Annotated in this window: 55 protein-coding genes and 1 tRNA gene (1 of these 56 running past the window's edge); 22 read left to right on the top strand and 34 right to left on the bottom strand. The window is 39.9% G+C overall.

The features are described 5' to 3' along the window. Together ACW6NC_RS00005 and ACW6NC_RS00010 are read right to left on the bottom strand one after the other, a co-directional pair. Positions 1-420: ISL3 family transposase (locus tag ACW6NC_RS00005; RefSeq protein WP_457863660.1), on the bottom strand; the 420-nt coding region annotated here is incomplete at its 3' end. 19 nt (positions 421-439) lie between these two features. After that, positions 440-793: an ISAon1 family transposase N-terminal region protein gene (locus ACW6NC_RS00010; protein ID WP_457862842.1), complete on the bottom strand. Its 354-nt coding sequence runs from the start codon at positions 791-793 to the stop codon at positions 440-442. A 474-nt stretch (positions 794-1,267) separates the two neighbouring features. Here ACW6NC_RS00010 and ACW6NC_RS00015 point away from each other — a divergent pair, with 474 nt between their 5' ends. From ACW6NC_RS00015 to ACW6NC_RS00040, 6 genes are all read left to right on the top strand, one after another. Beyond that, positions 1,268-2,509 carry a phage integrase SAM-like domain-containing protein gene (locus tag ACW6NC_RS00015; RefSeq protein WP_457862844.1) on the top strand — a complete coding sequence of 414 codons (1,242 nt, stop codon included), beginning with the start codon at positions 1,268-1,270 and terminating at the stop codon, positions 2,507-2,509. 138 nt (positions 2,510-2,647) lie between these two features. Next, positions 2,648-3,370, top strand: a complete 723-nt coding sequence (locus ACW6NC_RS00020) for a hypothetical protein (protein WP_457862845.1) — start codon at positions 2,648-2,650, stop codon at positions 3,368-3,370. 112 nt (positions 3,371-3,482) lie between these two features. Further along, positions 3,483-3,713 carry a helix-turn-helix domain-containing protein gene (locus tag ACW6NC_RS00025; RefSeq protein WP_037315562.1) on the top strand — a complete coding sequence of 77 codons (231 nt, stop codon included), beginning with the start codon at positions 3,483-3,485 and terminating at the stop codon, positions 3,711-3,713. Positions 3,714-3,717: 4 nt separating this feature from the next. Continuing rightward, a complete protein-coding gene (locus tag ACW6NC_RS00030) occupies positions 3,718-4,518 on the top strand; it encodes a hypothetical protein (protein WP_457862847.1) in 801 nt (266 codons plus the stop codon). After that, entirely contained in the window at positions 4,511-5,164 is a 654-nt protein-coding gene (locus tag ACW6NC_RS00035) for a hypothetical protein (RefSeq protein WP_457862848.1), read from the top strand. The genes ACW6NC_RS00030 and ACW6NC_RS00035 overlap by 8 nt, the downstream gene beginning before the upstream one ends. 665 nt (positions 5,165-5,829) lie before the next feature. Then, a complete protein-coding gene (locus ACW6NC_RS00040; RefSeq protein ID WP_457862850.1) occupies positions 5,830-6,417 on the top strand; it encodes a BfmA/BtgA family mobilization protein in 588 nt (195 codons plus the stop codon). Positions 6,418-7,070: 653 nt separating this feature from the next. Here ACW6NC_RS00040 and ACW6NC_RS00045 read toward each other — a convergent pair. From ACW6NC_RS00045 to ACW6NC_RS00065, 5 genes are all read right to left on the bottom strand, one after another. After that, on the bottom strand, positions 7,071-9,041 hold the full coding sequence (locus tag ACW6NC_RS00045; RefSeq protein WP_457862852.1) for a fructose-1,6-bisphosphatase: 1,971 nt from the start codon (positions 9,039-9,041) through the stop codon (positions 7,071-7,073). 76 nt (positions 9,042-9,117) lie between these two features. Further along, the gene (locus ACW6NC_RS00050; RefSeq protein WP_457862854.1) at positions 9,118-9,885 is read right to left on the bottom strand and encodes a hypothetical protein; all 768 of its coding nucleotides are present in this window, start codon (positions 9,883-9,885) and stop codon (positions 9,118-9,120) included. Positions 9,886-10,005: 120 nt separating this feature from the next. Further along, positions 10,006-10,740: an MIP/aquaporin family protein gene (locus ACW6NC_RS00055; RefSeq protein WP_457862856.1), complete on the bottom strand. Its 735-nt coding sequence runs from the start codon at positions 10,738-10,740 to the stop codon at positions 10,006-10,008. An 11-nt stretch (positions 10,741-10,751) separates the two neighbouring features. Continuing rightward, entirely contained in the window at positions 10,752-12,254 is a 1,503-nt protein-coding gene (glpK, locus tag ACW6NC_RS00060; RefSeq protein ID WP_457862858.1) for a glycerol kinase GlpK, read from the bottom strand. Between the two features lie 10 nt (positions 12,255-12,264). Then, positions 12,265-13,830 (bottom strand): FAD-dependent oxidoreductase, encoded by a 1,566-nt coding sequence (locus ACW6NC_RS00065; RefSeq protein WP_457862860.1) that lies wholly within the window; start codon positions 13,828-13,830, stop codon positions 12,265-12,267. A gap of 188 nt (positions 13,831-14,018) precedes the next feature. Between ACW6NC_RS00065 and ACW6NC_RS00070 the strand changes: the two genes are divergently transcribed. Together ACW6NC_RS00070 and ACW6NC_RS00075 are read left to right on the top strand one after the other, a co-directional pair. Continuing rightward, positions 14,019-14,792: a DeoR/GlpR family DNA-binding transcription regulator gene (locus tag ACW6NC_RS00070; protein WP_457862862.1), complete on the top strand. Its 774-nt coding sequence runs from the start codon at positions 14,019-14,021 to the stop codon at positions 14,790-14,792. 225 nt (positions 14,793-15,017) lie between these two features. Beyond that, positions 15,018-15,221, top strand: coding sequence for a hypothetical protein (locus ACW6NC_RS00075; RefSeq protein ID WP_457862864.1), 204 nt, complete (start codon positions 15,018-15,020; stop codon positions 15,219-15,221). 388 nt (positions 15,222-15,609) lie between these two features. On the opposite strand, the gene ACW6NC_RS00080 is transcribed toward ACW6NC_RS00075, so the two are convergent. Beyond that, the gene (locus ACW6NC_RS00080) at positions 15,610-15,900 is read right to left on the bottom strand and encodes a hypothetical protein (RefSeq protein WP_457862866.1); all 291 of its coding nucleotides are present in this window, start codon (positions 15,898-15,900) and stop codon (positions 15,610-15,612) included. 36 nt (positions 15,901-15,936) lie between these two features. Between ACW6NC_RS00080 and ACW6NC_RS00085 the strand changes: the two genes are divergently transcribed. After that, positions 15,937-16,182: a hypothetical protein gene (locus ACW6NC_RS00085; protein WP_457862867.1), complete on the top strand. Its 246-nt coding sequence runs from the start codon at positions 15,937-15,939 to the stop codon at positions 16,180-16,182. A 363-nt stretch (positions 16,183-16,545) separates the two neighbouring features. Here the strand turns inward: ACW6NC_RS00085 and ACW6NC_RS00090 are convergent. Then, a tRNA-Leu gene (locus ACW6NC_RS00090) sits at positions 16,546-16,627 on the bottom strand. Between the two features lie 139 nt (positions 16,628-16,766). Between ACW6NC_RS00090 and ACW6NC_RS00095 the strand changes: the two genes are divergently transcribed. Together ACW6NC_RS00095 and ACW6NC_RS00100 are read left to right on the top strand one after the other, a co-directional pair. After that, positions 16,767-18,161: a dipeptidase gene (locus ACW6NC_RS00095; RefSeq protein ID WP_457862869.1), complete on the top strand. Its 1,395-nt coding sequence runs from the start codon at positions 16,767-16,769 to the stop codon at positions 18,159-18,161. Between the two features lie 288 nt (positions 18,162-18,449). Then, positions 18,450-20,528 carry a dipeptidyl-peptidase 3 family protein gene (locus ACW6NC_RS00100; RefSeq protein ID WP_457862871.1) on the top strand — a complete coding sequence of 693 codons (2,079 nt, stop codon included), beginning with the start codon at positions 18,450-18,452 and terminating at the stop codon, positions 20,526-20,528. Positions 20,529-20,685: 157 nt separating this feature from the next. Here ACW6NC_RS00100 and ACW6NC_RS00105 read toward each other — a convergent pair whose 3' ends face one another. From ACW6NC_RS00105 to ruvC, 9 genes are all read right to left on the bottom strand, one after another. Next, complete coding sequence (locus ACW6NC_RS00105) at positions 20,686-21,264, bottom strand: PhnA domain-containing protein (RefSeq protein ID WP_457862873.1); 579 nt, start codon at positions 21,262-21,264, stop codon at positions 20,686-20,688. An 89-nt stretch (positions 21,265-21,353) separates the two neighbouring features. Next, on the bottom strand, positions 21,354-23,072 hold the full coding sequence (locus ACW6NC_RS00110) for a DUF885 domain-containing protein (protein ID WP_457862875.1): 1,719 nt from the start codon (positions 23,070-23,072) through the stop codon (positions 21,354-21,356). A 47-nt stretch (positions 23,073-23,119) separates the two neighbouring features. Beyond that, a complete protein-coding gene (locus tag ACW6NC_RS00115) occupies positions 23,120-24,127 on the bottom strand; it encodes a metal-dependent hydrolase (protein ID WP_457862877.1) in 1,008 nt (335 codons plus the stop codon). Between the two features lie 123 nt (positions 24,128-24,250). Next, a complete protein-coding gene (locus ACW6NC_RS00120) occupies positions 24,251-26,029 on the bottom strand; it encodes a MutS-related protein (protein ID WP_457862879.1) in 1,779 nt (592 codons plus the stop codon). Continuing rightward, a complete protein-coding gene (locus ACW6NC_RS00125; protein ID WP_457862881.1) occupies positions 26,026-26,388 on the bottom strand; it encodes an MmcQ/YjbR family DNA-binding protein in 363 nt (120 codons plus the stop codon). Before ACW6NC_RS00125 ends, ACW6NC_RS00120 begins: the two co-directional genes overlap by 4 nt. A gap of 51 nt (positions 26,389-26,439) precedes the next feature. After that, the gene (locus tag ACW6NC_RS00130) at positions 26,440-26,790 is read right to left on the bottom strand and encodes a DUF4260 domain-containing protein (protein ID WP_457862883.1); all 351 of its coding nucleotides are present in this window, start codon (positions 26,788-26,790) and stop codon (positions 26,440-26,442) included. A gap of 2 nt (positions 26,791-26,792) precedes the next feature. Beyond that, positions 26,793-27,539, bottom strand: a complete 747-nt coding sequence (locus ACW6NC_RS00135) for a cyclase family protein (protein WP_457862885.1) — start codon at positions 27,537-27,539, stop codon at positions 26,793-26,795. 53 nt (positions 27,540-27,592) lie between these two features. Then, a complete protein-coding gene (hemW, locus tag ACW6NC_RS00140) occupies positions 27,593-28,720 on the bottom strand; it encodes a radical SAM family heme chaperone HemW (protein ID WP_457862887.1) in 1,128 nt (375 codons plus the stop codon). Positions 28,721-28,744: 24 nt separating this feature from the next. Then, complete coding sequence (gene ruvC / locus ACW6NC_RS00145; RefSeq protein WP_457862889.1) at positions 28,745-29,296, bottom strand: crossover junction endodeoxyribonuclease RuvC; 552 nt, start codon at positions 29,294-29,296, stop codon at positions 28,745-28,747. Between the two features lie 79 nt (positions 29,297-29,375). On the opposite strand from ruvC, the gene ACW6NC_RS00150 reads away from it, so the two are divergent. The 3 genes from ACW6NC_RS00150 (at position 29,376) to ACW6NC_RS00160 (ending at position 31,198) form a co-directional block, all read left to right on the top strand. Then, a complete protein-coding gene (locus tag ACW6NC_RS00150; protein ID WP_457862891.1) occupies positions 29,376-30,521 on the top strand; it encodes a glycosyltransferase in 1,146 nt (381 codons plus the stop codon). 27 nt (positions 30,522-30,548) lie between these two features. Continuing rightward, positions 30,549-30,839: a YciI-like protein gene (locus ACW6NC_RS00155; RefSeq protein WP_457862893.1), complete on the top strand. Its 291-nt coding sequence runs from the start codon at positions 30,549-30,551 to the stop codon at positions 30,837-30,839. Between the two features lie 104 nt (positions 30,840-30,943). Beyond that, positions 30,944-31,198 carry a hypothetical protein gene (locus tag ACW6NC_RS00160; protein WP_457862894.1) on the top strand — a complete coding sequence of 85 codons (255 nt, stop codon included), beginning with the start codon at positions 30,944-30,946 and terminating at the stop codon, positions 31,196-31,198. 5 nt (positions 31,199-31,203) lie between these two features. On the opposite strand, the gene ACW6NC_RS00165 is transcribed toward ACW6NC_RS00160, so the two are convergent. From ACW6NC_RS00165 to ACW6NC_RS00180, 4 genes are all read right to left on the bottom strand, one after another. Then, positions 31,204-31,677 carry a hypothetical protein gene (locus ACW6NC_RS00165; RefSeq protein WP_457862896.1) on the bottom strand — a complete coding sequence of 158 codons (474 nt, stop codon included), beginning with the start codon at positions 31,675-31,677 and terminating at the stop codon, positions 31,204-31,206. Positions 31,678-31,764: 87 nt separating this feature from the next. Further along, positions 31,765-33,816 (bottom strand): lamin tail domain-containing protein, encoded by a 2,052-nt coding sequence (locus tag ACW6NC_RS00170; RefSeq protein ID WP_457862898.1) that lies wholly within the window; start codon positions 33,814-33,816, stop codon positions 31,765-31,767. Between the two features lie 259 nt (positions 33,817-34,075). Continuing rightward, positions 34,076-35,506 (bottom strand): M56 family metallopeptidase, encoded by a 1,431-nt coding sequence (locus ACW6NC_RS00175; protein WP_457862900.1) that lies wholly within the window; start codon positions 35,504-35,506, stop codon positions 34,076-34,078. Further along, positions 35,506-35,868 (bottom strand): BlaI/MecI/CopY family transcriptional regulator, encoded by a 363-nt coding sequence (locus tag ACW6NC_RS00180; RefSeq protein ID WP_457862902.1) that lies wholly within the window; start codon positions 35,866-35,868, stop codon positions 35,506-35,508. Before ACW6NC_RS00180 ends, ACW6NC_RS00175 begins: the two co-directional genes overlap by 1 nt. A 176-nt stretch (positions 35,869-36,044) precedes the next feature. Here ACW6NC_RS00180 and ACW6NC_RS00185 point away from each other — a divergent pair, with 176 nt between their 5' ends. Further along, positions 36,045-36,542, top strand: coding sequence for a DUF456 domain-containing protein (locus ACW6NC_RS00185; RefSeq protein ID WP_457862903.1), 498 nt, complete (start codon positions 36,045-36,047; stop codon positions 36,540-36,542). Between the two features lie 58 nt (positions 36,543-36,600). Here ACW6NC_RS00185 and ACW6NC_RS00190 read toward each other — a convergent pair whose 3' ends face one another. Next, positions 36,601-36,900, bottom strand: coding sequence for an HPF/RaiA family ribosome-associated protein (locus ACW6NC_RS00190; RefSeq protein WP_457862905.1), 300 nt, complete (start codon positions 36,898-36,900; stop codon positions 36,601-36,603). A gap of 198 nt (positions 36,901-37,098) precedes the next feature. Between ACW6NC_RS00190 and ACW6NC_RS00195 the strand changes: the two genes are divergently transcribed. Then, on the top strand, positions 37,099-38,145 hold the full coding sequence (locus ACW6NC_RS00195; protein ID WP_457862906.1) for a glycoside hydrolase family 130 protein: 1,047 nt from the start codon (positions 37,099-37,101) through the stop codon (positions 38,143-38,145). Further along, positions 38,142-40,421, top strand: coding sequence for a glycosyltransferase (locus tag ACW6NC_RS00200; RefSeq protein ID WP_457862908.1), 2,280 nt, complete (start codon positions 38,142-38,144; stop codon positions 40,419-40,421). The genes ACW6NC_RS00195 and ACW6NC_RS00200 overlap by 4 nt, the downstream gene beginning before the upstream one ends. Before the next feature lie 43 nt (positions 40,422-40,464). Here ACW6NC_RS00200 and ACW6NC_RS00205 read toward each other — a convergent pair whose 3' ends face one another. Next, positions 40,465-40,905 (bottom strand): hypothetical protein, encoded by a 441-nt coding sequence (locus ACW6NC_RS00205; RefSeq protein ID WP_457862910.1) that lies wholly within the window; start codon positions 40,903-40,905, stop codon positions 40,465-40,467. Positions 40,906-41,043: 138 nt separating this feature from the next. Here ACW6NC_RS00205 and ACW6NC_RS00210 point away from each other — a divergent pair, with 138 nt between their 5' ends. Together ACW6NC_RS00210 and ACW6NC_RS00215 are read left to right on the top strand one after the other, a co-directional pair. After that, positions 41,044-41,676, top strand: a complete 633-nt coding sequence (locus ACW6NC_RS00210; RefSeq protein ID WP_457862912.1) for a phosphoribosyltransferase — start codon at positions 41,044-41,046, stop codon at positions 41,674-41,676. A gap of 43 nt (positions 41,677-41,719) precedes the next feature. Further along, a complete protein-coding gene (locus ACW6NC_RS00215) occupies positions 41,720-42,481 on the top strand; it encodes an SDR family NAD(P)-dependent oxidoreductase (protein WP_457862913.1) in 762 nt (253 codons plus the stop codon). Between the two features lie 8 nt (positions 42,482-42,489). Here the strand turns inward: ACW6NC_RS00215 and ACW6NC_RS00220 are convergent, their stop codons facing one another. From ACW6NC_RS00220 to ACW6NC_RS00235, 4 genes are all read right to left on the bottom strand, one after another. Next, the gene (locus ACW6NC_RS00220) at positions 42,490-45,123 is read right to left on the bottom strand and encodes a cation-translocating P-type ATPase (RefSeq protein ID WP_457862915.1); all 2,634 of its coding nucleotides are present in this window, start codon (positions 45,121-45,123) and stop codon (positions 42,490-42,492) included. Positions 45,124-45,154: 31 nt separating this feature from the next. Then, on the bottom strand, positions 45,155-47,521 hold the full coding sequence (gene ppsA, locus ACW6NC_RS00225; protein ID WP_457862917.1) for a phosphoenolpyruvate synthase: 2,367 nt from the start codon (positions 47,519-47,521) through the stop codon (positions 45,155-45,157). Positions 47,522-47,531: 10 nt separating this feature from the next. Continuing rightward, positions 47,532-47,918 (bottom strand): hypothetical protein, encoded by a 387-nt coding sequence (locus tag ACW6NC_RS00230; protein WP_457862918.1) that lies wholly within the window; start codon positions 47,916-47,918, stop codon positions 47,532-47,534. Positions 47,919-47,982: 64 nt separating this feature from the next. Then, complete coding sequence (locus ACW6NC_RS00235) at positions 47,983-49,104, bottom strand: DUF6544 family protein (protein ID WP_457862920.1); 1,122 nt, start codon at positions 49,102-49,104, stop codon at positions 47,983-47,985. A 182-nt stretch (positions 49,105-49,286) separates the two neighbouring features. Here ACW6NC_RS00235 and ACW6NC_RS00240 point away from each other — a divergent pair, with 182 nt between their 5' ends. Beyond that, a complete protein-coding gene (locus ACW6NC_RS00240; protein WP_457862921.1) occupies positions 49,287-50,576 on the top strand; it encodes a cation:proton antiporter in 1,290 nt (429 codons plus the stop codon). Here ACW6NC_RS00240 and ACW6NC_RS00245 read toward each other — a convergent pair. The 5 genes from ACW6NC_RS00245 to ACW6NC_RS00265 all read right to left on the bottom strand — a co-directional run bounded on the left by ACW6NC_RS00245 (position 50,565) and on the right by ACW6NC_RS00265 (position 54,120). Beyond that, a complete protein-coding gene (locus ACW6NC_RS00245) occupies positions 50,565-51,260 on the bottom strand; it encodes an LrgB family protein (RefSeq protein ID WP_457862923.1) in 696 nt (231 codons plus the stop codon). The two genes, ACW6NC_RS00240 and ACW6NC_RS00245, sit on opposite strands and share 12 nt — an antisense overlap. Further along, on the bottom strand, positions 51,257-51,589 hold the full coding sequence (locus ACW6NC_RS00250) for a CidA/LrgA family protein (RefSeq protein ID WP_457862924.1): 333 nt from the start codon (positions 51,587-51,589) through the stop codon (positions 51,257-51,259). Before ACW6NC_RS00250 ends, ACW6NC_RS00245 begins: the two co-directional genes overlap by 4 nt. A gap of 12 nt (positions 51,590-51,601) precedes the next feature. Beyond that, positions 51,602-52,375: a creatininase family protein gene (locus ACW6NC_RS00255; RefSeq protein ID WP_457862926.1), complete on the bottom strand. Its 774-nt coding sequence runs from the start codon at positions 52,373-52,375 to the stop codon at positions 51,602-51,604. An 87-nt stretch (positions 52,376-52,462) separates the two neighbouring features. Further along, the gene (locus tag ACW6NC_RS00260; RefSeq protein WP_457862928.1) at positions 52,463-53,515 is read right to left on the bottom strand and encodes an RluA family pseudouridine synthase; all 1,053 of its coding nucleotides are present in this window, start codon (positions 53,513-53,515) and stop codon (positions 52,463-52,465) included. Continuing rightward, entirely contained in the window at positions 53,515-54,120 is a 606-nt protein-coding gene (locus tag ACW6NC_RS00265; protein WP_457862930.1) for a PASTA domain-containing protein, read from the bottom strand. Before ACW6NC_RS00265 ends, ACW6NC_RS00260 begins: the two co-directional genes overlap by 1 nt. Before the next feature lie 101 nt (positions 54,121-54,221). On the opposite strand from ACW6NC_RS00265, the gene ACW6NC_RS00270 reads away from it, so the two are divergent. Together ACW6NC_RS00270 and coaD are read left to right on the top strand one after the other, a co-directional pair. Beyond that, entirely contained in the window at positions 54,222-55,196 is a 975-nt protein-coding gene (locus ACW6NC_RS00270) for a D-alanine--D-alanine ligase (RefSeq protein ID WP_457862932.1), read from the top strand. A 102-nt stretch (positions 55,197-55,298) separates the two neighbouring features. After that, positions 55,299-55,757, top strand: a complete 459-nt coding sequence (gene coaD / locus ACW6NC_RS00275; RefSeq protein WP_457862934.1) for a pantetheine-phosphate adenylyltransferase — start codon at positions 55,299-55,301, stop codon at positions 55,755-55,757. Here the strand turns inward: coaD and ACW6NC_RS00280 are convergent. Then, positions 55,754-57,671: the 3' portion of a TonB-dependent receptor gene (locus tag ACW6NC_RS00280; protein WP_457862936.1), read on the bottom strand. 374 nt of this gene lie beyond the right edge of the window; only the last 1,918 of its 2,292 coding nucleotides appear in the window; its start codon lies beyond the right edge, outside the window — the gene reads right to left on this strand; the stop codon is at positions 55,754-55,756. The genes coaD and ACW6NC_RS00280 overlap by 4 nt on opposite strands.

The raw sequence follows: 57,671 nt of genomic DNA on the forward strand, positions 1-57,671 counted from the left end.
TAAGGCTTCTAAGGTAAGTTTCTGCACATGAAATCGATCTGTAACCTGTATGGCTTTAGGGAAGCATTTCCTGGCAACGGTTTTCATGGAATTGGCCATATCCAATGTAATTTCCTTGACTCTTCCACGTTTAGAAGCAGGTATTTTGAGTAGTTGTTTTATAATGGGTTCTACCTTTGTTCCCGAGAAAATAGCTACTATACTGCCCTTTTTTCCTTTTGCTTTTTTATTGGTGATGATGGTATAAAGTTCTCCTTTAGAGAGGGCAGTCTCATCTATAGAGAGCTTTGAACTGATATTCTCTGGGAAGATGAGCCATTCTTTGGCATGGGTTTTTTGATCCCACTCCTTAAAATCGCTTAGATAATCTTTGTACTGGCGTTGGAGCTTCTTTCCATTGACACCATAAAATGCTCCGATGGTATGACAGTCAGAAGCTTTAGTACTGACTAAGTACTTTTAAAAAAGCAGCGAACTCGACGGTCATTCGGGTTCCCTGTGCTACTAAGTTCCAGTCACGCTGCATAACTTTTTTGTTTTGTTTGTTAAGCCAGCGGCGGCGTTTTATATGCAGGAATACCTTTTTACCACGCACCGGAAAATCCTGAATAGTTATTTCTTTATGAAACCCGTGCGCTATGATCAGGTTGGAGGAAAACTCCTTTGGAATCTCTGGTTTCTCTTCAAAATGCAGGTGTAGTATATCTCCATCTGTCTGATGACCGGTAAGATCAAAATGGGTGATTAATAATTCTGGTAATAAAATCTTGAGTAAGTCTATATATGGATCCAATGCTTCTTGTTTAGAAAGCAAAAATCAAACTATTATTTTAATTCACACACAACTTTTGAGTTTGATCCGTAGTACCTTTTGCAGCTAGTTTTAAACTACTACTAAAAGATTCTCTAAGTCTGATTTATTGAACAACAGAAAAAAATAAATCTGAGGAGTATCCTACACCTCAGCAGAAAATGTTCTTGATCCACAACTTATTTCAGGACGGGTCACCCCAAACAAAAAAAGCCGACTCATTAAAGTCGGCTTTTCTTTGCGTGCGGGCGGAGAGACTCGAACTCTCACACCTCGCGGCACTAGATCCTAAGTTCGATTTGAATAGAAACCAAAGGAAATCAAAAGAATACAAAATACTGATTTACTGATGTTTAACCACTTAACAGATATCAAATAAACCCAAAACAATTCAAGAAATGTGTTACCTATGTGTTACCCAGAATGATTATCTTAGTATTTTCAAACAAGAAAATTATGGTTCATCTCAAAGCAATTTTGCATCCTAAAAAGTTAAATAAGACTGAAATAATTTATCGGTTAGCATTAAGAGTAACCAGTTTCCGTAGACGCAGCTATTTTCATCTTGGTTATAATATTGATCCAAAGGATTGGGATGAGAAAGCAGAAAAAGTAAAGAAATCACATCCTAAATACAAGCATTTAAATCGGCTAATCAGGAAAAAATATGATCAACTAGATGATATTATCTATGAAGCAGAGCGTAATAAAAAGCAATTATCTGCAAAGCAAATAACAGATAAGATAAGAAGTAATAAAAATAATAATTCCTTCTTCGCTCTTGCCAAAGAACATGTGGAGGATTTAGAAAAATCAAAAAAATTTAATCGCGCTATTTCCGATCGTTCTAAAGCAAAAATTATTAAAGAATTTACTAAAGGAAAAGATGTCTTATTTCCGGAAATTGATGAAAGTTTTTTAAGACGTTTTAAAGTATATCTTAAAAATGAAAAAAACAACTCAGAAAGATCTGTAATGAATTCATATGTGTTTATTAGATTGCTATTCAATAGGGCTATTAAAAGAGGTATAATAGACCAAACTTTTTATCCTTTCGGTAGGGGTAAAATACTTATAAAATATCCCGAATCATTAAAAATAGGATTAACTGAAGAAGAAATTCTTAAAATTGAACAATTAGATTTACAAAAACATACTCCCCTTTGGCATACAAGAAACATATTTTTATTCTCTTTCTATTTAGCAGGAATCAGAATAACAGATTTACTTCATCTAAAATGGAATGATATAGTAGATGACAGATTGTTTTATAGAATGAAAAAAAACGCAAAATTAGATTCGCTCCGGCTTCCTGAGAAAGTAATTGAAATTTTGGAATTCTATCGTCCTGATCAGAGATCTTATGCTGATTTTATTTTTCCTGAACTTAAAAAAGTGGGAGGAGATGAAACCAAACAAAAATATAGTGTAATAAAGAGTGCTATAAAAAAACATAATTCTAATCTAAAGGATATAGCTGATCTTGCAGAAATAGATAAAAAAATCACCAATCATATCGCCAGACATTCTTTTGGAAATATTGCCGGAGATAAGGTGTCCCCACAAATGCTTCAAAAACTATATAGACATAGCAGCTTGAGTACTACAATTGGATATCAGGGCAATTTTATACACGCTTCCTCAGATCAAGCGCTAGATGAGGTTTTAAAATTTTCCAACGGCAATAAGATTAATTAGACATTTTTATTTGGATTATCTTCTTTTAGAATTAAACTAAAAGATTGAAATACCTCTCCTAGATATTCTGAAAAATTAAAAACTACACCTATATTTTCTTTTCATTATCTTTAAATAGTTAATAGAAAACAAGGTACGATGTTTTTGGAGCGCATTGCTATTTTCATTATCCAGCTAAGGGCTAAGCTCCAGGAATTTTTTAATTATCTCCTAAAGGAAACTGATTCACAACTGGGCCAAATTTTTTTTACCTGTTGTATTTTAGTTTTTACAGCACTCCTCCTTTATGTCTGGATCACTCCGTTTAGCCTGTGGTTTCAAATCTGTTTTACGATCATTTACCTCTTTATTTCCCTAGTATTTATTTCAGGAATTTATTTTATCGTAAAAAGAAAAAGGATCAGGACTAAATCAAATTCTTTTGAGGTATATACCTTGGATCACGATCTAACTTCATTTCATCATTTTAATCTGAAAGTTATTCCGATTACAGAAGAAAAGACTCAAACAATTTTTAAAGCATTCTCGGGGAATTACTTTACCAGTGGAAATTATCGAAGTTTTCAATTTCTAATTCAGTTGAAACCGGTAGTTCCTGAGAAACGTCTGCAATGGGTTGATCTTTCTCCTAAAAGACCGAAACAAGTCAACCGGCAAACCCTACTGGAATTTTTAAGCCATCTATTTATCGGTTTTAAGAACCTGGACAACCAGCAGATTATCATATTTGTCGAACAGTATTTTCAGCTTAAAAATCCGAAGGGAAACCTTCAACATTTATCTACAAAAAACATTTCAGACTGGCGAACCAATGAAGCTGCTTACCTTAGAGGTATTTCTGAAATTTTTAAAAACCTATAGGTAATTCCTTTACTATTACCAGTTACCATATTGATTTACCGAGATTTTAATAATTCATTTGTTGCCATAACCTAAAGACAACCATTGTGTTGGCTTATAAAAAATATCAATTATGAATGATTTACAATTAGAAGATCGATTGATGCGTATGGAGCAAATGCTCGCCGCAAACAAGGAAGTACTAACCTTTGATGAAGCCTGCCTGTATTCCGGGATTTCGAGAAGCTATATGTACAAGCTTACCGCTAAAAACCTTATTCCCTATTCCAAACCACGGGGAAAGTTGATTTATTTTGAGAAAAGCAAGTTGAACGCCTGGCTGCTTGGCAACCAAAAATCTTAAGGAGATGAGTGGTTACGAATTTTCAAGGGCGTGGTTTGATTTCAGTTTTAATCATCCTAATAAGGTTAAACCCGTCCATACCGCTATTTATTTTTTTGCCATAGAACGCTGCAATAGGTTGGGATGGAAAGAAAACTTTGGTTTTCCAACCGATTTGGCAATGGAAGCTTTGGGAATCAAGAATTATAAAACTTATATCCGCGCCCTTGAAGATCTCGTGGATTGGAATTTTATCCAATGGATACAGAAAAGTAAAAACCAGTATACTGCTAATGTCATTGCTTTGGTAAAAAATACCAAAGCACCACCCGAAGCATTGGACAAGGCAATGCTCACAACAGTGTCTGAGCAATGCTCAAAGCAAGTCCGAAGCATTGCTAGTATAGATAAACAAATAAACTTATTAAACAATGAAACTTTAAATAAAAAGCCATTTCTGAAAATTGATAAGTCTGAAATTCCAAAAGATCAGCTTATATATTACCAGTGGGCACTTAAGTTTCAACAGCTCTTTCTAAAAAACTTAAAAAATAAAAGTGCACCAACAAAAAAAGTAGAAATAACAAGCTTCAAAAATTGTCTTGATCCTATCCGGTTGATGCTGGAAAAAGATGGAGTTTCAGAAGATCAATTGCTACTTGCCTATGAATTACTCAATGGTTCCGAAGAATTTTGGAAAGGAATTATACTAAGCACTTATAAACTCAGGGAGAAAATTGGGCAGCTAATCGCCCAGGGAAAAAAGCCGGTGAAAATAAAAACGATGGACCTCCAGGTTCAGCATAAAATTCAAAGTTATGACTAGTTTTCCTTTACTAGATATTGTTTGGCAAAAGAAGGCCTCACAACGCACACAACCTCCAGTTAGCAAACAGCTATTCTGGAAGTTATTTTGTAATCACTTTCCGGGATTTAAAATCACAAAAGAAAACCAACATATCATCTTTAGTATTTTTCGCTATTTCTTACAACAGTCAGATTTCAATGAATATGGGCTCATAAAAAATAAACCGGGCCTTGAGAAGGGTTTATTAGTCTATGGCGATTACGGTGTGGGGAAATCCACGCTTTTTGATGCCATTCATAACATTGGAAGAATAATTCTGGATCAAACCCGAAGTACACAACTTTGGTTCCCCCGGATTTCAACTGTTCACCTACTTACCAGGTATTACGAATCGCAACAGAATAAAAACAGCAATTTTAAACTGGAAGATTATTACCGCGGAAAACTTTACCTGGATGATGTGGGTAAAGAAGACAAAGCCTATAACCGGGAAGAGATCATCGGAAAATTGCTTTTTGAAAGACACCGTAGGAAATTAAAAACTTTCGTGACCACCAATGAAAAACCTTCGGCAATATCGGCCCGGTATGGGCATCATATTGGAGACCGGTTGCCGGAAATGTTCAATATCATTAAATGGGAAGGTAGAAGTTGGCGAGAATGATTAGTAATTAGTACTTACAAAGTCCTCACCACATTTTCCACGCCTTCGCACAAGCTACAGCTTAGGAAAAAGAGGTTCGTCCAAAAAGAGGCTTCGGAAGTAAGCCAAAAAAAGAGTTTGATAGCCTGATTTTAGAAGCTCAGAAATAGAAAATGAATTAGGGAAATAAGATTACAGCTATTAACTTTTTTGACTTACCTCCTCAAGAGATTTTAGCCCTAAAAGAATCAAAAAAGAAAGTAGTTAAAGATGAATTTTAGAAAATTTTAAAGGAGTTCCAAGGCTGATCATTAAGCACTTGATTTTAGTGATTTAATGATATGGAAAAGCTATTGGAATTTCAGAAGCGAAGCGGAAGGAATTTGAATAGCAAGAGGGTAACCTGCTAAAGCAAGGTTACAATTTTCAAATTCCTGATATTCAGTTATTTATGATTTTTTATATTTAAAACACTGGTGCATAAATATTTAAGATCATTTGTTAGCTACTGAAAACAGGGAAATAATCTACTGTACAAAGTGGATACTTAGGAACCACTCTTTAATTTAAAACACTGTTTTTCAGTGCCTTATAAGTTATTAAGAATATATAATAAAATGATCGATGGAGCAAAAACCAGCTCATTAGTCTGAAGAAGCCCAGCGGCAAAGAAAAAAATTACTGTAATGGAAACAAATAAAGATAAAAAAAGCCTGTTTTCTGCAATTAGTATTAATCGTATCACGGCAGCACGATTTCGTAAATTTTCGAAAAATATAGCTCCCTCTCATTCGGAAAGCCTGGATGATATGATGGACTTTTTTGAAGCCACAAAGATTCATCCCAGGAGCCCAATTTTTAGGCACTATATTGGGCTTTATAATTATGTAATTGGTCGATTGGATTTTATTATTGCCCTGCTCAGGGAGCACGAAGAAAAATATCATAAGCCTACCTATACTATGCTTGCAGGACTTTTTGATAAAGCTGAAAAAATAGAGGCTAAAACAAGACCACTGGAGGAAACAAATATTAGAAGATTGACCAGGGAGGAATGGGAGCTGGAAGATGGCAAAGTTTCGCAAGAGGAATACGATTTGCTTAAAAATGCACGGCAAAAGGATCGAAGGAAATTTTCAGAAATGATCTCTAAGATTATCAAAGGTATAACAAAAGTAGAACCTACCTTTGGGAAGCCGTACTATAAAATAGATATTGATTTCACTGAACTAGATATTCTTAAAAGACGATATGAGGATAGGTATTTAAACTAAATGCCACAACGCCCCTATGCTGTTTTTACTTTACGCTTAACTTTCCGTACGCTATAAAAACAGCATAGGATCCGGCGCAGGTTAGTTATAGTAGATATAGGGCTGGACCTTCCCACCTATCCACACGAGCGAAACGTTTTTAAGGGAAGCGACAGTTTAATTATGGAATGTAGGTAATGCTTTTTCATATTTGTCAATGATGAAACAAAACTATGGGAGAGCAGAAAACAAGTCAACGTTTTAAATGTATTTTAGACAACATTGTTTATCTTGAAAGTAACCTCCTTTTACAGAAAATCCTTTTTTTGAAAATAGTTATTACTTCAAATTATTCAGATCTTTTTAATTAAAATAAACCTCAAATTAGAACTTTACTAGAAAATCTATCATTGAAAAAGACATTGGGTTATCTCGTCTATTAAAATGCTCAACTATTTTCGAGAAATAGGAGACAAGCGGAAAATGAGATTCTCTTATTCTTTAATAGCGGAATTTCGGAAGACCAAAGGGAGCATTTTCACAATTTCAGTAATCGAGCTAAATATTTCCGCAGAATGATTTAATACATAAATGAAAGCCTTTAGAATTCATGAGTTTCTTCCTTATCTAACATCTTTTTCTTAAACCACAATATTTAATTTACTCAAAAAAAACTACTCCATAGATCCAAAACGTTCTGTCAGGATTCCGGAGCGGTAGCATTGTAGCAGTTCTTTAAGGTCCCGGATGAGTTCTTTTATGGGGTCGCCGTCTTTAATGTCTGAAACCTGCAGCGTCTTTTCGGAATAGGAGTAGAGTGTTTCGTTCGACAAAATATCAACCTCTTCTTCAATGGCTTTTTTGGTGGATTCGAAAGGGAGGTGGGCAATGATCTGTTTTCCGTGGTCATCGAAGATCATGGTATATCCGGCGATGCCTGTCTGATCCTGGTAGGCCTTTGCAAAACCACCATCTATGACAATGAGCTTGCCGTCGGCTTTGATCGGACTTTCTCCTTTTTTTACCGCCACCGGCACATGTCCGTTAATAATAATGGAATTCTCCGGGTCGAGTTGGAAATCCTTCAGGATCTTTCGGGAAGTTTCAGAATCATCACGGTAATCGTAATAGTGGCTTTTCGTCTCCTTGTGGAGGGAAGTATCTTTTATAAAATAGCGTTCAAAGGTTGTCATCTTGTCCTTTCCGAACAGTGGCGATTCCGGACCCGCCCATAGGTACCACATCATGTCTACCGCCAGGTCATTTTCCGCAGTTCCCAACACACCAGAAAAGGCCTCCCGCGCTAGCTTGTCCAGAAAATCCATGTAGGCTTTTCCTTTGAGTTTTTTCCCCAGCAGGTCAACCTCTGTAAGATCGCCTTTGGCGTTAATGGGAATCGAACCGTGAAACAAGAGGCAATCGTTGGCAATGTGATACATAGATCCTTTTTCGAACAGGAACTGAACGTGCTTTTTAAGCCTGCTACTCTGCTGAAAGGATTCCGACAGCTGTGATACCAGGTCCTCTTCTTCTTTCGAAAGAGCTACGGGGTCTGAAGGATCAATGGTCGGAAACCAGGAATCCTTTAATTCATAGGTCTTTCCTTCCAGCTGAATTTCTCCTTTGGAGTAATCTATGTTGGACAACATTTTTCGGTGGCCAATGTCAAATTCGGATCTTCTGGTGATGAGTTGTTCTTCCAGTTTGAACTGGATCACACTAATAGCTTTGTGCATGATCCTGTTGAGCCAGTGCTCACTTTCGTTCAATAGTTCTTCCGGCTTAACTTTTGGATTGAAGATGAGGCTTTGGTCTTCCTTATAATGTTCCAGGGCAAAGGAGGCCAGGGGGATAAGGTTAATTCCGTAGCCTTTCTCAAGGGTGCCGGTGTTTCCGTAGCGTAGGGATAGCCGTATCACGTTTGCCATACAGTCGAGCGAACCCGATGCTGCTCCCATCCAGACAATATCGTGATTTCCCCATTGTATATCTACCGAATGATAGTCGATGAGGCTGTCCATTACGACTTCGGCACCTGGGCCGCGATCAAAAATATCACCAATTACGTGGATCTTTGAAATGGCTATACGCTGGATGAATTTTGCCAGCGCAACAATCAGTTGATCACATTCTCCAATAGAGATGACTGTTTTGATAAGCCTTTCATTGTATTCGCTTTTTTGTTCTCCCGTACCTTCTTTCTGCAGCAATTCCGCAATAATGAGTCCGTACTCCCTGGAGAGTAGCCGGTCGATTTTCCGTTTGGTATAGACCGAAGTAAAGTTATAGGCGATAGCCACGAGTCTCTTCACAGATATGGTATAGAATTCTTCCAGGTCCCGGTTTTCCTTTTTTATTTGATCCAGTTTTTCCTGCGGATAATAAACAAGGGCCGCCAGCCTCCTGAGATCTTTTTCATCTAATTCTTCCTCAAAAAGCTGTACGATCTTCTGTCTTATTAATCCGGATCCATTCCTGAGCATATGCTGGAAAGATTCATGCTCGCCGTGAATATCGCTTATAAAAAGCTCTGAACTCTTGGGGAGCGACAGTAACGCCTCCAGGAGAATGATCTCTTTCCCTACCTGCGCAGCATTGGGAAATTGGTTGGATAATAATTTTAAATATTTCGGATCATTTTTCATTCGAGTTGAGAATTCATGTACGGCTTATATTCTAATTTAATAAATCTGAAGGACAACTATTCCGTGCCATTGGAATTTAGAACAAACTAATGCCTATTTCCATATAGGCATGGTCAGCATCGGGATTCCAGGCGGGGATGGCATGTACAGGAATTTTATATTTTCCTATCTCCAGTACTTTATTGTACTGCAGGCCCACAAAGTTTATCCCGTTGCGGCTGGAGTAAAAGGTATCACTGGCACCGGAAAGCGCAAAGGCGCCCCCCAAAAAAACCTGTAGCTGAAAAGAGGCTGCATCAATCACTGTATAGCGGGCTTCGACATATACGGTATAGCGCAGATCACCTGTCCTTTCAAAAATTACTTCCGGTTCTGGTTCTGTGAACCTACTATCCCTGCCAAATAAAATTGTACTGGCGGAAAGTTTAAAGGGAAGTTTCTCCTTGAAATCATAGGCCAGCGTAAGATCCAGAAAGTGCCCTGTTGTACGATTGCTATAGTCAAAAAATCCCCTTCCTGTAATTTCAGGAGCTGAGAAGTTGTAAATGTCCCAGAGTGCAGCAGAAAAGCCGCCTTTCTGAAAGGAAACAAAATAGTCGAACTCCCTATAGGTTCCGTCAAATCCCATGCCTCCCCAAAACCCTATTCTCCATTGATCATTCGGAGACTGATAATATAAGCTGGAAGCCAGCAGGGGAGCAGTGGTAACAGCGTAACCTCTCCAGTAGTGCATGTTTTTTAACTGTACATCTAATTCTATTGGCAGATCGTTATTTCCTTCTTCTGTTTGGGCGCTGCAATTCATGGAGATAAGCAACGCAACTACTGTGATTATATATTTCATGTGTTTGCTTTAAGGTTACTACTTCCCCGCAGAAGTACTGTTGGACGTAAATCAGTTTTTAAGAAACAGGTTTTGGAAGCAGAAATCTTCCGCCAAAAAAACTAAATAAGAGGTACATGATCAGGTTTGAATGATCAGGAAAATAATGGCAGCCACTGCTCCGCCAACAAGGGGGCCTATAATAGGTATCCAGCTGTAAGACCAGTCTGAAGGTCCCTTGTCTTTAATGGGTAGTAACCAGTGAGTAATTCGTGGCCCCAGGTCTCTTGCGGGATTAATGGCATAACCGGTAGTGCCTCCAAGAGAAAGGCCAATACCCCAAACCAGAAAAGTCACGGGTATGGCACCAAGAGAACCCAGCCCTACAGGGGTGCCTTTGCTGTCACCCAATTCTGCCGGGGTAAAGAAGAGGATAACGAAAAGGAGCACAAAAGTACCTACTATCTCGCTCACGATGTTGACACTGTAATTTCTAATAGCGGGTGCTGTAGCGAACACTCCCAGCTTGGTCGATTTATCTTCTGTGACATCAAAATGATCCTTATGCATAAGCCATACCAATCCGGCTCCGGTCATGGCTCCCAGCATCTGCATCAGGCTGTAGGGCAGGACCTGGTTCCAATCAAATTTCCCCGCGATGGCAAGCCCCAAGCTTACAGCAGGGTTTATATGAGCACCGCTATAAGGACCGGCGACTACTACTCCGGCAAATACTCCCAGAGCCCAGGCGGTAGTAATAACGATCCAACCACTTCCGTTGCCCTTGGTTCCTTTCAAGATAACATTGGCGACCACTCCCACTCCCATGAGCGTCAATAGACCTGTTCCTATAAATTCAGCTAAATATGGATGCATATTTTTACAGATTATGATTTAGTCCATTCTTTTGAACGTTCTACGGCTTTTCCCCAGAAATGAAGGTTCTTTTCTACCACGCGAGCTTCCATGTCTGGTTCAAATACCTGGTCTTCTTCAAATAATTCTCTTAGGTTTTCTACATCCTTCCAATAGCCAATTGCCAATCCCGCAAGGTATGCGGCACCCAGAGCTGTGGTCTCCAGCATTTTCGGTCTTTCAACAGGACAGTTGAGAATGTCTGTTTGGAACTGCATTAGAAAATTATTGACAGCGGCTCCTCCGTCTACCTTTAGCATTTTTGTTTCGATCCCGCTGTCTTTTTCCATTGCTTTTAGGACGTCATGCACTTGGTAAGCTATGGCTTCTAGAGAGGCTCTGGCAAAATGTGCGGGACCGGTGCCTCGGGTTATCCCGAAAAAAGCACCACGAGCCTCCTGGTCCCAGTGAGGTGCGCCGAGTCCGGACAGGGCCGGAACAAAATAGACCCCTTCGTTGTCTTCCAAACTATTAGCCAGCGTTTCCGTACTTTTTGCATCGTTGATGACTTTGATCCCGTCCCGCAGCCACTGGATGGCTGCTCCTCCAATGAATACGGCTCCCTCCAGAGCATACGTAACTTTACCGTCTATTTTCCATGCAATGGTGGTGAGCAATCTATTGTTGGATTTGACAGGCTCGTTTCCCGTATTCATCACCAGGAAACAACCTGTGCCATAGGTGGTTTTGGCCATTCCTTTTTTAGTACATAACTGCCCGAACAGCGCAGCCTGTTGATCGCCTGCAACTCCGGAAATGGGAATTTTATCGGCAAATATCTTTCCGGATGTAGTGCAGAAAATTTCACTGCTGGAGCGGACTTCCGGGAGAATGGCCGCCGGGATATCAAAAAGCTCCAGGAGTTCTTGATCCCATTGCTGCTCATGAATATTGTATATCATGGTTCGGCTGGCATTGGTAATGTCTGTCATATGCTTAGTTCCGTTAGAAAATTTCCAGATAAGCCAGCTATCTACTGTGCCGAAACAGATCTCTCCATTCTCTGCTTTTTCCCGTACCCCTACAACGTTTTCGAGTATCCACCTAATCTTTGTAGCAGAAAAATAGGCGTCAATGATCAGGCCTGTCTTTTCTGTGATCATCTTTTCCATTCCATTCGCCTTTAGTTCGTTGCAGTAGTCAGACGTTCTTCGGTCCTGCCAAACGATGGCGTTGTAAACAGGCTTTCCTGTTTTTCGGTCCCAAAGTATGGTAGTTTCTCTTTGGTTGGTAATTCCGATGCCTGCAATCTGCCCTGCAGTAATACCGGCTTTGGTAGCGGCCTCTGTCGCTACCGTCACCTGAGAGGTCCAGATTTCCATAGGGTCGTGTTCTACCCATCCGGGTTTCGGAAAATGTTGTTCGAAAAGACGCTGGGCGTCTGAAACAATCTCTCCATTTTTATTAAAGAATATTGCCCTGGAGCTGGTTGTTCCCTGATCAAGCGCCAGTAAAAATTTTTCAGATTGACTCATAGCTGTTAAATTAAGTGGTTATTAAATATTTTTCTGCGAGGGCTTTGAATTCGCTGATCTCGTTTTGTTTCCAATCTTCATCCCTGCCCAATTCTTTTTGCAGGATCTCAGCAACTTCTGGAGCCATATCTATAGCTGCACGGGCATCGATAAAAAGCATACGCAGCCTTCTTGCCAGGACATCTTCAACTTTCATTGCCATTTCGTTTTGAACGATCCAGACTACCTCTGCACGTAAATGAGGGTATTTTGGATGGAGCTTTTGATTCAGATCAGGTTTTTTATCTATAAGTTTCTCAATACCGGAAGCATCACTTCCATAGATAGACAAATGGCCGCTAATTACGGTTTCCGGATAACCGTGTAACCTGATCTTTTCTGAAGTGCTCTTCTCTAGTTTAAATCCATTGAGCTTTCCGAGTGCGTCGACTGTGTCTTCACCCATTTTCCTGAAGGTAGTCCATTTACCGCCAATAATTGACACCAGATTGCTGTCTGATATGGTCACTTTATGGCTGCGGGAGATTTCTTTGGTTCTGGTACTTCCTTCTTTAGGTGCTGCCAGTGGTCGTAGACCGGCATATACAGTCAATACATCTTTTCTGGTTGGTGGTTTCTCCAGGTAAGCGGCACAATTTTCCAGAATAAAATCAATTTCTTTTTCAAGAGCCTTCGGTTCCATCTTTGGTTTTTTCCGAAGGGTATCTGTGGTTCCCAATAGGAGTTTCCCATTCCATGGAATACCGAAAAGCACTCTGCCATCTGAAGTTTCAGGGATCATCAGTGCATTTTTTCCGCCAAGGAAAGAAAGATCCATGACCAAATGGGCACCCTGACTCGGTCTGATGGATTTTACCGCTTCGGGATTGTCCATCCCCAAAATTTTATCGGCAAATACCCCAGTGGCATTTACAACAGATTTTGCTTTTATTTCAAGATTCCCAGCGTTGATCTCATCCCTTATTCTCACCCCGTTAACCAAACCTTTTTCGTCTTTGGTAAGTCCGGTTACTTTGGCGTAATTCAGCACACATCCCCCAAGTTCACAACAAGTTTGAGCAAGATTGACTGCGAGTCTGGCGTCATCAAACTGTCCGTCATAATAGATTACTCCGCCTTTAAGCCCTTTTTGTTTTATGGTGGGCAGGTTTTTGGCTACTTTGCTTTTGGACATCCATCGAGACTTACCTATTCTCAGCCTTCCGGCCATCAGGTCATATACTCTCAAACCGGCCCCATATTTCAACATATCCCGGTAAGAATAAATAGGAATGATGAAAGATTGTTTTCCCGATACATGTGGTGCATTTTTCATCAGTAATCCACGCTCTTTGAGTGCTTCAAATACGAGCCCGACATTTCCCTGTGCCAAATAGCGTACTCCACCATGCAGCAGCTTTGTGCTTCTGCTCGAAGTACCTTTAGCAAAATCAGCTTTTTCCACCAATACTACTGATAATCCTCTTGAGAGGCCATCCAAAGCCACTCCTAATCCGGATGCTCCGCCACCAATCACTACTAGATCCCAGGGCTTCTGCCGATTTTCTATTTCTTTTAAACACTTTTTCCTTTCCATTGTTTTCTTTTTAAATGCTCCTGAGCTCTTGTTCGAAACAAAAGTAATATAAAAAGAAACAAAAGCAAATAATATATAGAATATGTTTGCTTTTTTTTTCTTTTAAGTTCCTTTATGCTAAGTTTGTAGCGGTTCAGAAGCCATAATAGAAAGCAAAACGAAAGGAATAGTTTCTTAAAACAAAATGTATGACCATCGCTGAAAGACATAAGTTTATTTTAAACAAGATCAATAAAGAAGGTTTTGTTAATGTGGCAGATTTGAGTAAAGAAATGGAAGTTACCACAGTCACTGTTAGAAAGGACCTTAAACTATTGGAAGAAAAAGGCCTTTTGTACCGTTCTCACGGAAGTGCGACCTTGGTGTCTCCTTATGTTAACGATCGTCCTGTGAATGAAAAAAATCTGATACAAATAGGCGAAAAGCGGGGAATTGCCTCTAAGGCCGCAGAATTGATTTCAGAAAATGAAGCTGTTATTATCGGCTCGGGTACCACTATGATGGCACTGGCTAATGCTATTCCGGCCAAAATGAAACTTACGGTTTTAACAGGGGCGATGAATGTAACCATGGCACTTGAAAATCATCCCAATCTGGAAGTGATTCAGCTGGGAGGGGTGGTGCGAAAAAGCAGTTCCTCTGTAGTTGGTCATTATGCAGAACACATGCTGAAGAGCTTTTCCTGCAGTAAACTCTTTTTGGGTGTTGATGGAATAAGTCCCGAATACGGGCTTACAACCTCAAACATGATGGAAGCTCACCTTAATGCTGCTATGATAAAATCTTCCCTGAAAAGCATCGTTTTGACCGACTCCACTAAATTTGGAAAAAAAGGTTTCGGAAAAATATGCGAAATAGAGGATGTGGATCTTATAATAACAGACGCCGGAATTTCCAAGAGCTATAAAGAAAGTCTGGAAGAAAAGGGAGTGGAGGTGCTTATAGCCGAAAACGGATCTTAAGAAGACTTAAAGCAGGTGCGTTCTCCGGAGATGTTTGCCTATTCACGGCTATTCAAAAACATCCTCCGGAAGCGCATTTTTGGAGAAGTTAACCCCTATGCCTGAAAACCTGAATTTTCCTGTAAAGGGAGTCTATTTTTGCTTTGTCTCCAACATTTAGAATGATCCTTGATTCGCTCTAAGGGCACAAAACGTGGCGCAAATAGGAAATAAAAAACCGTAGAAATGTTAACGGGAGAAGCTCAAGATAATTGTATTCGTCAGAGAGCATTCCAGGATTACCTTAAGGATCTACTTCCATTAACTATTAACAAAAATCCTATTTTGAGAATTCCTTACCAGGTTATGAACAAAAAAGCAAAGAATTTTGATTCCGAGGATTACGGAAGCCTAAAGGATTACCTTGACCAGATCGACTTGAGGTATTAATAGAACAATAATCCACTCTCAGTGGTCTCACTGTAAAAAGAACAGAAGCTAATTGATACTAAATCCAAACGTTTACTAATATCCGGTGAGGTCTAAGAGGAGCTATTGTCCTTCTGTGCTTCTTTTGCGTAAAAATCTGCAATCTGTTGAGCGTAGTCCATTGAAGACTTACCGATATATCCTAGAAACATTTTCTCGGTACTATAGGCAGTTATCTGCATTATTAGAGGAGTGGGCAATTTTCCATATGTATTTGTGGCGAAAGATCTCCTGCAGACATGGGAGCTCATTAATTGCCATTTAGGAAAAGATCCTTTGACCTTGCGTTTTTCACCTTTTTGAGTTCGCTTTTCGTTTTTATCTTTGGGAATTACTTTTCCTTTTTCGTCTACATTTCAATCTTCGTTCCTGGAATGACTTCCAGTCCATGCCGGGTGACAAAATTATCTTCCGTTAAATCAAGTAGATCGTGACCTCTTTGGCCAAGGTTGCATAGAAGGAGTAATTTCCTGGCGTTCATTAATGATTGGCTCTCGAGTGTTGTATTCTCAATTTGTTTTAATTCTTCGGGACTGAGATATAGAATATATTCGTTTTTTGTCTTGCCGCCTTTTACTTTTTTGAGTTGCGGACTGATTGTGAGGCCATGAATTTCTGCATCGGCACAAACTGTCTTCAAATCATCTACTTACTTTTTTGCATAGCCTTCGGAATAGTGTCTCTTCTCAAGCATCCATTCAAGAAAATCTTTGCCGAACTTAATATTTACGCCCTGAACTTTCAGAGTTCTGCACAGCTTGCCGCTGTTTATCCACAGTCGGGTGGCACCTATGAATACTACCGGCATCTAAATCCGGCCTTCGGTTTTTCTGCAGGATGGATGTTCCTAATGAGCAAACTGGCTGTCGGCTGTGTTGTTGCTATAGGTTTCGGTAGTTATTTCTGCCAATTGGTCCACTGAGTTCTCCTCTACTCATATCAGTTATCGCTGTCATTTTTCTTACTCTTGCTAATATCAGATAACGCTGTTCTTATCAGCCGAAAGCCGCCCCCATCATCTACTAGGTGTTGGCCGTTCCTTAACCGCTATCTTTAACTTATTACAAAAATAGGAATTTTAAATAGTATTGGATACTTCCATAGCTTAGGCTTTAAAAGATGAATTTTGTCAAGAAATAATTACCTCTTCAAATTATGACCAGCGGGACTATATTTTTTTATACAAAGAAATTACGCTTTATCCCTCGATAAATTTACTAAAATGTGTTACCCCTGTGTTACCCAAACAAAAAAGCCGACTCTTTCAAGTCGGCTTATCCCTTTGTGCGGGCGGAGAGACTCGAACTCTCACACCGTAAGGCACTAGATCCTAAGTCTAGCGTGTCTACCAATTCCACCACGCCCGCATTTTACTTTCACAACACTTAGGACTCATTGTAAAAGCACTTACTAATTGTAAGCGGATGCAAATATACATAAATGTTTCAATTCTCAAATAGTCGGGAAAAATATTTTTTACCTTTAGCTCAATCAAAAATTCATAGCATGAAAGACATCAAATCATACGTAGAAGAGAACAAAGAACGTTTTCTAAGCGAACTCATTGATCTTCTGAAAATTCCATCGGTAAGTGCTGATTCCAAATATAAACCCGATATGCTCAAAACGGCAGAAGAGGTGAAAAAAAATCTATTGAAGGCCGGTTGTGATACTGCAGAAATTTGTGAAACCCCCGGTCACCCCGTCGTATATGGCGAAAAAATAATTGATAGTGACCTGCCCACTGTGTTGGTTTACGGACATTACGATGTTCAACCACCAGACCCCCTAGATCTGTGGAATTCCCCGCCTTTTGAACCGGTTATAAAAGAAACCGAAATTCATCCCGAAGGAGCTATCTTCGCCCGTGGAGCTTGTGATGATAAAGGACAGATGTTCATGCATGTCAAGGCTCTGGAATATATGACCAAAAACGATAAGTTGCCCTGCAATGTAAAATTTATGATAGAGGGAGAAGAAGAAGTAGGGAGTGAGCACCTGGGTTGGTTCATTGAAAATAATAGAGAGAAACTTCAAAATGACGTAATCCTAATTAGTGATACGGGAATGATCGCTAAAGACACTCCATCTATTACTACGGGCTTACGCGGTCTCAGTTATATGGAAGTGGAAGTAACCGGACCAAATCGCGACCTTCACAGTGGACTTTATGGAGGGGCCGTAGCCAATCCCATCAATGTGCTTTGTAAGATGATCGCTTCCCTACAGGATGAGAATAACAGGATCACTATTCCAGGATTTTATGAGGATGTAAAGGAATATAGCGATATAGAGAGAGCTAAAATGGCCGAAGCTCCGTTTGATCTTGAAGAATATAAAAAGAAACTAAATATTAAAGATATCCAGGGAGAGAAAGGTTATTCTTCCCTGGAACGAGCCTCTATTCGGCCCACCCTGGATGTAAACGGAATCTGGGGCGGTTATACCGGTGAAGGAGCCAAAACCGTATTGCCATCAAAGGCCTATGCAAAGATATCAATGCGTTTGGTAAGTGATCAGGACTGGGAAAATATAAGCGAATTGTTCACCAAACATTTTGAAAGCCTTGCACCAAAATCGGTAAGGGTAAAGGTAAACACCCATCACGGAGGGCAAGCTTATGTTACCCCAATAGACACTTTAGAATATCAGGCAGCAAACAACGCCTACGCTGAAGCCTTTGGTAAAGACCCTATTCCCCAGCATAGTGGAGGAAGTATTCCTATTGTTTCCCTCTTTGAAAAGGAATTAAAAAGTAAAACTATTTTAATGGGATTTGGTTTTGATACCGATGCCATCCACTCCCCTAATGAGCATTTCGGTATTTGGAATTACCTGAAGGGAATTGAAACTATTCCGTTATTCTATAAACATTTTACCAAATTAAAGCAAGCGGAGTAGTTAGAATTTATCCGTTGTGTATTGATTCAACCCTTATTTTAAACCTCACCGGTCCTTAAAACTGGTGGGGTTTTTTTAAAAGCCCACCTAAAACCTCAGCCCACCTCATTTTAATATCGGCAATTAAATTGGTTTAAGATTACAGATGATTCAGTAATAGTCAAAAAAGACTCGTTTTTTTGAAGATTCAAAAGAACAAAATTAGCATTTCCTGTCTGTGATCAGTTTTTTAAAGGTCTTTAATGAACGAAGTTTCATAACTTTGAATACATTAAGAAAATAAACAATATGAGAAAAATAATTAGTATTTATCTGCTGGCCATTGCCGCTGTTTTTACTGCATGTGATGCCAGCAGACAGGGCACCAATAGTCCCGGAATAACCAATCCTGAGGTTTCTGAGACTACATCGGACACTACCGAAATCGATGATTTTGATTACCTGGTTGACGAATTCGCGGACATCAAAATCCTTCGGTATCAGATACCGGGTTGGGAAGACCTTAGCCTAAAGGAACAAAAACTGGTATATTACCTTGTGGAAGCCGGGCTTGCGGGCCGTGATATCATGTGGGCGCAAAACTACCGCTACAACCTGATGATCAGAAACGCGCTTGAAAACATCTACGCAAATTACCAGGGTGATAAAACATCCGCAGATTGGAAGGAATTCGAAACCTACTTAAAAAGGGTTTGGTTTTCTAATGGAATCCACCACCACTATTCTAATGCAAAATTAAAACCAGGCTTCAGTAAAGATTATTTTGACAGTCTTCTCACAAGTACCCATACAGAACTATCCGGTGAAGCTTATGAAGTGATTTTTAATGATAAGGACGCTAAAAAAGTAAATCTTAATCAGGAAGAGGATTTATTGCTGGGGTCAGCTGTTAACTTTTACGGTCCTGACGTAACCGCTGCAGAAGCGGAAGCTTTTTACGCTAAAAAAGAATCCCCAAATCCTGAAAAACCACTTTCCTTCGGTCTTAATTCCAGACTGATAAAGCAAGACGGAGAACTCCTCGAGCAGGTTTACAAAGTTGATGGACTTTACGGTGATGCCATTAAGGAAATTATCACATGGTTGGAAAAGGCTGAATCAGTAGCTGAAAATGAGAAACAAGCCAAAGCCTTAAGGTTGCTTATCGATTATTACGCTACAGGAGACCTACAAACCTGGGATGACTACAATGTAGCCTGGGTAGAAGCTACTGAGGGGAACATAGATTATATAAACAGTTTTATTGAAGTTTATAATGATCCAATAGGATATCGTGGCTCTTATGAGAATATCGTTCAAATAAAGGACTTCGATATGTCTAAGAAAATGCAGGTTTTTGAAGATAACGTTCAATGGTTCGAAGACAATGCCCCAATTATGGATGAACATAAAAAGGAAGAAGTTGTAGGTGTAACCTATAAAACCGTGGTGGTTGCCGGGGAAGCCGGTGATGCCTCTCCAAGCACACCTATCGGAGTAAACTTACCCAATGCCAACTGGATTAGAAAAGCCCATGGGAGTAAATCGGTTTCCCTGGGGAATATAATCGAAGCCTACAACCAGGCCGGCGGTACTGAAAAATTACAAGAGTTCGCTCATGATGAAGAAGAGATCAGGTTAGCCAAGAAATATGGGGAACTTTCAGGAAAACTTCATACCGCTTTACACGAAGTAGTTGGGCACGCTTCCGGTCAGATCAATCCTGGAGTTGGAGAGACCAAAGAAACTCTCAAGAGCTATGCCTCTACTATGGAAGAAGGACGCGCCGATCTCGTAGGGCTTTACTTCCTTATGGATCCAAAACTGGAAGAATTAGATTTAGTCGATAATGCGGAAGAACTTGGTAAGGCCTCATACGATAGCTATATAAGAAATGCGATGTTAGTGCAGCTCCTTAGAATTGAGCCAGGAGACAATATTGAGGAATCTCATATGAGAAACAGGATGTGGGTTAGCGCCTGGGCCATTGAAAAAGGGAATGAAGAGGGGGTAATCGAAAAAGTAACCAAAAATGGGAAAACCTATTACGACATCAAAGATTACCACAAACTTAGGGATATATTTGGCGCCCTGCTACGGGAGACTCAACGGATTAAATCTGAAGGAGATTATCAGGCCGCCAAAAACCTGGTAGAAAATTATGGAGTAAAGGTAGACCAGGATATTCACAAAGAGGTAATAGAGAGAAATGAGCCCTTTAAATCGGCCCCGTACAGTGGATTCATTAACCCCGTGCTTGTGCCTTCAACCGATGCTAATGGAGAGATTATCAAGATCGAAGTCACCCAGCCTGAAAGTTTTGAAGCTCAAATGATGGAATATGCCAGAAAATATAACTTTCTCGATGAAAGTGAAGCTACTTTGTAGGTGCTGTAATTAAAATTAATTCAAAAAGCCTTAATGGGCTATCTAAAAAGATCAATTACACCATTCTAACTTGATTCAAGCTCACCAAGAGACTAATTAATCCGGGAAGCCTCTGGCAGAGAATGATGTTTTAATTACTTTATAGATAGCCCTTTTTTTAGACTTTCTTCACAAACCTCGTTAGGATCACGATTAGTTGTCCCCCTACTTTTCCTTCTATCTGGTCCGGGTTATCGTGAACCAGGGAAACCCGGCGTACAGCCACCCCTCTTTTTGCGATTAAATTACTTCCCTTAACATTAAGATCTTTGGTAAGGACAACGGTATCTCCAGCCTCAATTAGAGTTCCGTTACTATCGCGATGTAACACCTTCGAAGTCTCAGGTTCTTTTCGAAGTCCCAACTGGGCATAGCTTTTAAGCTTATCATCCATATACATCATATCCAAGAGGTCCTGCGGCCAACCTTCACTCTTAAGGTTATCTAACATTTGCCAGGCTGAGACCTGCACGGCCGGTACCGTACTCCACATCGAATCATTAAGGCAACGCCAGTGATTAGGATCAGCTATTTCAGGATTATCCAGTTGCGTTTTACAAACTGAACAGATCATAAAACTACCGTCCAATTCTTCTCCTGGAAAACCTTCGTGGGTGTAAAGACTTAAATCTTCCTTTTTGGCGCAAAGCTCACAGGTGGAGTCGCTGCGCTGTCGAATCTCTATTTCTAAATTCATCAGACTTATTTCAGGCCGCGAAGTTAAGCTTTACCATGGCAATATTTCTGTAAAGGATGAATACCATCAAAAAAAATCAGTAGCAATTCCTAATTCCTGTTTTTCTCGATAAAAGCATTGACCCTTTGCTCCAAAATTGGCAGGGTAACCACCCCTTGTTCAAGGATCACCTCATGAAAGGCTCTCACATCGAATTTGGCACCAAGTGTTTCCTCTGCTTTTTTGCGAAGCTGACGGATCTTTATCTCACCAATCTTGTAAGACACCGCTTGCCCTGGCCAGGAAATATAGCGATCCACTTCAGTGTTGATATTATGCAAAGAAAGAGCAGTATTTTTTCTAAAATACTCAACAGCCTCTTCCCTGCTCCATCCCATTGCATGAATTCCGGTATCAATCACCAGCCTACAGGCTCGCCATTGTTCATAAGTAAGTTTTCCAAAACGTTCGAAAGGAGTCCGGTAAATATCCATTTCCCCTGCGAGAGTTTCTGAATAAAGGCCCCAGCCTTCCCCATAGGCAGATAAATACATATTTCTTCGGAACTTTGGAATACTGTCCCCCAGTTCGGCATTCAGGGCATTTTGCAGGTGATGACCGGGCACTGCCTCGTGAGCGGTGAGAGATGGCAATACATATAGAGGCCGATTTGATAAATTGTAAGTGTTTACCCAGTAATATCCGGGTTGGGTGTCATCTGAAGCACCAATATATCTTCCGGTAGTGTATTTCGGAGCAATCGCATCAGGCACCGGGGCAACTCCATAGGGCTTTCGCGGTAGTGTTTTAAAATAAGCTGGAAGCTTCGCATCAATGCGCTTGGCGATGTCTCGGGCTTCTTTTAAAAGTTCCTCAGCAGATTCGGCATAAAACTGCTCATCAGTCCTTAAAAAGTGTATGAAATCCTCAAAACTACCCTCAAAATCCACTTCGTTTATGATCTTTTTCATTTCGGCATTGATCCTGGCCACCTCATCGAGACCGATCTGGTGCACCTCCTCTGCGGAAAGATCAAGAGTGGTATAGTAATTCAATCGGTTCTGATAATACTTGCTACCATTTGGAATTTGTGAAACTCCAAGCCTGGTACGTGTCCTTGGCAGGTATTCCTTTTCAAAGAAATCCTTTATTCTTTTAAATTGCGGCACTACATTTTTGGAAATAGCAATCTCAGCAGCATTTAAAACCGAATCCTTCTGTGCTTCTGAAAGGCTGCGAGGAAGGTTTTCAAAAGGCTCGAAGAAATAGCTTTCCCGTGGTGATTCGACGAGCTGATCATTATAGGTGGATTCATAGCCCTTAAAGATCACCCGTGGTTGAGTGATCCCTTTTTCAAGCCCTTTCCGTAATAAAACTAAATGCTGGTCGACATAAGCCGGAATCGCATTGAGTTTGTTTAGATAAGCTCTTACTTGGGAATAATTGTTGAGATCTCGAACCTGGTAGGCCAGACTAAGGTGAAATCCCGCATCAGAGAGCAGCGGATTAAGGTAGGCCTCGTACTTATATTGATCGACATCGTCCTGCAATTTGAATTTCAGCAATTCCAGAGATATTCTATCAGTTTCGCTGAGAGAGTCAGTATGGATCTGCCGTAATTCTACAATTCGTTTTTCAGCAAATTCGGCCTGATTTTTATAATTTTCCTCAGTATAAAGCCCCAGCGGAAATTCCTGCCTATCGTAGAATTCATGACTCTGAACCTGGTGAATTATGGTATCGAGCTTTGCCGATTCGCTTTGAGCCAAAAGGAAATTCCCACAAAAAATTACCATGATAAGATAGAGGAATTGAAGTCTGGTTTTCATGATTGAGTCGATTTGAGATAAATATAAGAAAGCATTTCATTTTAGTTCTAATTCCCCATAATGCGTTCTGCTAATTGGGTCATTAATTGTTTCGCATCTCCTCGGGTTTTGGGAGTTTCCTCAGCTTTAATTTCTCCTTTTTCTTCAACTAATTTATAGTTAAAGGCAAATTCAGAGTCAGCTCGTGGAAAAGGATCCAGGGTACCAAAACGAAGATCATTAAAATATAATTCCCCATCGTTTTCCGTGATCGTGTACCAACCTTCAGAGATTTTTATAAGCCGTTGCACATTTCTGCGCTGTTTCCATTGACCTAATAAATGATGATTTTTGGGATATTTCACAAAGTTGATAGGTTCCGAGTCAAACAGCGAATAATCTCCAATAAGGTAAGCATCCTCGACCTCCACATTAGCCGTCCATAAAATGGTATTCAACGGGGACGGTTTGGTCTCGATCTTTTTATAAGCGATTTCCTTATCTATCAAGGCATCGGTAAATTTATTATAGGTATAAAGTTTTAGACTGGGGGTAATAATTAGCAAATAGATACTGCTGATTATCAATCCTAGATTATTATATCTCCTACGCTTTGGAGAATCCCGCTTTTGCCGCATTGCTAAAATAAGAAAAACCAGAAACGGCAAAGTGTAAAGCGGGTCTATCACGAAGATATTCTTATAGGCCAACCTAATCTCTAGCGGCCATAGAAGTTGTGTGCCCCAAGTAGTGTGAGCATCTAGCAGTGGGTGAGTGACCAAGCTCCAGAACATTAGCCAGGCCCAGTTTTTCCAATTCGCATTTGACTTCCTCTCAATCTTCGAAATCAGCCAACCAAAAACGGGGGCAAATATTAGCGAAAACACTATTGAATGCGTAAAGCCACGATGCCACTCAATGGCGGTTATAGTGTCTGTAAAAGCGCCGGCAAAGGTATCCAGATCGGGAATAGTACCGGCAATAGCACCATAGAACATTGCTTTATTCCCTACTTTTCGACCAAGCACTGCTTCACCTACGGCCGCACCAAGCACTATCTGTGTTAATGAATCCATTTTCTTTTAATTCTTTTTTACAGGATGGGATTCTCTCTCATCAAAGCTTCTGGAAACAGGTATTTAACTTTGCTTTTCTTAACAAAGAAAAAGTTTTGCTCGTTTCCCTCTAGAATTGTTATATCAATCATCCACAATTTCCATTTTCCGAAGCAAAAAGGAAGCATTCATATTCTGACAAATTCCATCTTTGAATTTATAGTCGAAAAACAACTCATCGTTTACAATTTCGGCATCAAAGTAATGATTTTTTACCTGAGGTAATTCTGTAGTGATCTCACAAAGGCTCAGATCATGGGTGGCAATGATGCCTGTAGATTTTGATTTGACAAGTTTTCTGATAAATTTCTTAGAACCCGTAGCCTTATCACTACTATTGGTTCCTTTCAGAATTTCATCGAGGATGATAAAATAACGGTCTGTTTTGATTTGGTCTACGATAAATTTAAGCCGTTTCAATTCGGAAAAGAAATAGGATTCATCATCGCTCAGGGAATCGCTCGTGCGCATACTGGTAATGAGCTTTATTGGTGAATAAGTACAACTTTCGGCACAAACAGGCAGACCGATATTACTCATCAGGATCTGCAGGGAAACAGTGCGCAGAAAAGTACTTTTCCCCGCCATATTGGCTCCGGTAATAATAAAAAATTCCTCATTATTTATGCTGAAATCATTAGCCACTCGTTTTTCGGGATCCAATAATGGATGAGCCAGGGCTGTTGCTGAAATACCTTTTCCTCCTGGATTGATTTCCGGAAAGACATAATTTGGATGGTTAAAGGAAAAATTCCCAAGAGAGTTCAGGGCATCGGTTGTCTCTATTACCTCAAACCAATGCTCAACATACTGGCGGTAGGTAAGGATCCATTGTTCCAATTTATAACTCTGTCTAAGATCCCAAAGCAAAAATCCGTTAGCGAAAATACCAAACAACATATTGCTGCGCTGATCCAAGGCATCTATAGCTTTTGAAAACTCCCTGAAAATTGCCGAGGCTTTCTTCCTTTCTGTACGGATAAGCTGCTGATTCTTTTGCAGCATATCTGAAGAAAATTCTTCTCTTTCCAATAAAGACAGCAAATGGTGATACTGATGAAAGGTATCCTGAACTTTGCTTAAACTGCCTGAAAGTAAATTAATCTTTTTCAGGTAGACTCCCGTATAAAGGAGTCCGGCTAGAAACCAGAGAAAAAGATGGATTCCTTGGAAATAATCCAGGGAATAACCAACAATCACTAACAGAGATAAGACAGAAAAAACCTGCGGCAACCATTTTATATAATCGGGCACAAAGGTTTTGTACTTTTTCAACCATTGCCACACGGTTTTGGAAGGAGTTTCAGTTTTTACTAACCGGGCCAGGGCAGTGAATTCCTGTCGCCATTTAGGTTTTTGTTCAAGCTCTTTAATGGCTTGCTGTTTCTGCCAGATAGCATCGATCGAATTTTCAGTGAAGATCCCGGCAAGTTTTTTTGTGCCTTCATAGAGCGCCGTTCGATTAAGATACTGAAAGAAAGAGCCCCTTCCAAAAAGATCGATATCCTGACTATAAGGATGCTGAGGCTCTTCAAACTCAGTTCCTTCGGGAAGATCCTGGAAATTCCGGGTTTTCAGGATTTCAATTTCCATTTCGTTGATCCAGATAAGTTCTTTTTCCTTATCGGCTTTATCTTTGAGATCGCTATGACGTGAGACCAGAAAGAGAAAAAGTGCTATTCCCCCAATTACCAAGGGGACCAGGACATTCATATTTCCAAAGAAATAATAAATCGAAAAGGAAATGATCAAAAAGACCAATAATCTTAATAAACTTGAAAAAAGAAGTTTCCGAGATAATTGATTAAGTTTAAACTGGTGGGTCTGCTTCTGACCTATATAAAATTCTAAAACTTGTTTCATTCTAAATTTTCGAGTTCCTGTTTTTGTTTATTGGAAAGCCCCTGCACCACTAGATCATAAGAATGATCCGTGAGTTCAAAGACCAGGTTTATTTTTAAATATCCGTCTAAGATAAGGCTATTCCAGTGTTTTTTATTCATATGATATCCTGGCAGTATATGGCTTCCATGAGTTTCCCGCAATTCCCCTGCACGCCCAGGAACGCATTTCAGATTTACAGTTAAGGGAATTTCATCAAGAGCTGCCAGGGCAAACATCTTCCCCATAACTTTAAAAACAAGGGTATTCGGACCAAAGGGGAGTGATTCTGTCACCCCTTTTTTGCTAAGACAGTAATTTCTAAAAATCTCGATATCCATAAATTTTCCATTCCCCTCATTTCAAATCGGGACATGCTGTGGGTGAATTTCTCACTTTCCAATTTCACCTAAATGCGTAAATTTAAAACCGGTTTCATATTTCAACCCGTAACCAAACAATCTATCGAATGAGGCATGCGCGAACAAAATTACGCCTAATAATTGACCAATTTGATTCTCGAAGTTAAAACCTAAAATCCATAAAAAAATGGCGAGTCCCTTGTGATGGAAAATATTGTATAATATCGCCCCAGACTTATTTCCGAAGAAATAGGCCAACATCCCCAGATCGGGAGTAAAAAATAACAACAGGAACCACCACCAGGAAAAATCAAGCAAACTGAATGCAAATATTCCCAGAAGCAACATCACAAGTTCTTCAAGCTTTAGAATCAATCTCATTATTACTGAATTTTATATAAAACAGGTTTGGAAGGTGCAGCATCATTTTCAAAGGAGGCATGCTGCAGGTTTAACAAGTAATCTCCGTCGGCAATGGAATTTGGCACATATACCAACTCGGTGATCGTTGCATAGAAACAGGTGTCTTTGGGATAATTCCAGAAGGCTTTATGGGCACGAAGTTTTCCTCCATCCTTTTCCTTATCTACCGAAGGCAAATCTATAAGCAAATGCTGGACACCGCATTTTCGCAGGTAAGTCGCAGCCTCTTCGGTAAGGTAAGGCCAATTAGTATTGGAATATTTTCGGCTGCGCTTTTCAACGTAATTGGGTAGTGTTCTTATTACCAATGCTTCAGCTTCATCCTTCTGAAAATACTTACTTAGGATTTCCTGGGTGATTACCAAGTCCTCCAGCCATTTTTCAGGGACCACCGAAATGAGTTTTGCCGTGAAAAAAAATTTCTTTAAAGTATGGTTAATGCTATGAAATTCAGGTGAGATATGCCCTACACATTCTGTATGTGTCCCATGGGCGTGAGGATTGAATTTAATCGTATTAAAATTCACAGGAGCTCCCTCTGAAACCTTCCCTATAAAATCTCCATCTTTAACCGGTTCAATTTCCGGAGCTCCTAAATACCATGCCACGGGATTTTTAGAGTCCCCCCGTAAACCCAGGGAAATATCCAGCGGTTTGGAAAGATCTATATGGTAGGTTTTATCTTTATATTGAATATTGGCCAGCATCCGGTAAAATTACGAAAAGACATAGAAATAATTTTGAGGATTATCACCTGGTTTTAGCTTAAGTAGAATAGATCAGCGGCAATGCCATCACTCAGGAATTTCCCCCTATCGGTAATGTGATAAATTCCGGCCCGCTCCTCCAGAAGGTCTTTTTGTTTAAGTGACACCGCATTTTTTTGTAGATGATGTCTATAATGCTTCCCGAATTTTTCATCAACCTCCTCAAGCGAAACACCGTATTTGGTGCGCAGACGAGTCATCACATATTCATTGAATTTGTCCGCTATGGAAAGTTCTTCGATTTGTTGTGGAAGCTTATCTTTCTCAATAGCCTTTATGTAAAGGCTGTTGTTATTTATATTCCATTTCCTGATATCACCGTTGTAGGAATGGGCTGATGGACCAATACCAAGGTAGGGTTTGCCTAACCAATATGCAGTATTGTTCCTTGAAAAATAACCAGGTCTTCCGAAGTTTGAAAATTCGTAATGTTCAAATTGGTTTTTTGTAAGTGTTTCAACTAGAATTTCAAAATGTCGTCTTGCTGCTTCATCATCAACCGGTCTTACCTTTCCTTTTTCGATGAATTTCTGGAGGGCGGTATTTGGCTCAACGGTAAGGGCATAACTGGAAATATGTGGAACACCAAGATCCAGAGCAATTTTAAGATTTTCTCTCCATCGATCATCGCTCATTCCGGGCACCCCGTAAATTAAGTCTATAGAAATATTATCGAAATACTTTTTAGCCAATCGAATACTTTTCAGGGCTTCCTCCGTGTTATGAGCGCGGTTCATAAACCTGAGGTCCTCCTCGAAAAAAGACTGAATCCCGATGCTAAGCCGATTTATTTTTGATGCAGCCAACATTTTTATTTTTTCCAGGGAAAGATCATCTGGATTGGCCTCGAGAGTGATTTCCGGCGATTTTGCAATGCTGTAATTAGAATAAATGCTTTCAAAGATCTTTTCGAGTTCTTTTGCGGACAGCAGACTGGGTGTTCCCCCTCCGAAATAAACCGTTTGAATCTCTGCATCTGCCAGTTCATCCTTCCTCAATTCCAATTCCCTGCAAAGCATTCCCACTACCTGATCTTTCTTTTTCAAGGAGGTGGAGAAATGAAAATCGCAGTAATGGCAGGCCTGTTTGCAAAAGGGGATATGAATGTATATACCAGCCATTCTATTGATTTTAAAAGGTGAAACCTATTTTATTTTATTCGGGTTTTGTTTAACAAATGCCTCCCATCCTGTGTAGCTTTTGCCGATCTCGGTACGACCTGAATTATAGAAATGGCATACTGCCGCGGCTAGCCCATCGGTTGAGTCGAGATTTTTGGGCAAAGATTTCAGTTTAAGCAGGCTTTGTAACATCCTTGCCACTTGTTCCTTACTTGCATTTCCATTTCCGGTGATGGCCATTTTTATTTTTTTGGGAAGGTATTCCGTGATCGGTATCTGCCGGGATAGCCCCGCGGCCATTGCTACTCCTTGTGCTCGACCAAGTTTTAACATAGATTGGACATTTTTACCAAAAAAAGGAGCTTCAATGGCAATCTCATCGGGATTATAAGTATCAATAAGCTCAATGGTACGTTCAAAGATGAGCTTTAATTTAATATAGGGATCAGAATATTTACTGAGTTGCAGTTCATTTAGTTGCAAAAATTGCATCTTTTTATTTTCTACCTTAATAAGGCCGAATCCCATAATTGTCGTCCCTGGGTCTATACCTAAAATGATTTTCTCACTCTTCAAAATCGCTGTTGGGGTTTAATACCTTCAAAAATTACGTAATTTCGGGCTACCAGGCAAAGCTAAGGAATTCTATGGCCCAATGATAATTTTCATAATCATAAGTATCGCTTACCTCCTTCTGGTAGTCTCTTTGAGCTATGGTTGGAGACAAATACCAGTGTACACTCCGGACTTTTCTCCTGCACATACTCAGTTTTCAATCATTATCCCCTTTAGGAATGAGGCTGGAAAATTACCCTTATTATTCGAATCTCTGGTCGAATTAAAGTATCCCACTGATAAATTTGAAATCTTTTTGGTTAACGATGAGTCTGAAGATAACTCTTTAGAAATTTGCGAGAGATTTCGGCGAAAACATCCAAGGCTTAACATAGGTGTATTGCAAAATGATCGTCAGTCAAATTCTCCTAAAAAAGATGCAATAACAACTGCGGTAAAAAGGGCCAACTACCCTTATATTCTCACCACTGATGCAGATTGCCAGGTACCGGAATTCTGGTTACAGACCTTTAATGATTTTCTTTTAAAAAACAACTGTCAATTGGTAGCAGGCCCGGTTGCAATCTCTCGAGTACAACCAACTGGAAGCAAGAAAAACAGAAAATCTTTTCTTGTCTTTGAAGAGCTCGATATCTTAAGCCTCCAGGCTGCCACAGCCGGTGCTTTCGGATTAAACAAACCTTTTATGTGTAATGGGGCGAATTTATGTTATCAAACGGAAATGTTTAAGAGAGCAGGAGGCTTTAGGGGTAATGATGGAATTGCCAGCGGAGACGATGTATTCCTGCTTCAGAAATTTTCAAATTTAAATTATAAAGTAGCTTTTCTAAAAAGCACGGAGGCCATCGTTCATACCCAACCTCAGAAAAGTCTTCGTTCATTGATTTTGCAACGCATCCGATGGGCTACCAAGGCACCTGCTTATCAAAGCCTGTTTTCTCAATTTTCAGGTATTACTGTGTTGTTGATGAACGCTGGCCTTCTCTTTGGCGCAACTATGACTTTTTTGGAAATCTGGTCCTACTATCCTGTTTTGATTATTTTTCTTTTAAAATTCAATGTTGATTTTGCCCTTATATACCTATCTGCAAAATTCTTTAAACGGGAAGAGGTCTTACACAGTTATTTCTGGAGCAGTCTGGTCTATCCAATCTTCTCCTCTTTTGTAGCCATAAAAGCCCTTATTTCCGGATATCAATGGAAGGGCAGAAATTTTAGAAAATAATATAATTAACCTTAAAAATTAAAATCTATGCCATATTATATCCTTAAGTACAAAACCATTCCTACATATCTTCAGGAACGGGAAAAATATCGTAAAGAGCATTTAAAACTTGCAAAGGACTATGCTAAACGCGGTCTTTTGATTCTTGCTGGTGCCGTAGAAGATCCAACCGATGGGGCTATTTTAATCTTTAAAGCTGAATCGGAAAAAATTGTAGCTGATTTTGCCAGAAAAGATCCTTATGTTCAAAACGACCTCATTTCTAAAACGGAGATTCGAAAATGGAAGGTAGTAATAGGCAGTTGTTTTGAGCCCTAATGGAATTTCTTGAGTGTTTACAATCCTTAAATTTCACTTCAGATTACGTTAATATTGCGGTAACAACCAATGGAAATTATCAGCTTATTTTTACAAAAAAATAAATGATGACAAAGAGTAAAAAAACACAACTGGCAATGTCGACTATCGATTTCCCGGTTCGTTATGTAGCATCGGCACAAACCATTCGGGATGCCAAAGGAATGATGGTATGCGATATTAGGGGATGGAGTAAAATTCAATTTATGGCAAAAGCACAAGAACGCCATGATGCTATAGGGATACTCATATCCAATCTCCTAAATGATTACAAGGAAAAACAGCTTTCCGAAGTTGATGAATTGATCCTTGGGGTATAATACTTCTATTCCGCCTTTATGACTATCGGCATTTTAAATACCGAAGAAACAGGGATACCTCGCTTACTGGCAGGATAAATCTTTGGCAAGGAATCAATACTTTGAGTTAGCCACTTTCTGATTTCGGGTAATTGTTTGGTAGTAGTAGAGTCAATTGCCACTGAATCAATCTCAGGACGGCCTTCCTTACTTATTTTCAAATAAAGCAATAAGGTATCGTTAATAGCTTCGGTAACCACAGGCTGTTGCCTGGCCAAATAAGCATATACATTTTCGGCTACTTCCCGCTCGAAACAGCTTCTGGCTGCTTCGAGTTCAGTTTCCTCCTGACAATCTTCAAAAGCGGGATATTCGTCTACTTCCTTCCAGTTAAGAGTCTGGGATTCAAGTTCCAGTACTTCTTCCGAAGATATCTTTTTGGTTTCGAAATTACAGGCAAATAAAAGAATCGAGAAAAAAAAGAGTAAAGTTCTTTTCATTAGCAAACTGCACTTTGACTTTAGACAAAAGTAAGTAAAATGAAGAGACCGGGAATGATCCCGGTCTCTTGATTCAACAAAATAGTATTACTTTACAATAAATTGTCGAGAAATAGTAGTTCCTCCAGTTTTTACTACAAAAAGGTAAAACCCGCTTGGCCAGTTTTCAGTAGAGAGTTCGAAAGCATATTCTCTATCTGGTGAGACCTCTTGATAAAAAAGTGAGGCCATTTTCTGTCCGGAAAGGTTAAAGACCTCAGCGGAAGCATTTCCATCAAATAAGGTTTGAAATACCAAAGTAAGAGGCCCATCAGAGGGATTTGGAAATATATTGATCTTCACAAGGTCATCGCGAAAATTGGACGTGATTGTATCATCTCCACAAACACCCAGCAATGCTCCTTTGGCAAGAAAGGTTTTAACTGCAGCTGAAGGCACTGAAAGTGTTTTTCCCTCATAACATAACTCGATCTTTCTCTTTTCGGAGATATCTGCTACCAGGACAGTAGTTTGAGTTGTACTTGAGCAGCCTTTTAAATCAGTTACAATTACGGAATAGGTCGTGGAAATCTCTGGACATACTTCCACTTCAGGCCCGGCCAATTCTGAATGGGAGATCCAGTGGTAGGAATAAGGCGGTGATCCTCCTGAGATCATAAGAGATATTTCGGTGCAATTAAATTTTTCAGGCAAACCGGTATAAACTATCTTATCAGGGCCTGCACTGACAAGGATCTCTGAGGTACAGCAGGCTTTTCCTGGACTGGCATATATTTCATATCCTTTATAAGTGCCTGCATATAGAGTGGATTCACTCCAGTTAGCCGGATCCTTATTGTCCAGAGTAGCATCACAGAGTTCCATGGCGTACCCCCCTCCTGCAGCACCTTCCGGCCAGGGTGAGCCCACACTATAAGTAACGAGATCAACACGAATATCAGAATGATGATCTGTATTGATAATATAGATGGTCTCAGGTTCATCATTGCTCAAATTAGCCCCATGCCACTGATAGGCAGGGATACCGAAAAAATCGGTGAAAGCGGTGGCATTCTTGGCTGTTATCCAGAATGCACCAGGTTCCAGGGTATATTCTGGTAATCGGCCGCTGGTGATTCCGCCTTTAATTCTTAAACCTCCTAGCTCTATCGGTTGGTCAGTGATATTAAATAATTCGATGAATTCAAGGTCATCATTTTGTTCCTTAGGAGGTTCATCATACATAATCTCGGTTATTACAAGTCCTTCCTTCAACGGGTTGTAAATAATATCAGAGGTCATGGGCTCCATTACATTTCCAGCCAGATCTTGAACATTGGCTATGCCGAATTCATAATATTTTCCAATTGCAATTGGAGTGGCTAAATTAAGCACAACCACATCCCCTTCCGATGAAGGTTCAACCATACCTTCAAGTGCTACAGAATTTAAACTGTAATTTCCTATATTAAGGGCTGTGCTGTTTACCGGTTCACTGAATTCAATTTGTATTTTATCAACACTTATAGGTCTGGGTTCGATTGAGATAGGAGGAAATATATCCTCTTCTGCTGCGTAGATAAAAACGTCATCTATTAGTACCTTTGCAACTGTTCCGCTCCGGGCACCCCCTTTAGTAAGGAATCGCAATACCACTTCACTATTATCAAATGCCTCTGGATGCAATGCATAAGTAAATTCCATAAAATCAGCATCCACATTATTAAAACCCCGGTGTTCTGAACCCATTAAGATCTTGGGACCGAAGCTTAAACCGCCGTCTGTAGAAAGTTGAATAAAAAGCTTAACGTGTTTCATATCCCCGGTTGACCTTGTAGCCACCCAGAAATTGGCTGCAACATTCTCCAAACCACTTAGATCGAGACGAACTTGTGCAAAGACCTCCACTTCTTCCTGATCTTCACCTTCTTCTACCACAGGCCAAAGACCTAAAGAATAAGCACCTGATCGGGTAAAAAGTTCTTCCTGAAAAATTCGAATTCCATCAACGGCATTTCCAGACCAGTTGGGTATAAATTCCTCATTTTGCATAATGATGATTTCTTCAAATCCTTCATTATATGGAAATATGCTTTCTTGACCCCACGATGAGCCGGAAGATAACGCTGGAATAATTAAAAAGAGTAAAAGTTTTTTCATGGCCCCAATTTTTTAGTTAAGCAAAAAGACTGATCTATAATGCTTTATTAAAGATAGCCTTAAGGAGGTACTTTTGGAGTGACGAAAGTCACCGCAACCAAGGGGTTATATTATTTTTTTGAGATATAAATATCAGCACTAACCGTTAAAGGGTCCCTGAGATAGTTGAGAAAAGAAAAACACTCCAGGAAAAAAGTGTGCAAAAAAAAGAACCTGTCTATTCAGACAAGTTCTTTTATACTTATGATATTTTGAAATTTTATTCCTCTACCTGGAAAACAATAGGTAAGGAATACATAACTCCAACCTCTTTTCCCTGCTGCTTTCCAGGTTGCATTTGAGGCAAGGCATTTATCACTCGCAGCGCTTCGGCTTCTAGTTCAGGACTTTTGGCACGGGCCTTGGCCTCGGCAATACGGCCGGCATCATCAATTTTAAACTGAACGATTACCCGGTTTAAACCAATTTCTGCAAACTCCCGCATTTCCTTTACCTTAAAATTGGAATTTACAAAGTCAGCAATCCCTGAACTCATGCATTTTTTTCTTTCCTCCTGATCCGTGAGTGATTCACATCCAGGAAAAACAGGTACTTCATCAATTACTGCAAATGGCACATCCTTGCCAGAGCTGTAACCCACCTTTTCTGAGGTTGTCGAAGATGATGGAACATATCCTTTTGCAGTTGCCATAATTTCAGCCAATTGTCTTACTTCTTCCTCATTCAATTCCTGCCCTTGGTCTAGAGCTTTTTGAATATCAGCCAGCTGTTCTGCAATGGATTGCTCCCTGCCTATTACCTGAGAATTATCGGAACAGGCCACATAGGTCAGCATAATTAGCAACAGTGGAACGATGAGAAGAAACTTGAATTTTGCAATTGATTTTGATCTGGATTTTTGTAACATAATAATTCGTTTTTTGATTAATGAATGTTTGAAAAATTGATTGATAAATGATATATTCTGACTGTTAAAGGCGGTATTGAGCAATTGCTCGTAATAATTGCGCCTTTGTACAGTTTTAACCACGCTTGCATCGGCGATGAACTCGTGCAAGGCAGCGATCCTATGCTGGAAAATATAAATAAGTGGATTATACCAGAAGATAATTTTCAGCAGTTCAAAGAAAACCAGGTCCAGACTGTGTTTTTGTTTCACATGCACGATCTCGTGCGAAAGAATTTGTTCCCTATCCTCCTTAGGCAGTCCGTCGCCCAGAAAAATAGTCTTATAAAAAGTGCAGGCTATTTTAGAGTTAGGAATTTCAATGATTCTAAAGGTTTTTTCCACTGAAATTCTCTTAAATCTAAAGAGCCGGTTAAGGCTTTGATATTTCTTAAAAAACAAAAGAGTACTCATGAAGACTCCGCCAAAATAAACTACCAGATACCAATTAATTTGAAAACTCTTATCCTGTAATAGAACTTCCGGTAATCCTCCTTTTGCTGACGGCTGATTTCCAATAAAAACCTCCGGCAAGTCTATCAAGGTCATACCCTGAATGGTTTCCACAGGAAACAATTGCTCCAAACCTTCAATTTTCAAAAAAGGAAGAAAAAGGGCTAGGACCGGGCTAAGTAAGAGATAAGCTCGGTTCGCATTAAAAAAGGTTTCTTTTTTGAATAAAACCTCATACCCCAGTAAAAAGGCTAACTGAAATAATATGACCTGAAGGAGGTATTGCACCATTAGTCTTCTTTTTTATCGATTTCCTTTAAAATTTCCTCCAAATCCTGAGTACTTATATCGTTATTTTTCATAAAGAACGAAAGCATACTTTTTAAAGACCCGTTAAAATAGGAATTCATAAGTTTATTAATGCTCTGGTTGCTATATGTCTCCCGCTTCAGCAGCGGGAAATACACATAGCCTTTCCCTTTCTTTTGGTGATCAACAAATCCTTTATCTTCCAGGATACGGACTATTGTTGAGACCGTGTTGTAAGCAGGTTTTGGCTCAGGCATTTCTTCGATTATCGCCGCCACATTGGCCTTTTCCAGCTTCCAGAGGATCTGCATAATCTCTTCTTCTGCTTTAGTGAGTTGTTTCATTTGAATACTTTAGTAATTTCTGTGTCTCTGGTTGTTCAGGTATCAGAAAATAACTTATGATTTTGATGATGCTAATATAAACTAATTAATTAGTTATACCTAATTATTTAGTTGAAAATAATTTATATTAAAATTTGCTTTAATTCGTAACTTCCAAACAATATAGCATTTGCACTATGGATTTACTTTTTATTATACTCGGAGGAATTTTAATTGTAACAGGAATTCTAGGTAGTTTTCTTCCGATATTGCCAGGTGTACCGGTGAGCTGGTTGGGTTTGTTAATGTTTTATCTCGCCCCATCGATTCCTCTGAATTATGTTTTTCTTGGAGTAACTTTGGTCATAGCCCTACTTATTTATATGCTCCAGTTGGTCATTCCGGCAATGGGAACAAAAAGATATGGGGGAAGTAAGACCGGGATGTGGGGTGCAACAATTGGGCTGGTTATTGGGATCTTCACTCCCATTCCTTTTGGAATCGTCATTGGTGCTTTTGTTGGAGCTTTTATTGGTGAGATCATTCGTAATAGCGATTCTCGATCAGCAACAAGAGCGGCTTTTGGTTCTTTTGTGGGCTTGCTGGCCTCCACCTTTATGGAATTTCTGGTTGCGGTAGTATTCCTTTTACTGTTTATTTATAAAATATGGGAATACAATGAATACTTGTTTTAGGTCTTGAAAAAGAAAAAACCCGACTCGCGCCGGGTTCAAAAATTAACACCTAAACAAACTAATGATGTTGAAAAACTGCTTTTCGTTTTTTAAGTTGTCGCTCAAGTTCTGCTACGGTATTTTTGACGGCTAATTCAAAATTATCTGTTCTGGCCTGGGCATAAATTCTGGGACCCGGAGCACTAAGTTCTATTTCACAAATTTTATCCTTTCCTATCGCCTGGCTTTCCCATTTGATAAAAACTTCGGCCCGGATTAGCCAATCATATTTAATATTTAATTTCTCTAGTAATTGGTTGATGAATAAGGTTAAAGCATCGCTGTTTTTAATCTTGACAAACTGTATATTAATATGCATAGTAGATGTTTTAATAATTACTCTAATTTACTCCTAGATCACTGAAATTAATATGACCGGCATCAGCTATATTTCACTTTAAGTAAGCTTTCTTTTTTAACAAAACATTATTGTACTGATAAAAATATAACTTGATAAATATCATAGCTTTAAAAGGTATTTTTATTCATTTTTACCTCTTATAAAATCTACCTGATAATGCCGTTGGAAGTTAAAAAACATGGAATAATACTGGAAAAGACTCCCCATAACTTTGAGAATGAAGGGGTCTTCAATCCTGCGGTAATAAAAGAGGGGGATACCGTACATGTTTTTTACCGCGCTGTCCGCAGTGGCAACTATTCGAGCTTAGGTTATTGCCAATTGAATGGTCCTCTGGATGTTGTGAAAAGGAACACCTCACCTGTATTTTTCCCTACGGAAAACTATGAATTCCAGGGGACGGAAGATCCCCGCATCACCAAAATAGATGACACGTATTACCTTACTTATTCCGCCTTTGACGGCATCAATGTTTTTGGAGCTTATGCCACCTCTATTGACCTGAAGAATTTTACACGCCAGGGTATACTCACTCCTGTATTTAATTATGAAGAATATTCGGAACTCATCCGGGAAAACTTCGAGAAAATCAGCGAAAAACACCTGTTGTTCTATGAACTCTTCGTGCGATATAAGCTCAATGAATTAATGAAAGGTAAGATTTATGTCTGGGATAAAAATGTCATTTTCTTTCCGAAAAAAATAAATGGAAAGTTTGCTGTCCTCCACCGTCTGTGGCCTTCCATACAGATTTTCTATTTTGAAGAAAGGGAAGACCTTAGTCGCGCCTTTTGGCGCGACTATATAAGAAACCTCCGTGATCATATTGTCTTAAGACCAAGATACCATTATGAATGCAGCCACGTTGGAGCTGGTTGTCCCCCTATCGAAACTGAAATGGGCTGGCTTCTTATTTACCATGCGGTGGAGACTACTGTTACTGGGTTGATCTATCATGCCTCAGCAGCACTGCTCGACCATCAAGACCCCAGAAAAGTAATATCCAAATTGAAAGCGCCTCTATTTTCACCTACCGAGGAATATGAACAAAAAGGAATAGTTAACAATGTGGTATTTCCTACTGGTGCTGCCATTTTTGAAGACGATTTGTATATCTATTACGGGGCTGGAGACGATTGCATTGCTGTAGCCTCCGTTAAATTAAAAGATTTGCTCAATGAATTAAAACAGCACTTAGAATGAATAAGGTTAATAATACTTCTGGAATCCTCTTTATGTCCACTTTCCCGCCCACTACTTGCGGCATAGCTACCTACACCACCGATACTATGCAATCTATTCAGCGAAAATTTGGAAATAGCTTTCAATGCAGAGAACTAGAAATCGTGAAGGACCAAAAGCCTGGATTTTCTTATCACTTCAACTCAGAGAAAAGAAAGGATTATGTTCGTATTGCGGAGAAAATTAACAGAGATACTAAAGTTAAATTAATTCATATTCAGCATGAGTTTGGTCTTTTTGGTGGAGTCTACGGCGACTATCTATTCGATTTTCTCGAAAAGTTCAATAAACCGGTAGTAATCACCTTCCATACAGTGCTTCCACGGCCCAATCCAGAATTAAAACTGGTTGTTCAGAAACTGGCGGGGTACTCCAAACAAATTTTTGTCATGACACATCAATCAGTTAAGATTTTAGTGGAAGATTATGAAATTCCGGAAGAAACCCTAGTGCTAATTGAGCATGGAACTCATATGGTTGAGTGGACATCCTCGGAAGAGGTTAAGAAAAAGTATGGCTTAGAAGGGAGGCTTGTTTTATCAACCTTCGGTTTACTGGGAGCGGGAAAAAGCATTGAAACTGCTTTATATGCCTTGCCGGAAATCATAAAACAAAACCCGGAGGTATTATACCTGATATTGGGGAAAACCCACCCTGGAAATATTAAAAATAATAAGGATGATTATAGAAATTTTTTAAAAAGTCTGGTAAACCAATTGGCACTTTCAGAACATGTGAAATTTTTTGATTCCTATCTCGAACTGAACCAGCTTCTGGAATTCCTCCAGGCCACCGATGTTTACCTATTTACATCCAAAGATCCAAACCAGGCAGTCAGCGGTACTTTCTCTTATGCCATGAGTTGCGCCTGCCCAATTATTGCTACGGCCAATCCTCACACTAAGGAAATTCTTAACCATGAACTCGGGATCCTTATTGAAATTGGTAATCACAAACAGTTATCAGAAGCCGCCATAAAACTACTATCTGATAAAAAATTACGGGAATTTATGGCTTTGCAGGCCTATACCAAAACCAGTTCCAGTATTTGGGATAACGTAGCCATTAAACATGCAAGGGTATATCAGAATGTTTTAAACAAAAATGAACCTCTTAAATTTTCCAGGCCCACTATCAAGCTAGATCACCTAAAAAGACTTAGCACTTCCCGAGGAATGATACAATTTTCCAAAATAAGTATCCCTGATCCGAATTCCGGATACACTCTCGATGATAATGCGAGAGCACTTATTGTTATGCTAATGCATTATAATATTTTCAGGACCAGGGAGGCTCTTAATTATATAGACCTCTATTTATCATTCATAGAAAGATGCCAGACCAAGTCTGGTAGTTTTGTAAATTATATCGATAAACATAATAAAGTTCACATAAAAAATGATCATGTAAATCTGGAAGATTCTAATGCGCGGGCAATTTGGGCACTTGGTCATGTAGTTAGTCAGGCCTATAATCTCCCTCCGGAATATGTAAAAAGAGCAAAAGAAGTTGTGGATAAAGCAAGGTCCTGGATACCCGGTATTTTATCACCCCGCTCCATCTCCTTTACCATAAAAGGGTTATACCTGTACCTGGAAAGCTATGATGACCAAGAGTTTAAGAGAACTATTGAAAATTTAGCGCAAAACCTTATAAGCAGCTATGATCTCCATAGGGAAAAGGACTGGCAATGGTTTGAAGAATACCTCACCTATGCTAACAGCATCATCCCGGAGGCCATGCTGCTAGCCTATTTAACCACAGGAAAAGAGGTTTATAAAAAAACGGCCCTGGAATCCTTTGAATTTCTTTTATCCAAAATCTATTATAGTGGTGAATTCAGGGTCATTTCCAACAAAGGATGGCACCATAAAAATAAAGAGCCCCATAAGTATGGAGAGCAGCCAATTGATGTAGCTTACACAATACAAACCCTCGATCTTTTTTACCAAAATTTTAAAAACCCGGGTTACAAAAGAAAAATGGAAAAAGCTTTCAACTGGTTTATTGGCGACAATCATCTTGATCGTATTATTTACAATCCAGTTACCGGAGGTTGTGGCGATGGGTTAGAAAAAGAGAATGTGAATTTAAACCAAGGGGCGGAATCGACAGTATGTTATCTTATGGCAAGACTAATAATGGAAACCTATAGCGAAAGTCCGGAACCAGGAGGTTTGCCAGAAAATATGATAAGAAAAAAAGTAAAAAAGGCTTCCAGGCCTGAGTTCCTGTAAAAAATTCCATCCTGTCTTGGATAGAATGGACTGCCGAGTTTATTTATTTAATATCAGAAAAGTCCTCGGTATCCTTTAGGTATTCAGTTATGGTAAAGATCTCCTTCCTGTTTTTTCTAAAGGATTTCACAAAATCTGTTACCTCATTTTCAAGGTGTTCGTGCTCAAGACGAAAAATCCTGGAATCTTCACTGTCCGATTCTATCATTATTCCCAGCTGTTCTCGGTGTTTTTGAGTTTTATGAAGCAGGTCCTGACAACGGGAACGAATTTCCTGAAGTTCCAATTTAAGTTTAGATACTGCATTAATACTCTCCTGATTGTCTATCCAAATAAAGTATTTGTCGATAAGCTTATTGAGAAAACTCAGATCATCTCTAAAGAATTTCAGATCAGATTCCCAGTGTTGAGTGAGTAAATAGAGCTGATCCCAATCTGCTTGAATTATAAATTCCCCTTTGGGTCTTTTTCTAAAATTTTCCATAATACAGCAATTTAATTACCCTTGAAATTAAACTTTTAGGCCATAAAAAATAATGATTTTAATCATACCCCAACAAGATTGACTTTTATCATTTTCAGGGAGAAATCTTTACAATATCTTAAGGTCAAAATCTCAGGGATGTTTACCGACAGAATAGATGCAGCAGTACAATTGAGCCGCGAGTTGGCAGACTACAAGGGCAAGGAGACAGTAGTACTGGCCATTCCAAGAGGGGGACTTCCAATCGGGGCTGTCCTTGCTAAAGAACTTGGTGCAGCTCTGGATGTAGTTTTATCCAAGAAAATAGGACATCCTTATAATAAGGAGTTTGCTATTGGAGCCGTAAGTCTGGAGGATATCACCTTGAGTTCCAAAGCAGACTTCTCAGAAGACTATATTTCTTCGCAGACAAATAAAATAAGGGAATTACTTCGCAAAAGAGACAAAGAATATCATAAAAGTGCAAAATCGGTTAGTTTGAAAGATAAAATAGTCATTATAACGGATGATGGGATCGCTACCGGGAATACCCTATTAAGTACGGTAATGTTAGTGAGCAAGCAAAATCCCCGGGAAATTATTGTCGCAATCCCGGTAGGGCCTCCATCATCGATACAAAAATTAAAGACTTCCCCTGAGATCAGTAAGGTGATCTGTCTAGAAACGCCCCAAAATTTTAGCGCAGTGGGGCAATTCTATGAAGATTTCAGGGCGGTAAGTGACAGGGAGGCTATACAGATACTAAGTGAAACCAATCGGAATTCCAGTTAGCTTTATCATTAAATTTTCAAGAATTCATTCAATACAAATAACTATGAAAAGATTAGAGAACAAAGTGGCATTAATCACAGGTGGTGCAGGTGGAATTGGATTGGAAACAGCCAGGTTATTCCTTGCAGAGGGCGCCAAAGTATTCTTAACGGATCTCAAGGAAGAAGAACTCAAAAGCGCTGCTGAAAGCTTAGAAAGCGAAAAAGTAGCCTGGTGTACCGCTGATGTATCAAAATCCAAGGACACAATAAAATACCTGGAGAAATGTCTCTATTATTTCAACAGGATCGATATTTTTTTTAATAATGCCGGGATTGAAGGGAAAACCAGTTCCATAGAAGAATATCCCGAAGAAATTTTTGATAGGGTGATAGCCGTAAACCTTAAAGGGGTATGGTTGGGATGTCAACATGTGATTCCCAGGATGGAAGATGGGGGAAGTGTTATCATTACCAGCTCAGTGGCAGGCTTAAAGGGTTTTCCTAAGCTTGGGGCCTATGTGGCTTCAAAACATGGAATTATTGGTATTATGCGGACTGCAGCCCTGGAATTTGCTCAGCGAAAAATAAGGGTCAATTCCATACATCCCGGCCCCGTAGATAACCGAATGATGCGGTCCATTGAGGATCAATTCGGTCCGGATAACCCAGACAAAGTTAAAGATGATTTCGAAAATACCATTCCTTTTGGCCGCTATGCCCAATCAAAAGAAATTGGACAGCTGGCACTATTTCTTGCCAGCGATGAGAGTAAATACATCACCGGAACCCAGCAAGTAATCGATGGTGGAATGGTAATTAAGTAATACAGGTTTTAATTGGTTATACCCGTCTTTTTTAGAATCTGAGACACCACTAAAGAGGCAAAAGCAAAAACCCCAATGATGAGAAATTGTTCTCTATTTAGAGATACAAGAGATAGGGCCTCTTGCGTAATAGGTATAAAATAAACCACTATCATTATAAAAATGGAGAATACCAGGGCCACCCATACCCAGGGATTTTTTGTCACTTCATTGATAAGGAATGAAGCTTTTCGTCGTGGAAGATTAAAAACGTTTAACAATTGTGCTAAGACCAGAGTATAAAAGGCCATATTATTAACTTCAAGGGCAGAGTAGGATTTGCCCAAATGAGCATAGACCACGATGCCAATTACAGCGGAAGTTATACTAAGTCCGTATAAGACCGTCGATATCCATAGTTTCCGGGTAAGTATGGGCTCCTGTGGATCCCTTGGTGGCTGCTTCATTACATGGGGATCACCTTTGCCCACTCCCAGGGCCAGGGCTGGAAAAACGTCTGTTACCAAATTTAGAAATAGAATTTGCAAAGGCAACAGGGGTAAAGGAAGGTTGCTAAAAGATGCAAGGGCCACAGAAATTATTTCTGCAAGATTGCAGGATAAAAGGAAAACCACAAATTGCCTTATATTTTCAAAGATAGTTCGACCCTGCCTAATAGCCAGTTCGGTAGAGGTAAATTTATCATCCATAATAATCACATCGGCAACTTCTTTGGCAGCCTCCGTTCCACGAATGCCCATCGCTATACCTATATCTGCTTTTTTAAGGGCCGGAGCATCATTTACCCCATCTCCCAGCATGCCGACTATAGCCTTATTCTTCTGATAAAATTCTACCAAATCGAGCTTTTGCTTGGGGACCATCCTGGCAAAAATGGCGGCTTCCATAACTTTTTTTTCCTGCGTTGAGTTGAAAGCTTCAAAATTCTCCAGTTCGCGTCCCAGAATCACCATGCTTTCAGGGGCATTCTCTTCTATTAAACCTATCTCCTCGCCTATTTTACGGGCTGTATCCGGGTGATCCCCGGTGATCATCACCACTCTAATTCCCGCATTTTTATAAGTATCAATCGCCTGTTTGATATCCTTTCTTGGCGGGTCCAAAAAACCAAGAATTCCCAGAAAAACCAGGTTTTTCGTCAGGTGCTCATTTTCAGGTTTTTCATCGGTTTCCCGATAAGCAAAAGCCAATACTCTTATCCCTTCAGCAGCGATCTCTCCCGCTTTTTTCTGCCATACATCTTTATCCGAGAACTCTTTTTCCCCATCAGGAGTCAAAACATGGTCACAATCAGGAAGTAAAGCTTCCAGGGCCCCTTTAACGGTAATAAGATAATGAGCTCCATAATTTTGGAGGGTAGCCATTTTTTTGATCTCTGCGTCAAAGGGAATTTCTGCTATTCTGGAATTTTTTCTCCTAATTTCTTCATAGTTGAAACCTTGTTCACCAAGAAATTCCACCAGAGCGATTTCTACCGCGTCGCCTTTTTGCTTTCCATAATGCAGGCTGCTATCATTACAAAGTGCAGCTACCTCCATAATCCTTTGGAAAGCTAATTCGTCTTTAAGGTTTTTAGCATTAAATTCCGCTACAGGATAATCCCCGGATGAGAGCATCATATAATGAATACTCATTTTATTCTCAGTAAGCGTTCCTGTTTTGTCCGTGCAAATAATTCCGGTTTCTCCCAGAGTTTGAACAGCTTCTAGTTTTTTGATGACCACCTGGCGCCTGGAGAGCCTTAACATTCCTCGTGCCAGGGCTATGGTTGCTACAATAGGAAGCCCTTCGGGAATGGCCGCTACGGCTAGGGCAATTCCAGTTTTTATCATCAAGGCAAGATCCTTACCCTGGAAAAACCCGGTTGCCACAATCAATACCGCGAGTCCCAGGGTGAGCCAAATCAACCAATAGCTGAGTTTTTTTAGCTTTTTTTCAAGCGGAGTCTTCGTTTTCTTAGCTTCCCGGGTAAGCTCACTAATTTTTCCAATTTCTGTTTTGGTACCTGTGGCTACAATGATCGCTTTGGCTTTCCCTCTGGCTGCAATGGTTCCCTTGTAAAGCATATTCCTCCTTTCTGCAAGCGGGGTATCATCTGGAAGTCTATCTTCAATTTTTTCGATCTGATTGCTTTCTCCGGTAAGAACAGCTTCTTTAACAGCAAAACTACTGGATTCCAGGACACGGGCGTCACCAGGAATCACATCCCCGGCTTCCAGAAGTACGATATCTCCAGGCACTAGCAACATTGCTTTGATCTTTTCGATCTTTGAATCCCTTAGAACATTGGCAACAGTCTGCACCATTTTTTGAAGCGCTTCCACCGATCTTATAGCCTGCCATTCCATAAAAAACCCGATAAGGGCCGTTATTAATATTACGATCAATACGGCAAATCCTTCCAGCCACTCGCTAAATGCAAATGCTAGAAGCATAGCCACAGCGAGAATATAGACTATAGGATCGAGAAACTGTTCAACGAGAATTAGCCATATATTTTTACTCTTGGCATCGCGCAACTTGTTTGGTCCATATTGTTTGAGTCGTTTTTGTACCTGGCTGGAAGACAGTCCTTTTTCAGGGTCTACTGAAAATTCCGAAAGGATCTCCTGACGAGATATCGCATAGGGTTGAGTGGGCATGCTACCGGTGTTTTTAAAGGTGCCAATAAACTTAGTTTTTTTCGGCCTTATTGACATTTTCTATCCCTTTGAGCAGCGCATCAGGATTAAATGAAATACTGCTGATACCTTGCTTAACCAGAAAGGCCGCATACTCAGGAAAATCACTTGGAGCCTGACCACAAAGGCCAATCTTTATATCAGCTTTTTTAGCTTTTCTTATTGCTGTGGCTATCATTTCCTTGGCTGCTGCATCATTTTCATTAAATACTTCGGCCATAACTTCAGAGTCTCTGTCAACCCCAAGGGTAAGCTGGGTTAGGTCATTCGATCCTATCGAGAACCCATCAAAAATTTCTGCAAATTCCTCAGCCAGAATAACATTGGAAGGAATTTCAACCATCATATAGATCTCAAGACCATTTTCCTCTTGGGTGAGCCCGAAATTTTTCATCAGTTCAATCACATTTCGGCCTTCCTCTAGGGTCCGGCAAAACGGGATCATCACCTTAACGTTGCTTAGGCCCATCTCATCCCTAAGCTTTTTAATGGCTTTACACTCCAATTCGAAACCGGCCTTATAAAAAGGATGATAATAACGTGCGGCTCCCCGAAAACCGAGCATTGGGTTTTCTTCCTGAGGTTCAAACGTTTTACCACCTATGAGATTGGCATATTCATTACTTTTAAAATCACTCATTCTAATAATGACCTCTTTAGGATAAAATGCAGCCGCCATGACCGCAAGTCCTCGGGACAATTCCTCAATGAAGTAATCTTTCTTATCCTCGTATTGCCAGGTAAGTTTTTCAATGTCTTTTTTGGTTCTAGAATCACTTATCTGGTCAAATTTCACAAGAGCCATCGGGTGTACCTTGATAAGATGCGTAATAATGAATTCCATACGAAGCAACCCGATCCCGTTATTGGGATAAAAAGAAAGCTGAAAGGCCCTGTCAGGATCAGAAAGGATTAGTTTAACTTCGGTTTGAGGTAGTTTTATCTTGCCAAAATCTATTTCGGTCTTTTCGAATTGGAGTTTTCCTTCATATACGAATCCTGTTTTACCCTCACAGGAGACGGTTATTTTTTGGCCATCCTTAATAAGGGTAGATCCATTATTGGTACCTACAACGGCTGGCACCCCAAGTTCTCGTGCTACTATAGCTGCGTGGCTTGTCCGGCCTCCCCGGTCGGTAATCACTGCAGCCGACCTTTTAAGCAAGGGGTCCCAGTCCGGACTGGTAGTAGAGGTTACCAGTATATCACCAGGTTTTAATCGATGGGACTCAGCGGGAGAATTAAGAATACGTGCGACACCCGTAGCTATACTGGATCCTATAGCATTACCACTAACCAACATTTCAGAATGTTCGGTTAAATGGTACTCCAAATGGTATAGACTTTCCTTTTCCCCATGTACGGTTTCCGGACGGGCCTGTGTTATAAAAAGTTGACCGGTTTCCCCATCCTTAGCCCACTCGACATCCATGGGACGTGAATAATGGTCTTCAATCACCAAAATCCATTTTGACAGCTGCATTACCTCTTTATCACTCAACACGAAGGAATCCTGTTTTTTTACAGTGGTGTCCATAGTGACAGTGGAAGAATGGCCGTTGGATTCGGAATAAACCATGGTAAGCTCCTTTCGACCCAGTTTTTTCTGAATTATCGGGTATTTTCCCGTTTTCAGGGTAGGTTTAAAAACATCAAACTCATCGGGATTAACCAGACCCTGTACTATGGTTTCACCCAAGCCCCATACTCCTGAAATATGAATAAGGTTCCTAAAACCTGATTCCGGTTCCAGGCTAAAACCGATTCCAGAGCAACCAGTATCTGATCGCACCATTTTTTGAACTCCCACAGACAGGGCAATATCGTGATGCGCAAAGCCATGATCTTCACGATATTTTATAGCCCGGTCCGTATAAAGTGAAGCAAAACAGTTTTTAACAGCTCTTAAAAGTGATTTTGCGCCGGTTATGTTTAAAAAAGTATCATGTTGGCCGGCAAAACTGGCGTCAGGTAGGTCTTCAGCTGTAGCGCTGCTTCTAACTGCAACGGGTATATTTCCAGTCTTCCCTAGATCTTTATAGGCCTGTATTATTTCATCGGTGAATTTTCCAGAAAAGCTTGAAGATTTTATAATTTCCCTGGCTTGCAAGCCAATTTCAGAAAGGTTTTCATAATTTCCTTTATCCAGAGCCTCCATGAGATCTTTTAGTTTTTGCTCCAGGTCATTAACCTTGAGAAATGACCAAAAAGCCTCAGAAGTCGTTGCAAAACCATCAGGTACTAACACTCCTTCAGATGAAAGTTCATTAAACATTTCACCAAGGGAAGCATTTTTACCCCCGACCTGTGGAAGATCGTCAAGTGACAATTCACTGAATTTTTTTATAAATTCCATCATAGTCCGAATTTTAGTACAACACCAATTGATAACCCATATTCAATAAGAATATCCCCATAAGGAAAAGAATAATATATATTACTTGTACAAACCGAATGTTGAGTGTGGTTAAACGGCGTGTAGTAGAATCAGGAAACACAAAAAGCCCAAGCCCTATAAATAATGACATCCATCCTAAACCTGTTATAATTATCCGCCAATCCGGCTCCCAGAGATTGTGGAAAAGAATATTTAATAAGCCCAAAATGATGGCTGCAAAAGCGGCTAAAATCAGAAATTTCTGATCTTTGAGATCTTCGAAGATCTGCCTTATCCTTTGTGGATTGAAACTAAGAATAAAGAAAAAAATAAGCAGATACCAACCCCAAAATTTGGCAAGAAATACTGATGTTTCCATAACCTAAAGCATATTGGTTTTATCCAAATTTACCAGTAATAAGCCAAAATTAATATGACAAATATCAGTAGAACAGGTCTTGACCCCGCTTAAAGCCATCATCACTATAATCTACCTCCATGATTTCTAATTCCAACCAGGTAAAATCACTCTCTGCCAACTTCCAGGTAATTTTACTTTTATTGGGAATTCTATATCCGGAGAATTCGGCAAATCCGAGCATTTCGACTTTCCAGGTTTCTTCTTTGGAATTTTGTTCTCCTCCATAAAAACGCTGCGTCTGGAAGGAACGTAAATCTCCGTCTTCAGAGAAATTAAAAATCCCTGATACCTCTTTACCATAAATTTCCAGATCTGCTCGGGCGGTATTGTCCTCCAAGGCCTCCCAGCTAATTTTGCTGCTTAATGCAGCTGTGGGAAACCAACAAATCTCGGCCAGAAAACGCTGCATGGCTCCAGAATCAATTTTTTCATTATCATATTCATTGACTACAGGGAACAGGGAGAATAACTTAATAAGCATTTCCCCTTCTCCCCGCATTAACTTATCCCTGCCATCAAAATAGATGAATGAACCAGGGTTCACCCGGGCAGTCCAGATGAAAGACTGTGCGTGGACATTAACATATTGCGTAGCTCGAAAGGGCATCCAGTCTCCCCCGGGCTTAATTTTCATTCTGCCCTGTTGTTCAAGCCGAACGAAAGCAGCTTTTGGTTTTTCGGCTACACCAGATTTTCTTAACCATTTCTGGATGATACTCGGAAGTTGAGGATTGTCTACCAACTTTGCTGGAAGATGGGTTGAAGGGGCAGGAAGCTGAACAAGGCGGCTTACCTCCTTTTCTGTTTTCTTCTGAAAATAAAAACTACCAAGCCCGGGTAGACTTATTAAAAATAAAACCAGATTAAGAATGCTACCATATTTAGCGTCATGCCAGACAAGGATAATAAGAACCTGAGAAATTAAAATACCGGCAAGAGCAAAAAAGGGCCACCACGATTTTCCAAGCAAAAATAAAAGGATCACCAATAAAAAGAGCAATGCAGAAAACAACCATAAATACCCAAGGGACCTGGAAATTTCCAGTTGAAGCTGTTTTAATGCAAGCAGATCGAATGCTTTGAGAAAACCCAATAGATGAATTAAAGCATGAATAAGAAAAATTATGCTAACAATGAGCTTCATTTTCAAAGGATTACTGCCTATAAATTTACTGGAAAACGCTCTGTAAAAATATGATGAAAATCATTTTACAATTATCAAAAAGAGGCGGTCTTAACTTCCCATTCTCTTGAATTGTTAGTCTTTTGTGAAAGTCTGATGAGGTTTTTACCTCAATGTAAAAAATCTGTTACTTTTATATATCTATGAAAGAGCACTACCTCATCCTCGCAGGCTTAGGATTAGCCACCTTGGTAATGGCCTGGCTACCTTCTATTTCTCGAAAAATTAAAGTAAGCTCCCCAGTACTGTTATTGCTAATAGGCTTTTTACTTTTTTACCTGGACATTCCATTGAGTTGGCCGGATCCTTTATGGAACGATTACAATCTGATGTACTTTTCAGAAATCATTGTGATTATCTCCCTGATGGGAGCAGGATTAAAAATAGGTACCGAATACTCGTTTCAAACATGGAAACGTCCTCTCTTATTAGTTTTTGTCACTATGCCATTATGTATGCTCTCAGCTTATTTTTTAGGTAACCATTTTTTATTGTTTAGTGTTCCTTCTTCCCTACTACTGGCTGCCATTCTCGCTCCAACAGATCCTGTACTGGCTGCTGAAACCCAGTTGGATGACCCCACACGGGAGAAAAAATTCAGGGAGCGGGTAAGATTTTCCTTAACCGCAGAGGCCGGATTAAATGATGGTATGGCTTTCCCATTTACTTTTATGGCCTTGCTGGTGGCTCAGGCTGGGGGTTGGGCCCTTTTTGACCTCAGCGCCTGGTTTCTAGATAAATTCCTGCTAAAAATTGTAATAGGAATCATCTGTGGAATAGCCATAGGAAGATTTATTGGCTTTCTTTTAGACAGGCTCCATCGTCTTACCAATATCAAAACTTTTGATGGTTTTCTCGCATTATCACTCACTATTTTCAGCTATGGAATTACGGAATTATTGCACGGTTATGGTTTCCTTGCCGTATTCTTCGCTGGACTCAGTGTAAGATATTATGAAAAAATAAGTGGCGATTATAAAAAGAAAATGCATGATTTTGTTCATGAGATTGAACGTTTACTGTTAGTGGTATGGATAATCTTATTTGGAGGCTCGCTTATGAATGGAATGCTTGAATTAACCGACTGGAGAGGAATTTTATTTGCTTTTGTCTTTGTGTTAATTATACGTCCAATAGCGGGCTTAATAGGACTTATAGGTATCAGAGAATCTTTTAAAAGCAAACTGGCAATAAGTTTCCTCGGAATCAAGGGAATTGGTTCAGTCTTTTATCTTTCCTGGGCTTTTGTGCAATTTGATGGTTTTGAAAATAAAAATGAGTTGCATTCTATCACGGCGTATATTATCTTAATTTCCATAGTGGTTCATGGTTTTACCGCCCCATCCATCATACGATATTTCAAGAAAGACCGATTTGGAAATGATGTTGTAGAGGAAGAAGATGGCGCAATTTCAGAGGAATCAGAAAATTAATTCTATAAGGTAAGGAGTGATCAATGCTGTAATAATTCCATTAAGGCACATGGCCAGGCCACTGTAAACACCCTGGATTTTACCTTCTTCAAAAGCTCTGGCAGTACCTATACCATGGGCTGCGGTACCCAGAGCAGTACCGATGGCAATCTTACTTCTTATCCCGAATTTCTTCAAAATAAAAGGTCCGAATGCATTACCAAATATTCCCACTGCTATTACTATTCCAGCAGTGATCTCAGGTATTCCGTGTATAAGCCGGGTAATTTCAATGGCAATTGGAGTGGTAACCGATTTGGCTGCAAGAGACCTGGTGATTTGTTCGGGAGCCTTAAGTAGTAGAAGAAAACCGATCACACTTAGCACCCCGGTAATGCCTCCTGCAAGGACAGCGAGGATAAAGGTCTTTAAATTTTGTTTTACCTCTTCATATTTTTCATAAAAAAACACGCCCAAGGCGACAACAGAAGGTCCGAGAAAAAAACTAATATATTTCCCGCCCACATTGTAGGTTTCAAAATCTATGCGGAATATAAGCAGGAATATAATTATACCTGTAATAGCGATCAGTACAGGATTCAAAAGGACATAGTTCCATCTTTTCCTGAGTTTAACAGCCAGAAAATAAGCTGCAATACTGATAAATACTCCAAATACCGGTAACTCCGTAAATTGATACATCATCTTCCGGCTTTCTCAATGATAATGGCTGTAAGGTATAGTGTAAGGACACTGCTGAAAATTACAGCTAAGCTTATGGGCAACCAGAATTCAGCGATCAGATTAAAATGAACCATCAAACCAACACCGTAGGGGATAAAGAAAATGACAAGGTATTTAATTAGTTTATCTGACGCGGGTTTGACGCTTTCCAAACTTATCAGTTGCAATTTCAATGCGATAAAAATCAATAGCATACCCAGAATATTTCCCGCCACTGGAAGCTGGAATATCCAGGAGACCAATTCCCCAACAATTAAAAATCCAAAAATAAAAAGCAAGCTTTTCAACATAGCACCTCTTGCTTATTCATACATATCATCCAGATTGGCAAGATGCAACTCGGTAATAAAATCCCCGATCATGCTGGTCGTTTTTTCAAAAAACTGCCTGCCTTTTTCTCTGGTAGCCTTTTTGGGGTTCCCTACACCGGTATCTTCTGTAACTTTGGTCCAGGCCCTTTGAGTAGTTGCCCAACCTTCTCGGAGTCCACGAATTCTAAAAGTTTTTGCGGCTCCGTCCCCGGCTTCTTCCAGGGGAAGCACTAAATCTGGGGTAAGGTGCATTACAGTCGCAGTTTCAAGTTCACCGGCATGATCCCCAGGCTCATCAAAATATTCTTTAGCCTCTGAAAGCTGCCACCAGTTAATAGCACAAATAAAAACACGAGGATATTCAAGGCTAAGTTCTCGAATCATCTGTTTAAAATGATTACCCCCATGAGCATTGAGAATAACCAATTTATGAATTTTATGAGCATCCAGCACCTGCACCACATCCTTTAAGACGGCATACTGAGTTGATGGATTCATATTCATACAAAGCTTTACATCCATTTGACCGGTATTAACACCAAATGGAATGGTTGGCAATACAATAGGCCTCGCATTTTGTTCCCAGGCTTTGGCAGCTGCTTCAATAGCATTGGACTCACCTAATATGTTATCAGTTGCATAAGGGAGGTGGTAATTATGAGCCTCAGTAGCCCCCCAGGGTAGAACGGCTACGGTGTACTCCTGATTTTTAACTTGTTTCCAATTGGTTTCAGCCAAGACATATGGCCTTATTTTATTGCTCATAGTTTCAATGCTTTTTGAATTTGAAAACCATAAATTTAAGGAAAGCAATAATTTTAACCCATCCGAAACATCAGGAATTTTAAAATCCTAATTAAGATTATCTTTCAGGTTTTTGGAATAATTACGCCATCTTTTGATACAATCCTGCATATCCTGAGGGATTGCAGTATCGAAACTTAAGTTTTCGCCAGTTTCAGGATGAGTAAATCCAAGGGTTTTCGCGTGAAGAGCCTGGCGCGGAAGCACTTTAAAACAGTTATCGACAAATTGTTTGTATTTGGAGAAAGTAGTTCCCTTAAGAATCTTATCTCCACCATAGCGCTGGTCATTAAAAAGGGGATGTCCAATATACTTCATATGCACTCGAATTTGATGAGTACGACCGGTCTCGAGTCTGCAGGAAACCAGGCTAACATAGCCAAAACGTTCTAGAACTTTATAATGAGTAACGGCAGGTTTCCCTTTTACCGCTTCCTCACCTTCATATACCGTGTTTTGTAATCTGTTTTTAGGATGACGACCAATATTCCCTTCGATAGTACCCGTGTCCTCTTCCACATTCCCCCAGACCAGGGCTACATATTCCCGCTCGCTGGTTTTGTCAAAAAATTGTTTGGAAAGGTGAGTCATCGCCTTTTCAGTTTTGGCTACTACCAAAAGGCCACTGGTATCCTTATCAATACGATGAACAAGGCCCGGACGCTCACTACTATTATTGGGCAGATTGTCAAAATGATAAACAAGGGCATTTATCAGGGTTCCACTGTAATTTCCATGACCCGGATGTACTACCATTCCCGCGGGTTTATTAATGACCAATAAGGCATCATCTTCATAGACGATATCGAGGGGAATATTCTCTGGAGTTAGCAGAAACTCATAGGGAGGATGTTCAAACATTACCTGAACTATGTCACCCGCCTTTACTTTGTAGTTTTGTTTTACCGGCTGGTCATTAACATAAATATTACCTGTTTTTGCAGCTTTCTGAATTTTATTCCTAGTGGCGTTCTCAATAAAATTCATCAAAAATTTATCCACCCGTAGGGGTTTCTGGCCAATTTTAGCTACGAATTTGTGATGTTCATAGAGCGTTTCATCCTGTTCTTCAGGCTCGTTGTTATCGTCTTCTTTCTTCATTAAAATTCCAATTCTTCCTCGTTTTCCTCTTCATCTTCTTCAGTTATCGAATATCGACCCGAACCATCTCCCAGTACCAGGTCTATCGTTGAGGTCTTCATCAATTCGTCTCCCGCTTCTATTTTCTTCCCTTCATGCCTAAGTTCCAGAACAGCATCTTTGGCTATGTCTGCTTTGTAGGTAATGTCTCCAATTTCAAAACCCAGGGACCTCAAAGTTGGTTCTACCTGGCGACGAGTTTTTCTAATTAGGTCAGGGATAATTACCGTTCGGTAACCAGAAGGATTAAGAGTTAGATAAATTTTTCGGTTCTCTTTTACGAATTGTCCAGGTTCAGGTACCTGTTCAATTACCGAAAATCGCGGAAAATCAGGGTTAAAGTTAGCAGAGTCCAGAATTTCATATTGCAATTCCAAGCTTGCAAGACGATCATCCACCTTATCAAGGGACATTTTGGAAAGATCAGGAACCTCGATTCGCTGATCTTGATTGGTTGAATAATCGAGCCATTGAAGTGCTAGAAAAGCGATTATAATCAAGGCGACCACAGCCAGAACCAGCTGAATTAAAAAGGTTTTGCTAAAGATAAATTTAAATAATCCCATACATTTGTTTGTGAGCGACAAAGATATAAAACCAGAGCTTTTGGTTGCAGGCCTTATTAATGATATTTTTGTTTAACGGAAATAAACTCCAAAAATTGAAGATGAAGAAAAAAATCGCCATCGCAATGGGCGGATATTCGAGCGAATATCACATTTCCATCAACAGTGGAAATATGGTTTATAAACATCTAAACCGTGAAATCTATGAACCTTACCGGGTACATATTTTACAAAATGCCTGGTCTGTAATTGATGAAAACGACAATCCATACCCGATAAACAAGAATGACTTCACTGTAAAAATAGGTGAAAAAATCATCAGCTTTGATTGTGTATTTAATACAATTCACGGAACTCCCGGAGAAAATGGGTTATTACAGGCCTACCTCGAATTAGTGGGAATCCCTCAAACGACTTGTGGGTATTACCAGGCGGCCCTTACTTTTAACAAGAGGGACCTGATAAGTGTTTTAAAAGCCTACGGCATTCAAACGGCCACAAATTTTTTTTTAGATAAAGAAGATAAGATCGATGTAGAAGCGATAATAGACCGGGTGGGGCTACCTTGTTTCGTAAAAGCTAACCGTGCCGGCAGTAGCTTTGGAATTACCAAAGTTAAAAAAGAGGATGATTTAATCCCTGCTACCAAAACGGCTTTCAAGGAGGACGATGAAATTATCATCGAATCTTTCCTGGACGGTACTGAAGTTTCGGTTGGGGTTATTACATGGAAAGGAAAAGTACGTGCACTCCCGGTTACTGAGATTATTTCTGAAAACGAATTTTTTGACTATGAAGCCAAATATCTAGGAAAATCACAGGAAATCACCCCGGCCAACATTTCAAAGGAGCAAACCAAAAAAGTCCAGGGGATCGCCAAATTGATTTATCAGAAACTGAAAATGAGAGGCTTTACCCGTTCAGAATTTATTTTTCATAACGGAGAACCTCATTTTATAGAAATGAATACCACACCTGGACTGAGCCAGGCCAGTATTTTACCACAACAGGCAAAGGCGGCCAACATAAACTTAACAGAGCTTTATGGAAGTGCCATTGATGCGGCATTAAAGTAAACATCCAACGCGGAAATAACTATATTTACAGAATGTCCCGTCTCCCCTGAACCAATCTGAAGATGGGATTTTCGCCTTTGCGAAAGACTGAATTTTTGAATTATGAGAAAAGCTGTATTTCCAGGATCATTTGATCCCTTAACCCTTGGGCACACCGATGTCATAGACAGAGCCATCCCGTTATTTGAAGAAATAATTCTTGCTATTGGCACAAATTCCAATAAGCATTATATGTTTACCCTGGAAGAAAGGCTTCATTTTTTAAAGGAAACCTATAAAGACTCCCCTAAAGTTAAAGTGATGACCTACAAAGGGCTAACCGTAGAATTCTGTAAAGAGCAGGATGCCGATTTTCTTTTACGCGGTCTTAGAAGTGTGCAGGACCTGGAATTTGAAAAAGCCATTGGACAGACCAATTACAAAATGGCTGGTATTGATACTGTATTTTTAATCTGTTCCTCCGGTCACAGTCATATCTCTTCTACGGTGGTACGTGATGTCATCAGACACGGAGGAAATTATGAATTTATGGTACCTGATATCGTTAGAAAAAAAAATTAAAAGATATAATTCAGCTGCACTCCTCCATAATAATTTCTTGGATTACCGGGATAATAATATCGTGGTTCAGCACCTCCGAAACCTACTGCATTAGTTAAAATACTAGCCGCATAATGTTCATCCAAAACATTATTAATACCGCCATAAAGATTCACCCCCAGGTCTCCTATAATATCAATGGACCAGGAAGCCTTTAAATTTGCTAATTGATAACTTTCGGAATAACCAGAATTGGCATCATCCAGGGGAATTTCTCCAACCGCACTATACCCTGCAAAGAGATCAAGTCCAAGATCACTTTCAAAATTCAAGCCCATGTTAACTGTAGATTTAGGCACCCCAGGTAACTTGTTTCCTGAAAAATCCTGGTCTTCATTTACGAATTCTTCAAATTCAAAAAAGTTAAAAGTGGCATTTAAATAAGGCTTTAAGGAAATATCAGTGGTAAGGCTCATATTATAGTTTAGCAGAAATTCGAGCCCATTATGAACTGTTTTTCCAGCATTTAACCCGACATAACGATCCTCGGCCACACGCTGAGCGACCAATAGATCTTCAATCCTAATGGAATAGGCTGAAAACTCCGTATAAAGTCTGTTTTCCAGCCAATTCGCTTTAAAGCCGAGTTCATAGTTAATGCCGATTTCCGGTTGAAGCTCCGTATTGATTAATCCCTCGGGAGTTAGGGTTTCGGCTACACTTGGGGTAGAAAAGCCATGACTTATGGTTCCGTACAGAGTCTTTCCTGGGGTAATTTCATAAGTGCTTCCGATACGCGGAGAAAAAATGAGGTCGAAACGATATTTCCCGGATTGGTCTATATCATCCTGAGCATAAAGGTCGATTAGGCCATATTGGGTGGAATTGATATTAAAGCCGCCCTCGAACACCCATTTTTCAGTAAGTTTCATGTTTATCTGACCGAAGAAATTGCTATAGTTTCGCTCCTGTTCGTTCCCACTAAGACGCTCACCCATCACACTACCTTGATCTTCATATTCACGAAATAAATTCTCAAAAGTAGCGCCATTGTACCATTCATTATAATACTCCGCACCAAAAGTGACCTTGGACGGTAAGTTGAGCATTAACAATTCTAGATTAAAACGGGTACGCGCTCCAGCAGAGACCCGCTCCTCCTTTAAGATATCAAATGGTCTTGGTTCATAAGCATCCCTAAAGCTCATATATATGCTTGTGGTATTGCTGAAACTCTCTGAGAATGTATGCTGGTAAGAGGCACCTAACATTCCACGATCATAAGACTCGAAGCCCCGGGCTGTCTCCCAATTACCATTGGCACTTTTAGGATTATTAAGAAAATCATCCTCATTAAGTGAACTGGGGATATAAGCTTTAAGTTTGGTAAAAGTAGCCAGAAAGGAAAGGTAGTTTGCTTCGGTGGTTTGCAACCTGGCATTGATTATAGCAGACTGTCGGTCATATTCACCGTTATCCCGATAACCATCGCTGGTTAATCCGGTATAATTTGCATGCATCGCAACATTTTCAGTAGCATGCATTGCGCTGATCACATTCTTCTTTGTGTTAAAGCTTCCATGTTGATATTTTAAGGTTGCCTCGGTTTTCGGTGACTTTGGAAAGGCGGAAAAGAGGTTAACAGAACCACCTAGACCAGCTCCATATACACTGGAAGTCGGGCCCTTTATCACCTCTATACGGTCCAGGCCTTCAGGATCTATATCGTCCAAAGTAAGCTCCCCTTCAGCGGTAGTTAGTGGAATTCCATCAAAATAAGACTGTATGCGGTTGGTGCTATATTGTGACCTGGCACCAATACCGCGAATATTAATCTTATTGGTGTTCAGTGCGCCCTGATTCACATACATTCCTGGCACATTGTTGAATTTCGCTACCAGGTTGGTATTATCTCCCCTTTTAAGATCCCTGGCA

The sequence above is a fragment of the Salegentibacter profundi genome (assembly GCF_054121475.1).

Bases quoted from the DNA above. Each gene is read 5' to 3' on its own strand.
- ACW6NC_RS00015 (WP_457862844.1), top strand. From the start codon at position 1,268: ATGGTTCATCTCAAAGCAATTTTGCATCCTAAAAAGTTAAATAAGACT.
- ACW6NC_RS00020 (WP_457862845.1), top strand. From the start codon at position 2,648: ATGTTTTTGGAGCGCATTGCTATTTTCATTATCCAGCTAAGGGCTAAG.
- ACW6NC_RS00025 (WP_037315562.1), top strand. From the start codon at position 3,483: ATGAATGATTTACAATTAGAAGATCGATTGATGCGTATGGAGCAAATG.
- ACW6NC_RS00030 (WP_457862847.1), top strand. From the start codon at position 3,718: ATGAGTGGTTACGAATTTTCAAGGGCGTGGTTTGATTTCAGTTTTAAT.
- ACW6NC_RS00035 (WP_457862848.1), top strand. From the start codon at position 4,511: ATGACTAGTTTTCCTTTACTAGATATTGTTTGGCAAAAGAAGGCCTCA.
- ACW6NC_RS00040 (WP_457862850.1), top strand. From the start codon at position 5,830: ATGGAAACAAATAAAGATAAAAAAAGCCTGTTTTCTGCAATTAGTATT.
- ACW6NC_RS00045 (WP_457862852.1), bottom strand. From the start codon at position 9,041: ATGAAAAATGATCCGAAATATTTAAAATTATTATCCAACCAATTTCCC.
- ACW6NC_RS00050 (WP_457862854.1), bottom strand. From the start codon at position 9,885: ATGAAATATATAATCACAGTAGTTGCGTTGCTTATCTCCATGAATTGC.
- ACW6NC_RS00055 (WP_457862856.1), bottom strand. From the start codon at position 10,740: ATGCATCCATATTTAGCTGAATTTATAGGAACAGGTCTATTGACGCTC.
- glpK (WP_457862858.1), bottom strand. From the start codon at position 12,254: ATGAGTCAATCTGAAAAATTTTTACTGGCGCTTGATCAGGGAACAACC.
- ACW6NC_RS00065 (WP_457862860.1), bottom strand. From the start codon at position 13,830: ATGGAAAGGAAAAAGTGTTTAAAAGAAATAGAAAATCGGCAGAAGCCC.
- ACW6NC_RS00070 (WP_457862862.1), top strand. From the start codon at position 14,019: ATGACCATCGCTGAAAGACATAAGTTTATTTTAAACAAGATCAATAAA.
- ACW6NC_RS00075 (WP_457862864.1), top strand. From the start codon at position 15,018: ATGTTAACGGGAGAAGCTCAAGATAATTGTATTCGTCAGAGAGCATTC.
- ACW6NC_RS00095 (WP_457862869.1), top strand. From the start codon at position 16,767: ATGAAAGACATCAAATCATACGTAGAAGAGAACAAAGAACGTTTTCTA.
- ACW6NC_RS00100 (WP_457862871.1), top strand. From the start codon at position 18,450: ATGAGAAAAATAATTAGTATTTATCTGCTGGCCATTGCCGCTGTTTTT.
- ACW6NC_RS00105 (WP_457862873.1), bottom strand. From the start codon at position 21,264: ATGAATTTAGAAATAGAGATTCGACAGCGCAGCGACTCCACCTGTGAG.
- ACW6NC_RS00110 (WP_457862875.1), bottom strand. From the start codon at position 23,072: ATGAAAACCAGACTTCAATTCCTCTATCTTATCATGGTAATTTTTTGT.
- ACW6NC_RS00115 (WP_457862877.1), bottom strand. From the start codon at position 24,127: ATGGATTCATTAACACAGATAGTGCTTGGTGCGGCCGTAGGTGAAGCA.
- ACW6NC_RS00120 (WP_457862879.1), bottom strand. From the start codon at position 26,029: ATGAAACAAGTTTTAGAATTTTATATAGGTCAGAAGCAGACCCACCAG.
- ACW6NC_RS00125 (WP_457862881.1), bottom strand. From the start codon at position 26,388: ATGGATATCGAGATTTTTAGAAATTACTGTCTTAGCAAAAAAGGGGTG.
- ACW6NC_RS00130 (WP_457862883.1), bottom strand. From the start codon at position 26,790: ATGAGATTGATTCTAAAGCTTGAAGAACTTGTGATGTTGCTTCTGGGA.
- ACW6NC_RS00135 (WP_457862885.1), bottom strand. From the start codon at position 27,539: ATGCTGGCCAATATTCAATATAAAGATAAAACCTACCATATAGATCTT.
- hemW (WP_457862887.1), bottom strand. From the start codon at position 28,720: ATGGCTGGTATATACATTCATATCCCCTTTTGCAAACAGGCCTGCCAT.
- ACW6NC_RS00150 (WP_457862891.1), top strand. From the start codon at position 29,376: ATGATAATTTTCATAATCATAAGTATCGCTTACCTCCTTCTGGTAGTC.
- ACW6NC_RS00155 (WP_457862893.1), top strand. From the start codon at position 30,549: ATGCCATATTATATCCTTAAGTACAAAACCATTCCTACATATCTTCAG.
- ACW6NC_RS00160 (WP_457862894.1), top strand. From the start codon at position 30,944: ATGATGACAAAGAGTAAAAAAACACAACTGGCAATGTCGACTATCGAT.
- ACW6NC_RS00165 (WP_457862896.1), bottom strand. From the start codon at position 31,677: ATGAAAAGAACTTTACTCTTTTTTTTCTCGATTCTTTTATTTGCCTGT.
- ACW6NC_RS00170 (WP_457862898.1), bottom strand. From the start codon at position 33,816: ATGAAAAAACTTTTACTCTTTTTAATTATTCCAGCGTTATCTTCCGGC.
- ACW6NC_RS00175 (WP_457862900.1), bottom strand. From the start codon at position 35,506: ATGGTGCAATACCTCCTTCAGGTCATATTATTTCAGTTAGCCTTTTTA.
- ACW6NC_RS00180 (WP_457862902.1), bottom strand. From the start codon at position 35,868: ATGAAACAACTCACTAAAGCAGAAGAAGAGATTATGCAGATCCTCTGG.
- ACW6NC_RS00185 (WP_457862903.1), top strand. From the start codon at position 36,045: ATGGATTTACTTTTTATTATACTCGGAGGAATTTTAATTGTAACAGGA.
- ACW6NC_RS00190 (WP_457862905.1), bottom strand. From the start codon at position 36,900: ATGCATATTAATATACAGTTTGTCAAGATTAAAAACAGCGATGCTTTA.
- ACW6NC_RS00195 (WP_457862906.1), top strand. From the start codon at position 37,099: ATGCCGTTGGAAGTTAAAAAACATGGAATAATACTGGAAAAGACTCCC.
- ACW6NC_RS00200 (WP_457862908.1), top strand. From the start codon at position 38,142: ATGAATAAGGTTAATAATACTTCTGGAATCCTCTTTATGTCCACTTTC.
- ACW6NC_RS00205 (WP_457862910.1), bottom strand. From the start codon at position 40,905: ATGGAAAATTTTAGAAAAAGACCCAAAGGGGAATTTATAATTCAAGCA.
- ACW6NC_RS00210 (WP_457862912.1), top strand. From the start codon at position 41,044: ATGTTTACCGACAGAATAGATGCAGCAGTACAATTGAGCCGCGAGTTG.
- ACW6NC_RS00215 (WP_457862913.1), top strand. From the start codon at position 41,720: ATGAAAAGATTAGAGAACAAAGTGGCATTAATCACAGGTGGTGCAGGT.
- ACW6NC_RS00220 (WP_457862915.1), bottom strand. From the start codon at position 45,123: ATGCCCACTCAACCCTATGCGATATCTCGTCAGGAGATCCTTTCGGAA.
- ppsA (WP_457862917.1), bottom strand. From the start codon at position 47,521: ATGATGGAATTTATAAAAAAATTCAGTGAATTGTCACTTGACGATCTT.
- ACW6NC_RS00230 (WP_457862918.1), bottom strand. From the start codon at position 47,918: ATGGAAACATCAGTATTTCTTGCCAAATTTTGGGGTTGGTATCTGCTT.
- ACW6NC_RS00235 (WP_457862920.1), bottom strand. From the start codon at position 49,104: ATGAAGCTCATTGTTAGCATAATTTTTCTTATTCATGCTTTAATTCAT.
- ACW6NC_RS00240 (WP_457862921.1), top strand. From the start codon at position 49,287: ATGAAAGAGCACTACCTCATCCTCGCAGGCTTAGGATTAGCCACCTTG.
- ACW6NC_RS00245 (WP_457862923.1), bottom strand. From the start codon at position 51,260: ATGATGTATCAATTTACGGAGTTACCGGTATTTGGAGTATTTATCAGT.
- ACW6NC_RS00250 (WP_457862924.1), bottom strand. From the start codon at position 51,589: ATGTTGAAAAGCTTGCTTTTTATTTTTGGATTTTTAATTGTTGGGGAA.
- ACW6NC_RS00255 (WP_457862926.1), bottom strand. From the start codon at position 52,375: ATGAGCAATAAAATAAGGCCATATGTCTTGGCTGAAACCAATTGGAAA.
- ACW6NC_RS00260 (WP_457862928.1), bottom strand. From the start codon at position 53,515: ATGAAGAAAGAAGACGATAACAACGAGCCTGAAGAACAGGATGAAACG.
- ACW6NC_RS00265 (WP_457862930.1), bottom strand. From the start codon at position 54,120: ATGGGATTATTTAAATTTATCTTTAGCAAAACCTTTTTAATTCAGCTG.
- ACW6NC_RS00270 (WP_457862932.1), top strand. From the start codon at position 54,222: ATGAAGAAAAAAATCGCCATCGCAATGGGCGGATATTCGAGCGAATAT.
- coaD (WP_457862934.1), top strand. From the start codon at position 55,299: ATGAGAAAAGCTGTATTTCCAGGATCATTTGATCCCTTAACCCTTGGG.